A 57,671-nucleotide genomic window follows, 5' to 3' on the forward strand; every position below is an offset into this window, starting at 1 on the left:
AATTCCATTATTAAAGGTGCTTACAGGTGCTGTTAGTCCTAGTTTTACGACGACGAACTATCGGTATGAAATCCCTACTTTAAATGAAAAACAACAGGAAGCCGTTCAAAAAATCCTGGAAGCAAATGAACTTGCTATTGTACATGGTCCGCCTGGAACCGGGAAAACCACCACGCTTGTTCAAGCGATTAAAGCGCTGATAAAAAGTAATGGAAAACAGATCTTAGTAGTTGCGCCGAGCAACACTGCAGTGGATTTGCTGACAGAAAAGCTGGCAGATGAGGGTCTTGAGGTATTAAGAATTGGAAACCCTGCCAGGGTTTCAGCAAAATTATTGTCGCTTACTATTGACGGAAAAATGGCTGAACATGAATCATTAAAATCTATTAAGAAATTAAAGAAGCAGGCTGCAGAGTATAAAAAAATGGCTCACAAGTACAAGCGTAGCTTTGGGCGGGCGGAACAAGAGCAGCGAAAAGCGTTGTTTAATGAAGCACATAGGATTTTAAAAGAAGCTGATAATACGGAGCAATACATTATTGATCAGCTACTAGCTAAAGCGCAGGTGATTACAGCCACTTTGGTTGGCGCCAATCACCGTTTGATTAAGCATATTGATTTCCAAACGGTAATCATTGACGAGGCTGGTCAGGCATTAGAACCAGGTTGTTGGATTCCAATTTTAAAATCAGCCAAATTGGTTTTGGCGGGTGATCATTGTCAGCTGAGTCCGACTATAAAATCGGCAGAAGCGGCAAGAAAGGGTCTAAGCAAAACGCTACTTGAAAAGGCCATAGCATTACATCCTGAAGCTGTAGTTTTATTAGAAGAACAATATAGGATGCATAAAAATATCATGGGCTATTCTTCTGGTGTATTTTATAGCGGTCTATTAAAAGCACATGCTTCGGTAGCTGACCGATTGCTTTTTTCGGATGATAAACCGTTGCAATTTATCGATACTGCTGGAAGGGGGTTTGAAGAGAAACAAGAAGGAACCAGCGTAGTAAACCCCGATGAAGCCAACTTCCTCTTGCAATATCTAGCCGAATATATAATCGTACTTAAAACCCATTACGACTTAAAAGGGTTTCCAAAGATTGGAATTATTGCTCCCTATCAGGAGCAAGTTAAATTACTTCGTGCGGGATTAGCTACAAGTGGAATTGATAAAGAAATTTGGGAGAAGATTACAATAAATACTGTAGATAGCTTCCAAGGCCAGGAAAGAGATATAATCTATCTAAGTTTAACGCGAAGTAACGACGATCAGGTGATCGGCTTCCTTTCCGATATCAGACGAATGAACGTAGCTATGACCCGAGCTAAATCAAAGCTTGTTATTATTGGAGACAGTGCGACTTTGTCAAAACTGCCCTTTTATGCAGATTTTGTTAGCTATGCAGATGAAAAGCTAAGTTATCACAGCGCTTGGGAGTTTTGATCGAATTCTAAAAACTCTTAGGATCGATTAACTGTGGAAACCAGGTTCTGAACGAAGAAGAGCTATGGTTACCTCCGGAAGCGTAATCGCAGAAGTCTACATAAACGGGTTTGTCTCCCCCTTCCTTGTAAGACTCGGGACTAAATTGTAACCGAAACTGCATCCATGAGTTTGTAGAAGTTACCTCTTGTAAAGAGACATAGCCATCTTTGCCTCCCGGACTCACAATTGCAGCCATATCTATCCCTTTTAAAGACTCATCACGGGCCAATAGAATTGGCCCTCTGAGTATCGCAGCATATGCCGGCTTGTCACCCATATAAACTACTCTTCCGCGCATGTCAAGTTCCAGTTCTATCAAATCACCATTTTCCCAGGTGCGGGTTATAACCTGATATCCCGGGGTTACATTATCGATTGGAGTACCATTTGTGGTCAAGCGATTTTTTAGACTCCAGGAGGGTATTCTTAGGTTAATGGAAAAGGTTTCCGGTTTAGCTAGCTTAAGGATTATTCTAATAAGGCCATTCTTTGGGTAAGATGTTTGCTGGGTCAATTCAATCAATTTTCCTTTTGGAGTGGTTGTCTTGAATACTCCGCCGGCGTAATAGTTGATGAAAATTGCATCACGGGCTTTCATAACCATGTGTGCAGGGAAGTTAAATAAAGCACGTGGACCACTTGCAACACAGCAGTTCAGATCCATCCCACATTGGCCGCTTCCGGGTAGTCTCAACCCAGTCAACGGTGTATATTTCGCCCATTCGTACCCATTAGAACTCATTGAACCAAGCAGCGCATTGTAAAAGCTTTGCTCTGCCGCATCTGCATACTTGGATTCGCCTGTGAGGCGGAAAAGCTGATGGCAAAGTTTAATCCAGGTTACGGTTACGCAGGTCTCTTGGTAGTGATGGATTGGTTTGGTTTGTAAAATCTTTCCTCCAAACCACATTTCTGAAGCAGCGCCTGAGCCAGCAATATTGATTTCTGTATTATATATGTTTTGCCATGTATCTTCCACTGCCTTTTTATATTCCGGCTTGCCAGTTATTCGATAAAGTTCAAGAAGCCCTTCGTAGCAAGACATCATTTCATAGGCCTTTTGCCCCTGTTCGAAGGAATACCAGCTGGCCGGTTTAGGAAAGCGCTTTGCTACATCAATTTCAGATTTACTGATCAGCATAGGCCCATCAGGTCTTTCCCATTGTTTTATAATTTCTTCGGCGAAGCTAATATATTTTTTATTCTTAGTTGCCCTGTAAAGCTGGCACATAGGCTCAAGGATTGAGGAGGCTGCCATACCTCGGTAATTGCCTTTTGTTACTAGGATCCCATCAGCTTTTTTTAGGTCAGACATCAGGTTATCGGCGACTTTCTTCGCCGCTTCAAGACTACTTAAATCCTTAGTTAACTCATAATAATCCAATAACCCAAGCATGCAATATTTCCTTCCCCAGATATCCCACTCCTTCAACCTGGAGTTTTGAGCATAGTTTCCAATGTATCCATCGGCAGTTTGCGTTGCGATAAGTCCTTCAACCGCCTCCTGAAGTTTTGTCTTTAAGGCTGATGTTGGGTGATACCTATACGCAAGCACCCCGGAAGTAAACCATTTACCCCAAAACTCACACTGCCACTGACTTGTTTCTTCCCGATACCGGAAAGGCTCAACAAGCATATCGACATCTTGCTTTAAAATCCTATTGTTGTAAGAATTCATTAAACGTTCCCCAACAAAACCTGTAATGGTTTCAGAATCGGATATATTGAGTTTATCCTGAGCAATTACCAATGTACTGGGAAAGCTTAAAGCAAGGCTTACAAGGATGCAAACATCTAAACTAAATTTGTTCATAATGAGTTATAATACCATTTTAAAGAGACCAATTGTTCTTTCCCAAGCAAGTCTAGCAGCAACCTCGTTGTATCTGGTAGGCGAGGTATCGTTATTGAATGCATGATTTACCCCATTGTAGATAAAGATTTTATAGTCAACATTGTTGGCTTTCAGAGCGGACTCATATGCAGGGATGCCTGCATTTATACGCTCATCAAGTCCGCCGTAATGAAGCATTAGGCTGGCTTTGATCTTCGGTACATCTTCTGCCAGAGCCTGCGAGCCATAGTAGGCAACTGCAGCCTGCAACTTCGAGTCACGAACAGCCAGCTGATTGGCCATTCCACCACCCCAGCAGAAACCTACACAACCCACTTTTCCATTACCGTTTTTAAGTGTTCTCAAAAAGCCCAAACCTTTCAAATAGTTTTGGAGATTTTTTGCAGGATCAAGTTTACCGATCATTTCTCTTCCCTTGTCTTCATCTGCGGGTGTTCCGCCTAATGAAGACAAAGCATCCACTCCTAAAGCAATGAATCCTGCGGCGGCGACACGATTTGTCACGTCGATAATGTGTGGGTTCAATCCACGGTTTTCATGAATGACCAATACACTGCCAAATTTCCTTTTGTCTTTGGGCATTGCCAACACCGCTTTCATATCCCCATCCACACCAGGATAGGTCACATTCTCAGTACTAATGCTATCATCTTGCAATGTCGCACCTATTGCATAATTGTTTTCTAATATCGGTAATACCGTTAATGCGAGGGCAGTGCTGCCAGTCAATATTGCCAACCTTTTCATAAAATCTTTTCGGCTCAATGAGCTGTGCGTATATTCGTCGTAAAGGTTTATTATTTTCTGATCCATAATATATTGTCTTTAGATTATGTGATTACAATATAAGGGTAAAACAGAAAAATTGGATGATTATATTGAAGTCATTACAATTGAGCTAAGGCTCATGTCACATTTTTGTGGGAATAGATTTTATCAAAACAAATTGAAATTTTGAGCGTTATTGATGTAGTTTGTTTGGTTTAGGTTAGTCTGTGGTGGGCTAACCAACTATTATAACAGGGACATATCTGCAAAGGTTGTCCCTGTTTCCTGTTATAAGCTTTTTTTGACATCCACAAAACCACGTAGCGATTTATTTCGTTTATACAATTGAGAGCGTTAATTTGACGGGGGTAGGTCGAAAGATTTACCTCCGTTTTTTTTGACCCTGTAGCTAATAAAGTCAGGGTGCACATTCCGAAATGTAGCCCAATTTCCCAGTGCTACTTAAGTACTGTTAATAAATTATAAGTAAATTGTAATATTTAATTTAAAAAGTAATATATTGAATGTTACCCGACTTTATGTTTTGTTTTCTATGTTAATGGTCTTAAATTTGAAAAGTTTATTTATTGGCATAAATGTTGACTTTAATTAAATGTAAAGAAGGTGTTATCAAACAGAGCAAATGATCCGTAATAATGAACCAAACTACAACAAACTCTGCTCTGTAATCTAAATATAAGGACTAGTATGCGTAAAAAATTACACGATAGGATAGCTGCTTTCAAAGACGCTACAGCAATAAAGGAGAAAGGATTGTATCCATATTTCCGGGCAATAGAATCTGGGCAAGACACCGAGGTGATCATAGATGGGAAGAAGGTGTTGATGTTTGGATCTAACTCCTATCTTGGATTAACTAATCATCCTGATATAAAAGAAGCTGCCAAAAAAGCAATTGATAAATATGGCACAGGCTGCGCAGGTTCTAGGTTTTTGAACGGAACTTTAGATATCCACATCGAATTGGAAAAAAGACTCGCTGCATATGTTGGTAAAGAAGCTGCAGTCTTATTTAGTACAGGTTTTCAGGTTAACCTTGGTGTGATTTCTTGTTTGCTCGATAGAAATGACTATTTAGTTCTTGATGAATATGATCATGCCTCAATCATTGACGGCAGCAGATTATCATTTTCAAGATCTATAAAATATGTTCACAATGACATGGATGACCTGCGCAAGAAATTAAGCAGATTACCAGAAGATGCGGCAAAGCTTATCGTTGCAGATGGAATATTCAGCATGGAGGGTGATCTTGTTAACCTTCCAGAAATCGTCAAGATCGCAGATGAGTTCGGCGCCAATATCATGATGGACGATGCCCACAGTCTCGGTGTAATTGGCTTGAATGGCTCAGGCATTGCCTCTCATTATGGCCTTACTGACAAGGTTGACCTAATTATGGGTACATTTAGTAAATCTTTAGCTTCCTTGGGTGGGTTTATTGCGGGAACTGAAGAAACAATTGAATTTGTTAAGCACCGCGCAAGATCGCTGATGTTCAGTGCTAGCATGCCACCTTCGGCAGTTGCAAGTGTTATTGCGGCCCTTAATATTATTGAATCTGAACCAGAAAGAATTGATCAGCTTTGGGCGAACACAAACTACGCTAAGAAACTATTATTAGAAGCAGGCTTTGATATCGGACACACCGACAGTCCCATCATTCCTGTTTATATCAGAGATAATGATAAAACTTTTTTAATTACTAATATCCTCAGTAAAAACGGAATATTCGTAAATCCTGTAGTGTCCCCAGCTGTGCCGAGTGATTCTTCCTTAATAAGATTCTCTCTAATGGCTACGCATACTTTTGAACAGATCGAGGAAGCTGTAGACAAATTAACTTCAGCATCGAAGCAAGTTCAACTCCAGACCACATCGCAATTAAGCATTTCATGAGAAAAATCGTTGCTGTTACCAGCAAAAAACAATTAGCAACATTTATTGATTTCCCACATGAGCTGTATGCGGAAGATCTAAATTATGTTCCAGAGCTCTTTATTGCCCAACGCGACCTTCTGACTACCCATCCATTTCATAAACACTCTTCATTGCAGTGTTTTTTGCTTTACGATGGAGATAAGGTAATTGGTCGTATCGCATCCATCCTAAACAATAGTCATAATATATTAAACAATGCTAATGACGGTTTTTTTGGCTTTTTTGATTGTATCAATGATCAGGAAGCTGCAAAATTATTGATTAAAACAGCGGAGTATTGGTTGAAGGAAAAAGGAGTAACTGGTTCTTTAATAGGTCCTGTTAATTTCTCAACCAATGAAAGCTGTGGACTACTCATTCAAGGTTTTAATTCTCCACCTGTAGTAATGATGCCTTACAATTCTGAATATTATATTTCTTTGTTGGAAGGCGCCAGCTTAAAGAAGAAGGTTGATCTGATTGCCTGGAGATTTACTGGTGATGCGTACGATGATCGCTCAGTTAAGCTTCTGGATCGGTTGGAGGAACGCTTAACTCGCAATGGAATTACTATCCGTAAAATCAATTTAAAGAAGTTTAAAGAGGAAGCTGCCAGCTTAAGAGAAGTTTACAACAGAGCATGGGATAAGAATACGGGATTTGTTCCATTAAATGATGAAGAATTCGATTATCAAGCTAAAGATTTAAAATTGGTACTCGATCAGGATTTCTGCCTGGTGGCGGAAAAAGATGGTAAGCTGGTCGGCTTCGGTGCAGCCATACCTGATATGAATCAAATCCAAATCAAGATCAAAAAAGGCCGCTTATTGCCGACAGGTATCTTCAAGCTATTATTAGGCAAAAGTAAAGTGACAGGCATCAGAATTTTACTTTTAGGTGTGATCGATGGTTACCGTAAAATGGGAATTGAAGCTTGTATATATGCACGCATTATTAAAGCTTATCGCGAGAAGGGCTTGAAATATGCAGAAGCTGGCTGGACCTTAGAACACAACGACTTGGTTAACAATGCAATCATTGCTATTAAAGGCGATCCATACAAAAAATACAGAATCTTCGAAAAAAGTATATGACCGAAAAGGTACTGATCACTGGTGCCACAGGTTTTGTTGGATATCATTTAATTGAACAGGCATTGTCGGCCGGATTGGAAGTATATGCAGCAGTTCGCGAACATAGCGACACATGCCATTTAAAATCCTTTAGAATCTCTTACGTTAATCTGAATTATAGTTCCGTTGACGAACTTCGAAGCGCATTGGAAAAACATCAGTTTCAATACATAATACATGCTGCGGGAATAACAAAGGCCAAAGGTGAGGCTATTTACAATAGAGTAAATGCACACTTCACAAGGAATCTAGGAATCGCTATTAGTAAGGCAAATTATAAGGTCAAAAAGTTCATTTTTGTAAGCAGTCTTGCGGGGATAGGTCCATTATCAGATCTTTCAAGAAAGCTTAAAGACGATTCAGCGCCGCATCCAGTGACCAGCTATGGAGCCAGCAAGAAATTAGCTGAGCAATATCTTTCAGAAATACCCAGGCTTCCGTTGATTACTATCAGACCCACTGCTGTCTATGGCCCACGTGAAAAAGACATTTTCATTCTGTTTAACACAATTAACAGAAGGCTGGAGCCTCATATTGGAAGTTTCAAGCAGCAACTCAGCTTTGTTTATGTGGTAGATTTAGCGTATATAATTGTTAAGGCACTTTTTTCAGAGGTTGTTGGCACTTCATATAACATATCAGACGGCAAGATTTACGATCGTTATGCACTTGCAACGTTCATCAAAAAGGCACTAGGAAAAAGAACATTTAAATTTCATCTTCCGGTACTGGTGGTTGATCTGCTTGCATCTGTTATGGAGCTGCTCTACAGTCGAAGTAAACATGCCCCAACCTTAAATAAAGAAAAGATGGCAGAACTTACAGCAGTAAATTGGGCTTGCGAGATTATTCATATCCAAAACGATCTTGGCTATGAACCACTATATGATCTTGAAAAAGGAGTCAACGAGACAGTTGCTTGGTATAAGGCCAATAGCTGGATCTAGCCGTTGCTTTCCATTTGCTTAATGATCTTGTTTACCTCAGTTTCTGTAGATCGCAACTTTGCCTGACAGTAACCGATCAATATCGAAGCCCGTTTAACTTTTTCTGCTAAGACATCTACAGATACAGATTCATTTTCAATATCATAGGCTATTTTTGTAAGCTCTCTATAAGCTGTCTCATAAGTCAAATTCTCTTTCATTGTATGCTGATTTTGATTGTACTATTGTTTTAATTTCTGTTTCCGAAAATATCACGGTCAACTCATCTCCTTCCTGAATATCGTTTGACTTACTCAGTATTTTATCATTAGCCTTTACAATCGCAAAGCCTTTGTTGAGGATATTTTGTGGACTCATCATCTTCGCTAGGGATAAAAAATGGGCAATTTGACCTCGCTGGTTATTAAAATAGGACTTATTGAACGATCGGAGACTAATAATAATATTTGTCAGGTCCTTCTCCTTGTTCGATAAAATGATTCTTGGGTTTGTAAGGACTGATCCTGACAGATTGAGAATATTCCTCTCGTATTTATGCAAGAGATCCTTCGTCGAATTACAGGTCGCATTCTTTAACTGGGAGAGCCTCTCTTTCTGGTTGGTCAATAACTGAAGAGTCTTAATTAGCATCATCTTTTGAGTGCTTAGGATTGATTCTTCAAATAGACGGTTATGCGCAATAATGAACTCAGCTGCTTTCGTAGGTGTCTTTGTAGCGGTGTTCGCCATCAAATCTACTATCGTTTCGTTCTTTTGATGACCAATGCCTGTGATTACAGGTATCGGAAACTTGGCAACTGCCCTGCTTAAATCGTAATTATCAAATATTAGGAAGTCTATTTGAGCTCCACCGCCACGGATAATGATCAATGCGTCGTATTTTGAATTTGAATTGAACGCATCTACCATCTTCGCAAGAATTTGTGCCGCATTTACCTCGCCCTGAACGAGAGTAAAGTAGTTATCTATCTCAAAGTGGTAACCATAAGGATTTGTATCCAAAGTGTGCTTAAAATCCAAATAGCCTGCAGATGTTTCAGATGATACAATCGCTAGCTTTTGAATTACCCTGTTAAATGATATTGAATTATTTCTGGTAATATACTGCTCTCCAACTTTGCGAATAAACGCTGGATTCTCTTTAACTAATCTTTCTAAGTTCTGTTTTCTTTGTTGTTCAAACAGACCGAGCGAATAATTTGTGTCGATATCCAACAAGTTCAAATGCATCCCAAAAGCGGAGCTGTATTGTACAGAAACCTGGATCAACACATTGATGTCATTTCTGAATTTCTGACCCGTATCATTTTCAAAGTTTAAAATATTTAGTGATGCATTTCCCCATGCCCTGCCAGCTATCTTGGCTGTAATCCTGGATGATCCTGAGTCCTTTTCCACGAGTTCGAAGTAGTGGTAATTTGATTGAGACTTGTAAGTGTGGTTTGTCACATCTGCGATTACCCAAAAGGTCTGCTTAGCAAATACATTTTCTAGCTCATGCTGAATATGCCCTGTTAACTGAGAGAGCTTTATAGAGTTGGAACTAGATAGAAACAAGTGATCCTCCATTTTGGTCAACTGTTAGGATATGCTGTGCCCCACATTTTAAGGGGTAGTTATTGACTTGGTGCCCAACAGGAAAATCAAAGCATACAGGGTATTTAAGTTCCTTTTCATTTACAAGGTCATAGACAGTTTTACCAAATTCATTTCCAGATGTATCTACCTTAGCCTTGAAGCCGCCAACTATCAAGCCTTTCAAACGATCTAGCTTCCCTGTTCTCTTTAAATTCCAAAGCATCCTGTCTATGCTATAAAGCTGTTCCTGAGTGTCTTCAAGAAAAAGAATTTTACTGTCTGTATTTAGATCAAAGCTTGTCCCAGCTGCAGTTTCAATTAAACTTAGATTTCCGCCAATTAATACTCCTTCTACTTTCCCAAACCTGTTGCCCGGCGATGCCAAAGCACTGTATTTTACCGGTTCGCCACTCAGGGTTTGCCTGATCGACAATATTGTCTCAATTTTTATTGGAGTCGCTTTTGTCCATTCGGACGGAAAGCTGTTACACATCTTTGAATGCAGGGTAGCGATAGCAAATCTGCTATTGATGTGGGTATGAAGCATGGTAATATCGCTGAAACCAATTATCCATTTGGGATGTCTTTTAAACTTCCTAAAAGAAAGCTGTTCGATCATTCTCACCACTCCGTATCCTCTCCTGGTACACATAATTGCCTTTATATCAGGGTCATCAAACATAGTTTGAAAGTCTGCTGCCCTTTCCGTATCTGTGCCACCTAAAGTAAAATCTTTCTGTCCGACTGACTTCCAAATTTCTACTTTGAAGCCCCAACTTTCCATCACGTTTATAGAAGGCTGGATGTCTTCAACCAGCATATAGCTTGCCGGACTTGTTATGCCGATAGTATCTCCTTGTTTAAGATAGGGTGGTATTTTAAATCGCAACACTGATACTGACTTCAATAGGTTATCATTTCCTAAGCTTTTTATCGCAGGCAAGGTTGCGCTTATGCTGATTAAAAAGGAAAGAAAGTGTTTGAGTTTCATCAGCAGAAAATTGATTTACAATAATAGGAGTTATTAGCGATATCCGTTGGGTATGGCCGCAATCGTTTTCGTAATTTTTCAATTGTAAAGGGCAATTCTTGACGAGTTTGTACATAAAGAAAGGTATATTTATTTAAACATTCCTGCGCCCAGCGGAACTGTATAACCAGATATCATGAACAAATTATTAATTCTTGCCTGTTGCTTTTTCACTTTTCCCTCTCTCGCCCAAACGAAAAGTGTAAAAGTTATCGAAAGTAAAACAGATAAGAGTGTGGCGGTTGTCATTGACGGAAAGCCTTTTACCAGTTTGATCTTCCCGGATAATATGGAGAAGCCAGTTTTATATCCAATCAATGCAGCTAATGGGTCAATTGTTACCAGAGGTTTTCCCTTAAAAAGTAGAGATGGTGAGCGGACTGACCATCCACATCATGTTGGCTATTGGTTGAATTATGAAAGTGTAAATGGACTAGATTTTTGGAACAATTCCTTCGCTATTCCGGCAGATCGTAAAGATAAGTTCGGATGGATAAGAAACGTCAGGATAACAGAAACCAAGAGCGGTACAAAATCTGGTGAGCTTTCGTACAGCGCAAACTGGGAAAATCAGGTCAACGATATTTTATTAAAAGAAGAAACCAGGTTTGTGTTCAGCGGTTCTAAGGATACTAGAACTATAGATAGGGTAACAACGTTGACTGCTCAAAAAGACACTGTACGTTTCAAAGACATAAAAGATGGTATGTTGGGAATACGGCTTACAAAAGAACTGGAATTCCCTTCAGATAAGGTTGAAGAATTTACAGATAGCCACGGAACCATCACCAAGATTCCTGCGTCAGGGAATGGTGCAAGTGGAAACTATTTAACTAGTGAAGGAAAAACGGGAGTTGGGGTTTGGGCTACGAGGGGCACATGGTGCGCCCTATTCGGCATTAAAGAAGGTAAACCATTATCCATTGCAATAATTGATCATCCTAAAAATCCAGGATACCCTACCTATTGGCATGCCCGTGAGTATGGTCTCTTTGCAGCAAACCCACTGGGTCAGGAAGTATTCAGTAATGGAAGGGAAAAACTAAACCTCACACTGAAACCGGGTGAGTCAGTAACCTTCCGATACAGGATGCTGATAACAACAAATGAGGAAGTAAAGCCGGAGACCTTGAATCAACAAGCGAGCGCATTTGGTAAAACAAATTAGCTTATAAAAAATAACAATCATCGACAACATACAAACAATGAAGAATACAAAATTATTAGTTTTAGCGGCGCTATTCGTAGGATCTCTGCCCATTTCGCTGCAAGCCCAGTCTGGAAAATGGGAAACCCTTTTCAATGGCAAGGATCTCTTGGGTTGGAAACAATTGAATGGTAAAGCAAGTTATACAATTGCTAATGGCGAAATTGTAGGGACAACGGTATCAAATGAACCGAATTCCTTCTTGGCAACAGAGAAAAATTATGGTGACTTCATTCTAGAATTGGAGCTTTTTGTAGACAACTCAATGAACTCCGGTATCCAGATTAGAAGTGAAAGCAAATCAGATTATCAAAATAACCGGGTTCATGGCTACCAGGTGGAAGTCGATCCATCCAGCAGGAAATGGAGTGGTGGGCTATACGACGAGGCAAGACGTGGATGGTTGTATCCAATGGATATTAATCCAGCCGGACAAAACGCATTTAAAAAAGATACCTGGAACAAATATAGGATTGAATGCATTGGTAGCTCTATTAGAACCTGGATTAATGGAATTCCTACTGCAAATTTGATAGATAACATTACTCCCATTGGTTTCATCGCGTTGCAGGTTCATGCGATTGGGAAGAACGATAAGCCTGGCAAACGGATCCGCTGGCGTAACATTCGTATTCAAACGACCGCTTTAAGCCCTAGCAAAACAGATAGCATCTTCGTGGTGAATATGATCCCAAATGATTTGTCGGCTCAAGAAAAGAAGGAAGGATTCTCGTTATTATGGGATGGTAAAACAACAACTGGTTGGATTGGTGCCTATAAGGATAAGTTCCCGGCAAAAGGCTGGAATATTTCTAATGGAGAATTGAGTGTTGATAAAGCGACTGGAGCTGAGTCTACCAATGGTGGAGATATTGTTACCATAAAAGAATATGGGCCTTTTGAAATGAAGTTCGACTTCAAACTTACCGAAGGCGCCAACAGCGGCGTTAAATATTTTGTGACGCTGACTGAAGGAAACAATGGCTCTGCTATCGGGATGGAATATCAAATTCTTGACGACTTGAGACACCCTGATGCAAAGTTAGGTAAAGATGGGAATCGAACTTTGGGTTCTTTATATGACCTTATCGCCAGTAAGAAAACAGCTAACTCAACTCGCATTATTGGTGAATGGAACCGTGGACTTATCCGGATTAATAAAGACAATAGAATAGAATATTGGCTAAACGGCATCATGGTGACAGAATTTACGCGCGGCACCCCTGAGTTTTATTCGCTAGTATCGGCCAGTAAATACAAAGATTGGAAGGGATTTGGAATGGCACCTAAAGGCCACATTTTACTACAGGATCACGGTGACCGTGTATCCTTCAGAAGTATAAAAATTAGAGAGCTTTAATGTAAAATTATGGAAGAGTCTAGAAGGAAATTTATTAAACAATCTACGATAGCCGCGGCCGCCACATATGCTGGAACCATGGGGTGGTCGGCCAAAAGTTACGGCAACATTATAGGTGCTAATGATCGCGTACGCGTGGGTATAGTTGGTTTCTCCGACCGTTTTAAAGATGCATTGTTACCAAGCTTCTTGAACCACAACAAAGAGTTGAATTTCGATATCACTGCAGTATCAGACTTATGGAACTACCGTAGGAATCTAGCTGTAGATTATTTGAAAAGCAAGTTAGGCCACGACATCACCGCTTGCAGAAACAATGATGAGCTTTATGGTCTAAAAAGCATTGACGCGGTAATAATCAGCTCTCCGGACTTTGCACATGCCTCTCATGCGTCAGAAGCAGTGAATAACAAATGTGATGTTTATTGTGAAAAGCCTTTTGCTGAAACTATGGAAGATGCGAGAATGGCTTTGAAAGCAGTAAAATTATCCAAACAAGTTTTCCAAATCGGATCACAGAGACGTAGCGGAAGCAACTATAAAGCAGCATCAGAATTTATTAAAGAAGGTAAGTTCGGAGACATTACGATGGTTGAACTGAGTTGGAACGTCAATCAACCAGGCAGATGGCGCAGACCTGATCTTGTAGCTAAACTTAAACAGGAAGATACGGACTGGAAGCGTTTCCTACTAAACCGTCCATTTGAAGAATGGGATCCTCGTAAATATTTGGAGTTCAGGTTGTTTTGGCCATTTTCTTCAGGCATGCCTGGCCAGTGGATGTCCCACCAAATTGACACCGTCCATTGGTTTTCAGGATTGAAGCATCCGCGTAGCGTTGTAGCTAATGGCGGAATCTATAAATGGAAAGACGGTCGCCGTAACTGGGATACCACAACGGCAGTTTTTGACTACGGTAAAGAAAATGATCCAACCAATGGCTTCCAGGTGGTTTTTACATCGAGAATGCACAACGGTGATGAGAATCCTGCCGAAATTTACTACGCCAATGGTGGTGAACTAAATCTGATCAATAACACAGTTTCCTCCAGAGGAGGGTTAACTGCTGGTGCAGCAAAAGCAATGAACATGCAGGCCAACCTATTACCTGAATTAAAGCTTTCTGAAATGGTTGAGAAGGTAGCTGCTTCAGCAAATACAGGGGGCGACAAGCTTACTTCTGCTCATATGCGAAACTGGATGGATTGTGTAAGAAGCAGGAATGAGACCAATGCACCAATTGAGGCTGGTTATTATCACTCTATAGCAAATATTATGACTAACGCCGCGGTAAGGACTGGTCAGAAGGCAACTTTTGATGAAGCCAAACAAGAAGTAATGGTTGACGGAAAAGTATTCAAATATTGATCAATCACGACGATTATATGCAAAAGGCCGGATGATTTTCTTCATCTGGCCTTTCTGTATCATAAAATTTTATTTCTTACCAGAACGCAGTGTATAAGGCAACTAACATCGCGACAATTATCAATGATCCAACCGCGAATGAAGTAGATACTTTGAACATGCTTGAATCAACTTCCAGTCCGTTAGTTTTAACACCTTTTTTGTTTTCGTAAATACTTATAAGGTACATACCAATTACACAGACCGCGAATACAATGACCATCCTATCTATGAATGGTATTTCGAATACACCTGAAGAATTCGCAACCGCCCATCCATACTCGTACAACCGAGACAGGTCTACCCATCCCGGTAAAAACTTAAGGATAACTGATACGATAAATCCACCTATAGTAGCAAAAAGCGCTGCATTGGAAGTAGTTTTCTTCCAGAAAAAACCTAGGATAAACATTGCGAAGATACCCGGCGATACAAACCCTGTATATTCCTGGATATACTGGAATCCTTGCTTACCTTCTCCCATCAATGCATCACCAATAATTAAGGAAAGTACAACGGCTAGCAACATAGAAACGACTACAGTTATTTTTCCGACGTTTACTAATCTACCTTCGCCCGCGTTTGGATTAAATGCTTTTTTATAGATATCTAAAGTAAAAATAGTAGCAATACTGTTAGCCTTACCTGCAAGAGAGGCTACGATAGCAGCTGTTAAGGCAGCAAACGATAAACCTTTTAAGCCGCTTGGTAACAATCCCAATAATGCGGGATAAGCTTTGTTTGGATCCTGTATTCCTGACGATGTCATCATATCAGCTCCACTTATTCCAGGGATCTTTTCTTTAATAATATAGTAAACGGCAATACCAGGGATAACTACAATCACAGGCATCAGCATTTTTAAGAAAGCTGCGAATAGTAATCCTGATCTTGCTACTGGCAAAGAAGCGCCAAGCGCTCTTTGAGTAATGTATTGGTTACATCCCCAGTAACTTAAATTCGCAATCCACATACCACCAATTAATACACTCAATCCTGGAAGATCCATATAGTTAGGATTGTCCTTCTTAAATATTAAATGGAAGTGCTCTGAAGCACCCGCTCTTAAAATACTGAAACCCTTACCGATACCCTGGTTTCCCGAGATCATATTTAGCGCAATATATGTAGCCACTAAGCCACCAATCACCAAAAAGAATACCTGAATAACATCTGTATAACCGATCACCTTCATTCCTCCAAGAGTGATGATGATTGCAAATATGGCCAATCCTAGAATACATAAAGTAATTGGAAGATCTGATATACCACTTATTGCCAAAGCTCCTAAGTAAAGGATGGACATTAGGTTTACTACGATATACAACATTAACCAGAAAACAGCCATAATCATAGCAACCTTTTCGTTGTAGCGTTGACTCAAAAACTGTGGCATCGTGAAGATTTTGTTCTTCAGATATACAGGCATAAAAAATATCGCTACAATAATCAAGGTAGCTGAAGCCATCCATTCGTAAGCAGATATAGCTAAACCTAGCTTAAAGCCAGAACCGCTCATGCCAATCATCTGCTCAGCAGAAATGTTCGAGGCAATAAGTGAGGCTCCAATTGCCCACCAAGTAAGTGAGCCTTCTGCTAGGAAATAATCTTTAGAGTCTGCAGATGCAGTTTTCTTCTTGTAATAGATATAAAATCCATAAGATGATACGATTATAAAGTATATAAAAAATACAATGTAATCGTAGGTCTGTAATTTGTTCATTAGTTATATTGGTTGTGAGGTTATAATAGACTGTTAAAATAAAATATTTATTTGGTATAACCTTAAATTCAAGATGATTATACCAAATAAATATCTTCTTTAAACTACAGCCGGGAGGCTATTTAGCTAAAGAGTTAATATAAGCTGCGATTTTCAAACCGTCAGCTTTAGTAACCTGTGGCATTGGTGGCATTTCCGTTGGATAGGTCGGCCAGTTTTGCGGCTGTGGATTATGAATCAAAGAAACAATCTTCTCAGCTGTATATTTACGTTTAGCAATTTCAGAAAATGCAGGACCAACTAGTTTCTTGGTAGAGTTGTGGCAAGCTACGCAAGTATAACTCGTTAGCAATCCTTTTACCTGATCATAAGTCGGTGCAACAGTTTTACCTGAATTTGCAACTACGGTGTTTGCAGCAGCACTTTTCATTTCTGGAGCATTTTGAGATGGCGACAATACTTTACCAGCAATTGTTGGTTTTTTAGCACCTCCAGGTATTGCAGAAACTGTTTTGTCGTTTGATGAGTTTTTAGTGCTTACTTCAGACATAGATAATTTGTCTCCGTTAGGAATACTGTTTAGCGTATAGTAGGCAATTGGGTGCAACAATGGCGTAGCATTGTTGCTCTCTCTGACACCTTCTACAGTAATTGTATGGATGTAATATTGACGTAAATTATCAACAACTAATCTTGCTCTTAATCCATCGGCAGAAACTTTCACACCTTTGATCTTCAAAGCCTCTTTGTTGATTGGGGGTGAACCATACACTGGATGATATTTATACAGATAGCTTTCTACATTGTATGACGCTAAGTCATTTGCGGTTTTGGAATCGACCGGACTTGTAAATTCAATCTCAAAACCATCAGGCATTGCCCTAACTGCTTTCATTTCGAAAGGAGTTTTGCTCGGATTATAAACTAAACGCTCAAGCCCTTCATTTGCATCACCTGCAGAACCCCAACCGCGGTTGGACTCACCTACAAACAATGAGTTATCAGTACCCCATGCCATTCTTAATACTCCAGAGCGAAAACCGCTTCTGAACATAAATGATGCACCTTGCTCAACCCCATTTACTGTTTCAAAAAAGATACGTGAAATGATACTCATCCCTTGATCACCAACAAGGATCTGGCCTTCAAAGGGTCCAAATGCACCAGCAGGTATTTTAACAGGTTCTGAAGTGGAAATACCTAAAATACCATATGGAAGCCATACAGAAGGTAATCTCAACTCAGGGAAATCTTTCTTCATTTCCCAAAGCATTTTAAAGTTTTCATTAACCCTGTTCTCAGGCTTGATAGCTCTTCCTTCAGCATTAACGTCTCTTCTTTCGTCGATCTTAGATCTGAAGTATTCTTCTGTTAACTTAACTGGAGAATCTGATCGTCCAGTCCATCTTAATCCAGCTGGGTGACCAATAAAATCTCCTTTGTTAACTTTCCAAATCGCACCTGATCCCACCCAGTCACCTTGATTATCAGTGTAGTAGAATTGTCCGTCAATAACGGCCGGTCCGGCAGGAGAACGCATCCCTGTTGCCCATGGCTGCATTTTGCCGTCTTCAGTAATGTTCATTGCCCAACCTCGCATTGGCACACGGCTCTCACCACGGTACCACATTTCATCACCAAAAGCAACGTTACCAGTCACAAAGAATGATCCGTCGGTAGCGATTTTTGGTCCAAAGCTATATTCATGATAATGACCGCTTAATGGCCATGCATAAACTGTTTCGTAGACATCTGCCTTACCATCCATGTTGTTATCAACTAATTTGGTTAGCTCTCCACGTTGCGCACAGTACAATGCACCATCTTTGTAAGCCAATCCTAAAATCTCATGTAAACCGCTTGCAAAGTGACGGAAGTAAGGTCTATTGCTGGTCGGGTTTTCAACGATGTAAACATCTCCTCTTCTTGTTGAAATCCCAAGGTCTCCGTTAGGAAGTGTTACTAATCCTCCAACCTCAAGAATCAATCCTTCAGGTGTCATTACTTTATTCATTTTGAAGAAATCTTCTTCTTTCGGCGTTTCCTGAGCAAACCCCGTTGTAAAACTAAAGCTTAAAGCCAGCATTGCCAGCATTTTAAAAGTATATCTCATTATCAAACGCTCTTAAAATAAAATAGAATAATTTAACTTACCACGAACAAGAACTATTAAGTCTTTCTTGCCATTTGCATCCCTGATTACAGGTTTGTCTTTGAGATCGTCAAATTTTAAATAAAACGACTGACCATCTATAAGGTATACTCCTTTAGATAGCTCCTGAATATCAGAAACCCCGGTTGCCAACAATGCATATACATTATCAACGGGAGTAGCAAGGCTGATTTCTCTGTTTAATCCCTGTCCGCCATCCAGAACTTTAATCGCATCAGTAACCTTAGTACCATACATGTTATAGGTAAAGGTTGGACGGTTGTTATCATCTACCATATATCCTTTAGTACGGAACCCTGTTCCTGTAGTATCAGGTAACCAAGCCGCATTAGCATCAGTTAATTTTGCCAGGGTAGGAACTGGTTTCTTAGTAAATGTCATTAAACTTCCACGAGGCCTTGAAGTCCCGTTGCCTCTGCCATCCCACATTGGGGTAGCGTCAACAAAATCTCCGTGCCAAGCCTGAAATAGATATCCATTGTCAAGGTCGTAGCTATAGTGAACTTGTGAGGGGCTACTCACAGAGATTGCGTGAACAACTTTAGTTCCACCCGGAATGTCTACGAAACTGCGCACATTCGGCGTTGTTGCTACATCTATATAAATAGGATCAGTATCATTTCCCCTTTGTCTGCTCACCGCATCTGCAGGTAACTTCGAGAATTTAATATTTTTGAATGCTATGGCACCATGATCACCTTGTAAGCGTAAAGCGGCCATTGGCTTTTCAAAACCGTTAGCTCCTCTTGTAGATCCAAACAGTTCAATGTTATCATGAATCATTACCCCATTTAATTCAATAGAAATAATACGTGCATTTTGAGTTTTCTTCAATGAACCATCAAATTTAGCTGCCTGAAAAGCAATTCTGATATGTTGCCATAGACCAGGTGCTTTACTTGCATTCTGACGAGGAGCATGTCCTTCATAACCTTGCTTTCCTTCTGGTTTAGTATCATCCCATCTCGCATAGATTCCACCGTTATTTGAAGCTGTCGAATTCAACATACCCCAAGAATCCTCTAATTGAATTTCATAGATTCCTTGCAAATAAATTCCTGAATTGGCACCCTTGGCCATCATGTAATCCAGGTCTAGAACGATATCTCCGTGCTCACCAAGGGTAAGCAAATCAGAACCGGCAACTTTTTTTGTTGGTTGGTTAACAAGGACGCCTGTCCCTTTGGTAACATTTAAAACGTTTACTTCATTTAAATTTGTAGTAACGCCACCCGCAACGGACCATGTCTGACCTGGGTTTTTGAATGCTGAAAGATCTTTAAGATCAACTCCTGACTGGTCCGCTAATTGCTGACCAGACGCAAGCGCAGTTCCTAACAACCAGACAAATGCGGTTGTTCCAAACTTTAGGTAATTAAGTTTCATAATGTGTTTTATGGTTTAAAATTTAAAAGTAGCAAAAACATGTATCAATAATAAACATTGGAAAATAATGATTTTGTTACAATATCGAATATAGGCGAAAATCTCGAATATATCTTTCTATATTTAATCTTTGAAACCAACACACATTATACTTTGATGAAAGCACCATTAAAATTAGTATTGTCAGGCGTTGCCTTGACATCACTGTTTGCATTTACCCAGATTAAAACTACAGGCGTAAATAGCAAAACTACAAACAAACTAGCCATCGATACACCAGATCAGAACAGATTCGTAAAAGTGACCCTCACAGAGGGCCAGTTCACAGAACCGACTGAAATTGCTGTATTGCCTAACAAAGACGTTCTGATCTCTCAAAGACGAGGCGAATTCCTTATTTATAAAAATGCCACTAAATCCTTGAAGGATGCTGGAAAACTTGATGTTTACAGTAAAACGAATGTAAAAGGTGTAAATGCGGAAGAGGGATTGCTTGGTCTGGCAGTAGATCCGAACTTTGCTACTAATAGTTTTGTTTATGCCTTTTATAGTCCTACCGCAAAGTCTGTAAACCGTTTATCACGTTTCAAATTACTTAACGATAAGGTATCATTAACATCTGAAAAAGTAATTCTTGAGTTTTATTCTCAACGGGATATTTGCTGCCATACTGGTGGTTCGATCGCTTTTGGTCCAGGCAATTTACTCTATGTGTCTGCAGGTGATAACTCGACACCATTTGATAGTCCTGCTCCAAATGACAAGTTCCAGAACAAAGGATTTGCTCCGCTCGACAACCGTCCTGATCTTCATCAGTATGATGCAAGAAGATCTGCAGGTAACACAAATGATTTGAGAGGAAAAATCTTAAGAATTAAAATGAATACTGATGGAACCTACAGTATTCCTGATGGCAACTTATTTGCAAAAAATAATCCCAAAGCTAAACCTGAAATCTTCGTAATGGGTAATAGAAATCCTTATAGAATTTCTGTTGATAAAAAAACCGGATATTTGTATTGGGGCGAAGTTGGACCTGATGCTCAAAATGACGATCCGAACCGTGGCCCAAGAGGTTATGATGAGGTGAACCAGGCACGTAAGGCGGGTAACTTTGGCTGGCCATTATTTATTGGCAAGAACTATCCTTACCGCGCATACGACTATACTAATGGTCAAAGCGGTGATGCTTTCGACCCAGCTTCTCCAATCAACAATTCGCCTAACAACACCGGCTTAACGCAATTACCTCCTGCGCAGCCAGCATTCATTTGGTACCCATATGCGGTGTCTCCAGATTTCCCACAGTTAGGTGAAGGTGGTCGTACGGCTATGGCCGGCCCTGTTTTTTACACCAAACCTGGAGTAACTTCATACCCTGCTTATTATAACGGAAAGCTGTTAATTTATGAGTGGATTCGTGGATGGGTAAAAGCCGTTTCTATGGCTCCAAATGGCGATTATGTAAGTATGGAACCATTTATGGCTAATGTACCTTTAGCTGCTCCGATTGATATGGAACTAGGTCCTGATAATAAACTATATGTATTAGAATACGGTAAAGGCTGGTTTGCAAAAAACCCTGATGCAGCATTAGTGAGAATCGATTATAACTATGGCGCGGTTACAAAACCAGGTAAAGTTGCAAAAGCTGGTGCGACTATAATGGGTCACCAGACAGGAGTTGCTTCAAAAGAATCAATTGCAAAAGCCATTATGGCAAAAACAGATTGTACAGTTTGCCACAAAACAGCTGAAAAATCTATAGGCCCTGCATTTACCGCTGTTGCAGCGAAGTATAAAAATGATCCGAAGGCAATGGATTATTTGACAAATAAAATTACTAAAGGTGGTGCAGGTGTGTGGGGCGAAGTTCCAATGCCTCCACATTCTACTATGAAGGTTGCTGATATAAAGTCAATCGTTGATTGGATTTTAACACTTAAGTAAACCTATTTAATCTTACCTCCTATGTTTACAACAGCACCGATTGTAAATAAAGAATTCCCAGCACTTATGAACTTCCGGCTATTTAGCCCGAAGTTCCCGCTGGAGGTATATTGTAACTGAAACCTATCGCTAAACCTCATGCGGGTAAAAAAGATTGGCTCCACAAATAAGTTACCTTCTCTCGGTTGTCCTATCCCATTGATCATGAAAGTCTTCATGTCTACATGACTAATCCTGATTGCAGTACCATAATTAATTGGAAACACTTTCCCAAAAAGCTTTAAATCGTTTGACTTTCTTGAGCTATAGTTTACCTGAAAAAAGGTTTTACTATAGGTTGTCTCCTGATGTTCTGTGCTTGTGAGCAGGTCATTATTGTAATGAAGATAGGTTCTATCAGTTTTACCTCCACCATAGCCCGCATAAACTTCAATTATTCGATTGTCATCTGGTCCGAAAGTGTTAAAATAACCTCCTCCTATCTCACCTAACTTTTGTTTAAGGTCCCTTCTGCTGCCGTCACTGTTTAAATATGATGCACTTCCAATAATACCAAAATGGTTAGACGCTGCATAAGCACCATTCAGACTTAGGTTCCCCCCGATTGAAGCATGGGCTCCTCCACTGAACTCTCCTTGAGTACTCAGCATCGGATTGTTAGGGACATTTGGTATATAAAGTGACGAGCAGGAACTTAGACTGGCAACAGCTAGAACAGGCAAAAACTTGAAAAGAAATGACTTCATATTATAGTTTCTAAAGAGCCAAATTAAAAAGAAATTAAACAATTATGGCCTTAAATCGTTGTTTTATGAGATATGACAGATAATAATAAAACTATAATAGTATCAAATCGTCTCCCTGTAAAGATCACTGAGCAAAATGGCGAATATATATTAAGACCTAGTGAGGGTGGATTAGCTACAGGACTTGGGTCAGTTTATAAAACTGGAAATAATGTTTGGATTGGCTGGCCGGGTATTGAAGTCCCTGAGGACAGACAAGATGAAGTGAGGCGAAAACTTGCTACTTTAAATCTGATCCCGGTCTTCCTCACAAACGAAGAGATTAACCTTTATTATGAAGGCTTTAGTAATGAGATTCTTTGGCCAATCTTCCACTACGTAGCGACTTATGCGAACTTTAGTCAAAGCTATTGGGATTACTATAAATCTGCTAATGAAAAGTTTAGTCAGGAAGTTATCTATCACCTAAATGATGGGGACACTGTTTGGATTCATGATTACCAGTTGCTATTGCTTCCATGTTATGTAAGACGTAATAAACCACAAGTAACAATTGGCTTTTTCCAGCACATACCGTTCCCATCCTATGAAATTTTCCGCTTGATTCCCTGGAGAGAAGAACTCATCGAAGGAATTCTTGGGGCAGATCTTTTAGGCTTTCATACTTTCGATGATGTCCGTCATTTCCTCAGTGCCGCCTCTCGACTATCCTCTGCAAAACCTTCAGAAAATGTGATTATTCACAAAAATAGGCAGATCGTGGTAGAAGCTTTTCCAATGGGAATTGACAACGACAAGTTTGAAAACTTAACGAAGAATATAAAGGTAGCCAGACATTCTGCTGCTTTTAAAGAGATTCACAAAAACCAGAAAGTCATACTTTCCATAGATAGACTTGACTATTCCAAAGGTATTCTACAACGGCTACAGGCGCTAGAACTTTTATTGCAACTTCATCCGGAGTATATTGAGAAGATCGAACTTTTTATGATCATCGTACCTTCAAGAGATACTGTTCCCAAATACAAGGAACTTAGAGACAACATAGATCAATTGGTTGGTAACATCAACTCCAGATTTAGAACTATGAACTGGGTACCTTTACATTATTTCTACCGCTCCTTTTCTGTAGAATTTCTTTCCGCCTTATATTCAATTGCCGACATCTGTTTGGTAACCCCGATGAGGGATGGCATGAACTTGGTTAGTAAGGAATATGTTGCTTCAAGGGTAAAGAATGACGGGGTACTAATTTTGAGTGAAATGGCTGGTGCATCTAAAGAATTAAATGATGCCTTAATTGTCAATCCAAACAATATTGGCGACATCATGAAAGCTATTATCGATGCGATCAACATGCCTACAGAAGAACAGGTTATCCGCATGACCAGTATGCGGTACATTGTTAAGAAATTCAATATCAACCTTTGGGTTAAAAACTTTATGGATAAACTCTCAGAAGTTAAACAAATGCAAGAATCACTACTCACCAAGCATGCTGCTGTTGCGATAAGAGAAGATATCGCCATTGCATATGCCAACGCTACAAATAGATTTATCTTTTTGGACTACGATGGAACTCTCGTAGGTTTTCAAGCAGATATCAATAAAGCTTCACCCGATGAGGCTCTTTATAACATATTAACCGACTTAACTTCAGACCTCTCGAATAGAGTGATTTTGATTAGTGGTCGCAATTACCAAACGCTGGAACAATGGTTTGGCCATTTAAAACTGGACATGATTGCCGAACACGGTGCCTGGCAGAAGCATCTGCACGAAGAGTGGAAAGCACTTCCATTACTGACCGACAAGTGGAAGACTGAAGTCAAATCGGTATTAGATACTTACACAGACAGAACACCCGGTTCTTTTATTGAGGACAAAAGTTTTTCATTAGTTTGGCACTACCGCAAGGTGGAAAAAGGATTAGGAGAATTAAGAGCCAACGAAATCACCAACCATTTGCGAATGATGGTTGCTGACAAAGGACTTCAGATGCTGGAAGGAAATCAGGTTATTGAGTTCAAAAATATCGAAGTTAACAAAGGTAAAGCGGCTCAGAACTGGCTGTTCAACAACCATCCTGATTTCATCATTGCATTGGGAGATGATTATACCGACGAAGATATATTCAAAGCCCTTCCGGATGAAGCATTTACCATTAAAGTCGGTAGTAATATCTCTGCGGCTAAGTTTTATTTAAAAGATCATAAAGAAGTACGGGATTTGCTAAAAAGCTTTACAGCGCATATAGAACCCTCTTTGACAAAGTAAAATGGAAGAAAGACATACATACCAAACCAGTATTATAGGGAATTGTGCGTACCTGGCGCACGTAAACAAAAACACAAATATAGATTGGCTATGCTGGCCACGTTTCGATAGTACTTTCGTGTTTGGAGGTCTCCTAGACAACGATAATGGCGGGGAATATTCCATTCGTCCAAGTGGGGAATTCGAGTCGAAGCAGTTCTATCTGGAAAATACAAATATCATCTGTACCGAAATCACCAATATTGAAGGTACTTATAGGATCACGGACTTCGCCCCGCGGTTTTTTCAGTATGAACGTTACTTTAAGCCATTGATGCTTATCAGAAAGATTGAACCGATCAACGGCAATCCTAGAGTGAAGGTTATTTGCAAACCTGTTGCAGATTATGGAGAAACGATTCAAGTTGGCCATAGGGGTAGCAACCACATTGAGTTCACTGGGGCTGATGAAGATATGCAGTTGAGCACCAACATTTCTCTGAGCTATATCGAAGACGAAAAGCACTTTGCCCTTAATGAAACAAGGTATCTTATTCTGACCTATGGGCATCAACTTAATGCACCTATAATCAGTACTGCAGAGCGTTTTTTAACCGAAACTATTAAATACTGGAGACGCTGGATAAAGCATTCAACCATTGCAGGGTTTTACCAGCCAATCGTTATTCGATCAGCCTTAGTGCTCAAAATTCACCAATATGAAGATACAGGCGCTATCATTGCCGCTAGTACCACAAGTTTACCGGAATCCCCTGGCAGCATCAGAAACTGGGATTACAGATATTGCTGGATGCGTGACACTTATTATGTTATAAACGCATTAAATCATGTTGGCCATTTCGAGGAAATGGAGAAGTACTTTGGCTACGTGACGGATATCTCATTCAGAGACGATGAACGCTATCAACCATTATTTGGAATTGCTGGAGAAAGGGTACTGACTGAAAGAATTTTGGATCATATTGCCGGCTATCAAGGTAACCAACCAGTGCGTATAGGTAATCAGGCTTACGAACACATTCAGAACGACATCTACGGACAAGTATTGGTTTCGATGCTTCCTTTATATACTGACCATCGTTTTATATTTAGAGAGAGACAGGACTCCAGCAAATGGCTTGATTATTTGTTGACTAAAATCGAACATACAATCGATGAGAAGGACGCAGGAATCTGGGAGTTTAGAAACCTTGCCCATATTCATTGCTACACCAATCTATTTCAATGGGCAGGTGCCAATGCAGCACTTAAGATGGCCAAAACAATTGGCAATACTGAATTCGAAGAAAGGGCAAGCATTCTAGTAAAAAAAGCAGCTCAACATATTGAGGATTGTTACGACCCTGAACGCAAGGTCTATAATCATGCGGTTGGAAGTTCGCATCTGGACGCAAGCACATTGCAATTGATATTAATGAATTACCTGGATCCAAATTCTCAAAAAGCAAAAGATCATTTGATCGCATTAGAGTTGGAACTGAAAGCTGAAAACGGCTTATTCTATAGGTACAAACACACAGACGATTTTGGTAAGCCAAAAACTACGTTCTTGATCTGCGCTTTCTGGTATGTTGAAGCGTTAGCTTGCGTAGGAAGATTGGACGATGCCATCAAAGAGTTTGAGTCAATAATAAAATATGCTAATCACGTGCATTTATTCAGTGAAGACGTTGACGAAAAAGACGGGAGTCAGTGGGGTAATTTCCCGCAGGCATATAGTCATGTCGGCTTGATGAACGCTGCGCATAGGATTGCGATTAAATTAGACAGGCCAATATTTTTGTAAAGGTTCTTGCGAAAATGTTGTCAACAAAGATCGTCATGAGAATTAACTATTAACACCCTGTACTTTTCAACGTCTAACCAAAAATACTTTTTGCTTTTTTGCTCGTTTTTTCCAAGTCTATACCTTTTGCTAGTACTCCTTTGAATAAATCTCCCTCTATCCTTACCCTATCAACTGCATTAAAAATATTGAAGTCTTTCATCTTCAACCCTTTCTTTACTTCATCCCAGTGTAGTGGCATCGAAACGGTTGCTCCAGGTTTCGGACGTAAAGAGTAGGGACCAGCAATTGTAGCCCCCGGTCTGTTCTGCAGGAAATCCAAGTACATTTTACCTTTCCTATTCGCAATTATTCGTTCTAAACTGGTAAACTTAGGAATCTGCTTGTGGACAATATTCACTATGATTCTGGCAAATAACTGACTTTGATCATAATCATACTTAGCCCCTAAAGGAACGTAAATGTGCATTCCAGTGGAACCAGAAGTCTTGCAGAAGCACGGCACTTCGATGGCATCTAAAACTTCCTTCACTACGTTTGCAGCTTCAACAACCTGATCGAAGGTATGCTTATCAGGATCCAAATCAATAATGCAGTAATCTGGATTATCTGGCGAGTAGACCCTGCTAAACCATGGGTTCATTTCTATGCATCCAAGCGATGCCATCCATAATAACGATGCCTCATCCTGACCAACCAAATATTCCTTTTCTTCACCATCTCCCGTACAATAGGGAAAGGTTTGCGCCCAATCCGGAGCTGTATCTTTCACATTCTTCTGATAGAAACCTTTTGCATGAATACCACCGGGATATCGATTCAGCGACATGGGTCGGTCTTTGAGATAAGGAAGTATATAATCGGCTATTTGGTAGTAATAATTGAACATCTCTCGCTTACTGATAGTATCTTCAGGCCAGTATAACTTACTTAAATGGGTGAACTTTAGCTCATGTCCATTAACCTTTCTGACCTGTGTCTCATCTTTCGGATTCAAAAGTGTTTTTTTTGCTTTAACCTTAGGTGGTTTTAAAGCGGCCTCTGGTGTTTCTGTTGTAGATTCAACTTCAGCAACAACTTTTTCAACCTTATCTATCATGTCTTCTGTCGGAGCAGACAGATCCCTGGTAACATCTTTCGCCTTTTTATCGATGCGCATACCTTGAAATGATGGATGTCTAAACACTCCATCGCTAGTCACCTCGGCAAACGCAACCTCGCAGACCAGTTCAGGCTTAAGCCAAGTAGCCTTTGCTTTTGGTGGATTAGGTCTAAACCTTGAGGGTTTGTTCACGTCTGGAATATCTTCAAACGGGCATTCGTTAGTAATTAGTGGTTCAAACTGTTCCATCATTTCTTTCTGAAGTTTAGCCGAGAAACCAGTCCCAACCTTGCCAACGTATTGTAGTACATTATCGAGGTAAACACCAAGTAATAATGAACTGAAAGGTTTCGTGGTATCCGCATTCTTGGTGTACCCAGCAATGATTACCTCCTGCCCTTTATGTACCTTAACTTTCAACCATTCTTTAGAGCGGTAATTTGCCGCATAAGTACTGTCTTTTTTCTTAGCGATAATTCCTTCAAGACCCATCTTTTCCGCAGCGTGATAAAAATCTATTCCACTGGTATCAAACACTTTGTTTAACCTGATCCTATCATCAGCTATTGGCAACACCTTTGTAAGTATTTCTTGCCTTTGATAAAGAGGCAGGTCTTTAAGGTCCTTACCATCGTACCAAATAATATCAAACACGTAAAAGACAAGGTCACCATCTGCCTCACTCCTCCAGTTCTGTAAGTCGCTAAAATTTGAGATTCCCTTCTCATTGAGCACGAGTATTTCTCCGTCGAAAACCGCGTTGATGTCAAAAGTTTTCAAGAGCTCATAGATCGGATAAAACTTTTCATTGAAGCTCTTATTGTTACGAGATCGCAGGTCGACCGCTCCCTTATTCAAGAAAGCAAGTGCACGATAGCCATCCCATTTGACTTCATACTGCCAATTTGGATCATCAAAAGGCTCATCCACGAGTGTTGCGAGCATAGGCTTCATTCCAGTTGGAATTTTCGATTTACCACCTTGCTCAGCCTTAGTCTTTGCAAGAGCATCGTCAGTCTTATTACTATGCCATACATTATCACTGGTTTTTTCAACCTGAGCAATAGTCTGATCCGAAATGACGGATTTATCTTTCTTTGTAATGTCCTTAACAGACGCAAAATCGTCTTTATGCTTAATTAGCAACCAGCTGTTTTTAGCCATACCGTGGGTTTTAACTAATGCGAATTCCCCTTCTAGTTTTTCACCATGAAGCCTAATCTTCAAAGAACCTGACTTTAGCTGTTCCAGTAAATGCTTTTCCTGCGCGTTTTTTCCCTTAATCTCTTCAATAGGCTCATAAGTCCCCTTGTCCCACACGATAACGGTACCTCCGCCATACTCTCCTTTCGGAATAATCCCTTCGAAACTCCGATAATCGAAGGGATGATCCTCAACCATCATGGCAAGTCGCTTAGCTTTTGGATCAGTGGACGGTCCTTTGGGTACAGCCCAGCTTTTCAACACACCGTCCATTTCCAACCTAAAGTCGTAATGGAGGTGTGATGCATCATGTTTTTGAATTACAAAAAGTAACTTATTTTTATCGCTGCTGGTACCCGCTTTCGGTTCCGCAGTTTTGCTGAAGTCGCGCTTTGTGTTATATTTCTCAAGACTCATAAGAAGTTCAATTTCTTGTTGAACAATTCTCAAACCGATAAGGTTTTTAGTCCTATAACCCTACTTCATTTTATGCTGACTATGGTCCATTGGCATATTACCCATTTGTTGATTGAAAGTATCTATGACTTTTTTAGAATCCGGTGTGTTGATAGCTGACAGCCTGTTTTTAGTAAAGGTTAAGATCCTTGGCGCTTTTGCCTTTGATGCAATAGCTAAGGCCCTGCTCATATCTACCGGGACGGTTGGTTCCAATGCATACCAAAGCATCAATGGAAGATTATGGTCATCCTTATCTTCTTCATGTTGCACCAAAGCTTCCAATATTTCGAATCTTTTAGAAGGGTCAACACGTTGTAAAGCAGAAGTTAAATACAACCTGACCATAGCAGATTTGTCTGACGCAGCCAGTTCTGCAAAACGCTTCATAGCCGCATCTGATGGATTTTTATCCTCTGCGATTAATTGAATTGCCCAGCTCCTTACATATTCGCTGTCATATGAAAGCAAATCTATAAGATCCTTTTCCTCCATTCCTTTCGTCACATGTAGTGCCCAAAGTGCACGAAGTTTCCTGGTCTCATCAGGATTATTCGCCAATATCTCTTTCAGCATCTTGTGAACCTTCTTATTAGGACCTCTTTCCTGCAAAATCTGACGCGCCTGCCTCACATACCACTCGTTTTTGTTCAATTGGCATTCTACCAATTCTTTATCTGAAGCCTTGTATAAGTCCACTTTTTTCCATTGATCAGTTTCATGGCTGATCTTAAATATCCTACCCATCGTTTTCTGGTGAACATCAGGGTTCGGACTATGACATTGATTTTTATCATACCAGTCAATCGCAAACACGGACCCGCTTTGGTCATATTTGAAGTTCAACCACTGAGACCAGGTGTCATTCGTCAATAAGAAATCATCTCCGTGACTGGCAACATAGCCTGATCCTTTGCGGGTTAACACATCCACATTGACTCTGCTTCCATGGATATTGTTCATGAAAATGTTATTACGGTATTCTGCCGGCCATTTTTCACTACCAAGATAGATCATCGCACCTGCATGGGCATGACCTCCACCTTTAGAGTTGGATCTAAAATTACCAGCGTGTGGACCTCTATCTCCTATCCAGTGCACATGGTCACCAATCTCCTTGATATCGTCGTAAGTATAGGGGTTGAAATGGTTACCTGCCTGACGCAAATACCTTGCGCCCTGAATCATCTGGAACATATGCGGAATGACGCATACAGTTACAAATGACTGTCCGTAGTCATTAAAATCTATACCCCATGGATTACTCGTTCCTTCAGCAAATAGTTCAAACTTCTTTGTGGTTGGATGGTAACGCCAAACACCTGCATTTAATCTGGTTCTTTGTGCATCAGTTGAGCCTGGCGCTCCCACATTGGATTGTGTAAATATGCCATGCGTGCCATAAAGCCATCCATCCGGACCCCACCTCAGGTTATTCAACATCTCGTGCGTATCCTCATAACCCCAGCCATCAAGTAAAATTTGTGGCGGACCGGCGGGTTTGTCCGTCTTCATATCAATCGGAATGAACAATAAATTAGGTGCTGCCCCTAACCAAACTCCTCCCATTCCCAATTCGATTCCGGTTACAAGATTTAACCCCTCCATAAAAATAGTACGCTTATCCAATGTTCCATCTCCATTGGTATCTTCCATGATCAGGATTCTGTCTTTACCCTGCCCTTCCGCGGCGCGAATAGGGTAAGTATGAGCTTCTACTACCCAAAGCCTACCTCTAGCATCAATAGTGAAGCTAATCGGACGAATAATATCCGGTTCAGCGGCAGCAAGTTTAACCTTGAAACCATTCTTTGGAGTCATTGCCTCTGCTGCTTTCGGACCTGATAATCCCGAATTAATTATCGGATCTAGTGGAGGAAGAATAATGATATCCTCTTTCTTCAATTCATTCGAGAAATTCGGTCGGGTGGCATAAAACAAGAAATCATCGAAGTTGATATGCCCCCATATGTCGTCACCGATGTACGGGATCTGAGAAATTCCAGTCTCACTATCCACTAAACGAATAAAAATTTCCTTGTTCATCACCTCCTTCAAATCTACCACTACCGGTTGAAGCGTTGCCCTCCCCGCTCCTGTTATCTGGTAAATAACTTTATTGTCATCAGCCTTTACCAACTCCACTCTGGTATCTTGCAATGCACCACCAGATACTTTAAAAGAAGCAAATGGCTGCGTGACAGTAAACGGAACAGAGGTAAGGGTTCCAGTTCTTTTATAATTCTTAGTACCTCCGCTACTTATAAAATAAGCGCTACTGTTACCAGTTTTTACGTCTTTTTCATAAACAGAAGTAATGTCTGCCCCAACTAGCGCACTAGCAAATGCATCTCCTGTAGCTGTCCAGTCTTCAAGAGTGCCTTTTTCGAAATTCAGGTTTAGCGCTTTCACTCCTTTCTTTGGAAGAATACCAGCAATAACAACCTCCTTTTTAATCGCACCTTCTGTTACCTCGATTTTTCCGACCATTCCTGCCGCGCGATGTCCGGGAATGCTACAGAAATAGACATCATTCTTATCTGCGCGAAATACAACACTGGAAGTATCACCTTTTTCAACTAAAGTTTTACTTTTTACGCCTGCCTTTTCAATCGCAATATCATGAGTCATTAATTCACCATTAACGACCTTTATGCGTACCAGTTCACCCTTACTCGCTTTTAATATAGGGTTACGTTTGCCATCCTGACCAATATATCCGAGCATGGTCGATTCAAGGGTATACTCCCGGTCATACTTTATTTCCTTCTTAACGGATATCAGATTGAAGGTAGCATCTTTGAATGCATAGCCTAATGGAATAATAAGTACTGCAATTATAACAGTAAAAATGTAGCGTTTTGAAGCCATAATATAGTTGGTTTATTTGTGTTTAAAAAAGAAGTAATTAAGGGAGCGGTTGCAGCATGATGTCTTTATAAAAGACTTTGGTCTTGCCACCTCCATGAAGTTGAAAGGCAATATGTCCGGACTGTGGGATATTCTGATCCTCTTCCGTATAATCTACAGTTTGTGTGCCGTTTAGGAATATCTGAATGCGGCGACCTGTTGTTTTTACCTCGTAATCATTCCAATCGCTCGCTTTAAGAATTGATTTGACTTTTTTAGGATCTGCAGTTACCAGTAATTTATCTCGGCGGGATTCATCATATAATGAAGCCCAGAAACCTACTCCAATATCAGCTTGATAACCAATCATTTCAAAGTTTGGATCATTTATCCTTTGACTGTGAAACTGTACACCCCCGTTTACGAAACCATCAGTCCCTGTTAATTTGAATTTCAATTTAAGGCTATAATTGGAGTATTCAGCTTGCGTGCTAATAAATTCGTTTTGTGGAACCATGTCTTTACCGTTCCCACCTACTATGGCTCCGTTCTCAATTGTCCAGGTCTTGTTCAGATCTCCCTCCCATCCATTAAAAGTTTTACCATCGAAGAGCCTAACCTTCATTGTGAGGCTTTGGGCATTAGAAAATGGAATATAGGAGAGCGCAACTACAATTAATAAGTAAATAATTCTCATACAGATAATTAGAAGTTATTATTTGGTTACGACCTTAAAAAGGGCACTGTAATATAGAAAATTCCCTTTGATTTCTAAAAATAAAGTGAATAATTAAGCAGTCAAACTTAGGTATGCTGAATAAAAACCTGACACATGCCCAGCTCAATCTTTAATAACTCCGGCAAAGCTGCTTCTACCTCCTCTGTGATCAAATGAAATCCTCTTTTTCTAGCTCTTAAACTAATCGTCTGCTGAAATATTTTCATATGCTACAATTTCTACTTATCTTGATACAACAAAATACATTCGAAAATGAGAAAACTATTTGTAACCTTGTTGGTGTTAGTGACAATCACCGGTAACTTATGGGCTCAGTCGCCTTCGGTTCTGGGTGCCTGGCTATTGAATAATGGAGGAGAGACACATTATCTATTTTTCCAGGACGGTTTTTGTTTTCATACCGTAAAACAGGGAAAAACATTTGTAATGAGCCAAGGTGGTAACTTTGAAGTTACTAATGGAAAGCTCAATATGAAGGTGCTTTACAACAGTAGTGATTCCACAAAAGTAGGTGAAGAAATGAGTCTGAGCTTCTCATTGCCAGATAATCAACTTGTATTGCAAATGGAGGAAGGCGAAGTAAAGTTCTCAAAAATTGATGACGGCAAAGCCCCATTAGCGGGAGTATGGAAAATTACAGGGAGAATGGACGCTGACGGTAAAGTTGCAGATATCCATCAAACAGGGAGCAGACAAACTTATAAATTGCTTACCGGCACTAAATTTCAATGGGTTGCCATTGACCCTGAGAAGAAACAGTTTTCAGGTACTGGAGGTGGATCATACAGTTTCAAAGACGGAAAATACACGGAAAACATTGAGTTTTTCTCCAGAGATAATTCTCGCGTTGGTGCTGCATTGAGTTTTGATGGAAAACTAGAAGACGGAAAATGGCACCATAGCGGTCTTAGCAGCAAAGGTGATAAGATCTATGAGATTTGGGGAAATGCTAAATAAAGCGCACTACCATTCAATTTTATCTGCTAGCCCTTTTTAAACTGCAATTTATAATTTCCAGAGGAGAGCTGATAGACCCTAAATCCATCTTTTTTCCCCGCTTCTTTTAAACCAGATGTTCCCCCTTCAATAGCACCTGCTTCAGTAAGTGGTATTTGCAGGGTTGCCTTTGTGTTGGGCGGGATGGTAATCTCATACCGGAGTATCCCCTTTTCGCGTTTCCAGAAAGTTTTAATCAATCCCGCAGGCGAATCCATTGAGGCCCTCGCCCAGGTCATTTGTTCTTCCTTAAGCATAGGCGGCCTAAGCACAAAATGTTGCATACCTGGTTGATCCAAATTCTTTTTGATTCCGGCTAAGCCGTCGATGTACCAAGCTCCAGGATACAGATAGGAACTGTGCAATAAAGAATGGCCCGGAAGATCTTTCTCCCACATTTCCCAAATAGTAGTTGCCCCGTTCTCTTTCATATATCCCCAGCTAGGGTAAGTAGTTTGAGAGGTCATTGAATAGATCAGATCGTCACGACCTGCATCACGAAGAACTTTGAACAACATCGCTCCACCCGTAATTCCTACGTTAATATGACCTTTTCGAATTTCCAGAATTTCCTTCTCGAGACGCTTCATAACCAATGGTTTTAATGGCTCTGGCATTACCTCGCCAATTAATGCTGCTGCCAAGTTGGACATAGACCTATCAGAATAACTATGGTCATCACCATTATAATACTTCGCATGGATTGCCACGCTGGTTGCTGAGGCTTGCTTTTCCCAATCCAGCGCTTCTCTATTTTTGCCCAATACCCGAGCGATCTTAGCGGCCGTTCTAAAATTGTAAACCATATAGCAATTGTTGAGGAAAACAGTCTGAGGCTTATTGTTATTCATTCCTTCAGCTGTTGCACCAGGCCATAACCAATCACCCAGAAAATCCCAGTCTCCACCAAATCTCACAAGCATTTCATCCTTAGACTGTGTCTTCAAAAAAGCAAGCCAATCCTGAATCAACTCAAAGTTTTTGTTCAACATTCTCACATCACCTTCCTGCTGATAAATGAACCATGGCAATGAAACTACAATCCCACCCCAAGGTGGACCTCCGCCTCCCATGTAGGTGGGTGCACTATGTGGTAAAATCCCTTTATGCAATGGACGGCCACTCATCGAACCCTTATGAAACCAGGTAGTGTCATACATGTCCCCAACAACAGACTCCGTACCCTTCACATCCCGCCAATCTTCCATCCACTTGGTGTAAAAGGCACCCATCTTATAATTCATCATACCCGTCTCACAGGTGGCATGTGCATCCCCACCATATCCAAGTCGTTCGCGTTGAGGGCAGTCAACAATGAAACCTCCAATAGATAGATTCTGGAAAGTCCATTTTACCGTTTTATAAATCCAGTTCTGTAAGGGATCAGAACATTCGAAGCTTGTGGATTCCTTATAATTTGTCCGCAACATCCAGCCTTGGATATCGGACAAAGCTGGTTGAGTCTTCAAACCCTTTATGGTTATCCACCTACCAGAACTATAATTGAAGCGGTTTCTAAAAGTACCCTTACCTGTTTTATCAATAATATAAGCACTATGGAGTGCAAAAGTTATATCATCCTGCGATCTTTCAGAATACAGAAATTCCACTTTATCACCCGGATTTCCGGAAATATTGACTGACGTCCAACCAGCGAAATTTATTCCCATATCCACGCGGAACGTTCCGTCTGGTCTGGCAACAATATTAATTGGTTTTATCTCCTCAAAGACTTTATTTGATTCTACCTGCTGCGCAGATAATACTAGATTTGGTTTGTACACTATTGCTTTTTGCCAACCTGACTCATCAGTTTTAATGGCATTCCAATCGGAGACATAGTTATTTGCATCGTAAAGCTCACCTCCCATTTTGCCAAAATCCCAAGTCCCCAGCAACTTATTTGGACTTTTATGCGTTATCCAACTTTCGTCGGTCTTTAGCAGTTGTCCTCCAATGTTCGCCTGCGCGATCACTATTGGAGTATTTGGCCTTGACTTTTCTATGTATGGACCAAAGATTGACCATGATGTACCCAGCCAGATTGCTATTACATTATCACCATTTTTAAGTAAGGGTGCTATATCATAAGCAACATATCGAGCCCGTTTTGCATGATCAGTCACAGATGGCGACAGCACATCATCCGTTACTTTTTTGCCATTCACATACAGTTCGTGAAATCCCACAGAGGCCAAGAAAAGCATAGCACGTTCTGGCTTCTTCTCGACATTAAAATTCTTCCGAAGCCAAGGATCCCATATGTTACAATCTGCAATTGCAGGGTTAAAAATCTGATCTGTACCGATCCATTTAGCCTGCCACTCTGATTGATTAAATAGACCAGTACTCCATTGAGCATTTTCGCTCCAGGCAGAAACATTTCCTTTGTCATCTTTGATGCGGATTTTCCAATAGTATGTTTTATCAGATAGCAATGTCTTCCCAGCATAGCTGATCAGTTGCATGTTAGAAGACTTGATCCAATCAGAATTCCATATCTCTCCTTTATTGGTCTTTAAGCTATTCACAGAGCCACTAACTAATATTTGATAAGCAGTTTGAGCCGATCCAAATTTGGAATTATCATTAGTTTTAAGTGTCCAGCTTAACCTCGGATGTAGTTCATCAAGCCCGTTTGGGTTCTCCAGATATTCACAACGTAGCTGCTCAGGCGATAGACTCGAGCGCTGACTAAAAGCATTATTGATAAATACTGTCAATAAGCTTAAAACAATACAGAAGGAGAGTTTGGCTATCTTGATATTCATATTATGGTTTATAGCTGATTACACGAATCTAAGTAAAATTGCTAAATTCACAGTATGGAGAGACGGGAATTTGTAGCTTTAATTTGTGCTTTTCCAGCTCTTTGCGCTAAAAAATTACCAATAAATATTCTCCGGCAGGAACACTATGTAATGACGGTAAATGGCAAAGTAAGCCTTTCTGAGCTTGGAGGGGCTTTACCTCACGAGCATTTCATCACGGACTTTTCAGGGGCTGGAAGTGAAAACCATCCAGAATACACAGAATTGCAGGCCCTTGATCTATTATTACCTCACCTAAAAGCAGTAAGGGACCTCGGAATACAGACAATTTTTGAGTGCAGTCCATCATACATTGGGAAAAACGTAAAGCTTTTAAGAAAACTGTCGACGCTAAGTGGCTTAAACATCATAACTAATACCGGATATTATGCAGCCGTTAACCAGAAATATCTGCCGGATCATGCTTATACTGAATCTACCGTGAAGCTGGCCGAACGTTGGATTTCAGAATATGTAAATGGAATAGAGAGGAGTAAAATAAGGCCTGGGTTTATAAAATTGGGCAGCGATAATGCTCCTTTAAAAGAAGTAGAGATTAAACTGATTGAGGCTGCAGCGATAACCCACTTGAAAACAGGATTGAAAATAGCCATCCATACTGGCAATGCTGAAGCTGCGGTGCAGGAGCTAAAAATCCTGGAAAAGATGGGTGTAAAACCCTCAGCCTTCATCTGGGTACATGCTCAGAATGATCAAACTGGCGAAACACAGATCAGATTAGCGAAGAAGGGTTGCTGGATTAGTCTTGACGGTTTGAATAGTACAGAAAATTCATTAAACAAATACGAGAAAAATATCATGAAATTTAAGGCTACTGGCCTACTTAACAGACTATTGATCTCCCATGACGATGGTTTCGCAGCAGTCAAAAAAGATGGTCAATCGGGCTTTATTCCTTACCAAAATGGCAACACCCTGCCATACGTAACGCTGTTTACGAAACTAAAACCAGCGCTTCTAAAGAATGGATTAACCGAAAAGGAATTCGATTTGCTTACGGTAACAAATCCAGCTAGCGCATTTCGAATAGATAAACGATAATTTGAGTTTGCAGATGCAGCAGCAGATATTTATTTTGCAGACAGTTGCAACAACGTGATTTTCGCTAGATTTATAGCATGAAATTTAGGTTGCCCATTTATATACTTGCTTTAGTTGTTTTAAATAGCTGTAGCAATAAAGAAAACAGTTCAGAAGAAACTACCACAACAACGCTTACGGTTCCCGTTGAGAACTTAACTTTTAAATTAAATGGAACATTTCCGCATGATACGTTATCCTTTACCGAAGGTTTTTTGGTGCACAATGGACAATTTATAGAAAGTACTGGTTCGCCAAATGATAAGCCTCAGGCAAAATCAGAAGTGGGGATATTAAATACGAAGACAGGAAAGCTTGATGCCAAAGTTGAATTAGACCGTTCCGTTTATTTTGGGGAAGGTGTAATTATTTTGAACGACAAGCTATATCAGGTGACTTATAAAAATCAGCAAGGTTTCATTTATGATGCAAAAAGCTTTAAAAAGCTCGGTGATTTTAAATATGCCAATCTTGAAGGTTGGGGATTAACGACAGATGGCAAATTTATAATTATGAGCGATGGAACAAGTGCGTTGACCTACCTTGATCCAAACACGCAAAAGCCAATAAAGACCGTTATTGTGACCAGAGAAGGCCAACCCTTAACTATGATCAATGAACTGGAATATATCGACGGGTATATCTACGCCAATGTTTGGCTCAGCAATAATATTGTTAAAATTGACCCTGCTACGGGAAATGTGGTCGCCAATATTGACATGAACCCCATTTACGCTGCTGAAAAAGCGGATAATCCTAATGCTAATGAGATGAACGGCATTGCCTATGATCATGATACGAAAAAGATCTACGTTACTGGAAAAATGTGGTCGAAGGTTTATGAGATAGCATTTTAACACCCTTGACACCAAGATCCTGAATTCTGAAAACGTTACCAGATTCAGGATACATAGCTAATTGGATCTCCGTCATATTTTCTCTGGCTGAGGTTACAATTAACTCGTTGAGTTTATCACCAGCGAAACAGCAGTTTGTAATGTGCAGTGCAGGTATGGCAATCGTTTCTAATAGTTCTCCAGTAAATGGATTCCAACGACTAACTGCTCCACCTCCATATAAAGCGACCCACAACATACCCTGCTCGTCTATACTCATACCGTCAGGCACACCCATATTCTTAGGAATAACAACAGCAGATTTTTCAAATGATATATTACCGGCTGGATCGATAAGGTATGACTTTACCGTTCTTGTTGGAGTATCAATAAAATACATTCTTTTATGGTCTAAAGAAAAGCTGAGTCCATTTGGAATGGTTAGCCCTTCAAGTATTTCGAATGTTCCCCCATCTTTAGCTATGCGATATAAGCTACCAAGGCCTTCTCTAAACTGCATATCCATGTTGCCAATCCAGATATTTCCTTGTACATCAAATGAGCCATCGTTACAACGAAGATTTGATTCTCGGACTTTGATGGGTATGATCAGTTTCCATTCCTGCGTTAAAAGATTCAAGCTTACTATCCCATCTTCGCAACCCATCAACAACTGACTGCCCTCCCAAGAAAGGATTACTGCTATCTTTTTTCCTAAATTCCAGGTAACGCTACCTTCACAGCACAGTTTCTGCTCATGTAATATTCCCTTATGAATGTCTACCCAAAATATGCTTTGACGAGCTTCATGCCAAAAAGGTGATTCTCCAAGAATATTCTGGGATGTCGAAAAAGTAGATAGTTCTGCCATAAAAATAGTTAAAATGGAGAAAGACTTACTGCACTCCAGCCACCGTCTACCACGAGAGTCTGTCCCGTAATTTGTCCCGCAGCTGGTGAAACCAGAAATAACACTGCATTAGCTACATCTTCAACAGTACCCGCTCTTCCTGTTGGCGTTATACGTGCCCATGTACTTTTATAATCTTCATCTTCCATAGTTCGCTCAGTAAGTGTCGCTCCTGGGGCTACAGTATTCACTGTAATGCCATATTCAGAAAGTTCAATCACCAGGTTTTTCGCCAGCATCTGAAGTCCCGCCTTTGTCATGGCATAAGCTGCCAGGTCTTTGTGAGCCTGCTGACCAGTCACAGAGGACATAAGCAAGATCCTACCTCCCGTGTTTTGCTTGATCATTTGTCGCGCGGCACGTTGAGCCAGAAAGAAACTCCCTTGCAGATTAACTTTCATCACACCCTGAAAAGCCTTCGGTTCGTAACTGAGAAAATCTCCAAATAAGGTAATACCGGCATTGGCGATAATAATATTAAGTTGTCCGAATTGTTCAACTGCTTTATCAACAAGACTCTGGATGAGGTCGATTTCGCCAGCATCGCCTGCGACAGCCATTGTTTGGTCCGGATAAAGCGAATTGATCCTGGCAGATACCGCATTAATTAATTCTTCGTCGCTATCATTCATAACCACGAAGACACCTTTCCTGGCAAGCTCCAGTGAAATCTGGTAGCCTATGCCTTTTCCTGCACCGGTAACAATGGCAACCTGCCCATTAAAGTCTATATCCATAAATAATTTTTAATGTGAATCTTTAACTACTTTACTGCCTGAACTACCTTTCAAAAAGTCGAAATCTGCACCAAGGTGCGCCTGTTCCACATGTTTCTGGTATAAGTGCGTATAGCCTCTTGCTACAATATGATCTCCCGGAGGAAGGTTCGCTTTACGAGTCAGAATCTCTTCGTCGGATAGCTCCAAAGTAAGGGACTTATTGGCAACATCCAATGTAATCATATCTCCATTAAGAACTACTGCAAGTGTACCTCCAACGGCGGCTTCAGGTGAAACGTGCAGAACGACGGTTCCAAAACCCGTCCCACTCATTCGTCCATCAGAGATACGAACCATGTCTCTTATCCCCTTATCCAACAATTTCTTTGGAATAGACATATTGCCCACTTCAGGCATTCCCGGGTAACCTCTAGGCCCTACGTTCTTTAAAACCAGAACATCACCCTCCTCTACATCTAACTCAGGGTCATCTATCTTAAGTCTATAATCTTCAATATTCTCAAATACAACTGCTTTGCCACGGTGCTGCAACAAAGCGCTCGTAGCAGCAGAAGGCTTTAGCACTGCACCATTCTCACAAAGATTCCCCTTAACGACCACAATCCCGGCAGTGGTATTAAAAGGAGAAGACATGGAGCCAATCACATCTGTATTGAAACAATCGCAATCTTCATAATTGGCAGACATCGGCTTACCCGATACCGTAATGGCTTCATTATGTAAATGACTTTGCAACTCCTTCATCAACACTGGCAATCCTCCTGCATAGTAGAAATCTTCCATAAAATACTTTCCGGAGGGTTGAAGGTTAGCCAATAGCGGCACACCTTTGTCTAAAGTGTTGAAGTCATCTATATTCAGATCTACACCGATTCTAGCGGCTATTGCCAATAAGTGTATGATAAAATTAGTGGATCCTCCTATTGCCGCATTTACAGTGATCGCATTATCAAATGCTTGTCGCGTTAGAATCTGTGATGGCTTCAAATCTTCCCGCACCATATCTACGATCCTATTTCCTGATAAATGCGCTAAAGCTTTCCTCCGAGAATCGGATGCAGGTATTGCCGCATTATCAGCCAGAGAAAGACCAAGTGCCTCTACCATGCAAGCCATTGTAGATGCTGTACCCATCACCGCGCAATGTCCCCTGCTTCTTGCCAGACAAGATTCCGCAACATACAGCTCCTCATCAGTCATCAATCCAGAGCGGTTGTCTTCAAAGAAGTTCCAGATATCCGAAGTGCCGATATCCTTACCCCTGTGCTTACCGGTTAACATTGGACCACCAGAAACAACGATCGTTGGAATATCAACGCTACAAGCACCCATAACCAGCGCCGGAGTAGTTTTATCACAGCCACAAAGTAGCACTACACCGTCCAAAGGATTTGCCCTTATAGACTCTTCCACATCCATACTAACCAGATTTCTAAAAAGCATAGCCGTTGGTTTCATAAGTGTTTCTCCAAGTGACATTACCGGAAATTCAACAGGAAAGCCACCCGCTTCATAGATACCATTCTTTACAGATTCAGCTATTTCGCGAAAGTGCGCATTACATGGGGTGAGCTCAGACCAGGTATTACATATACCGATCACTGGTTTCCCATTCAATTGATGCGATGGAATACCCTGGTTCTTCATCCAGGCACGATAAATAAACCCATCTTTACCTTTTTTACCAAACCACTCCTGACTCCTTAATTGTTCCTTCTGCATAATTGATTGTATACCTGGTTAATTGCCTAATGTAGAAATATAAGTTTAAATCCGAATACCAATTGCTAAAGTGAAAGTTAGCATGTTGGTATTTGGGATATTGGCGCTGCGACTTTTTCCCTGAAAAACCGGACGTAGTGTACGAGTTCCCCGCAAATCAAGATACCCTCCAAGTCGCTTAGTAGAGTTTTCACCTATCTGAAACCCAGCAAGGACATTATTGTTATACAATCTAACATTTTTCAAGTTGGCGTTTTCATTAGCAGCCCTATATCCATCGCCATCTAAACCCTCAGCATACCGAAGCGTTGTTTTGCTATGAATTGCCATTGCAGGAGCTATGCCTATATATCCTACTAATCTTAAGGATGAAGAAGGCTCGTTGAAATTGTAATTAATAGTGACAGGAATTTCCAGGTAATCGATGTTATAAGTGAAACGGTTAGTGGCTGTATTCTCACCCTCTTCATTCAGGACAACTGCATAATTGTTTTCTTCTTTGTAAGCCATACCTCTGGAGCTAAAAAGGAATTCTACTCCTAATGAGAAACCCTTAGGCAGTAAGAATTCCGCTGTCAGACCACCCATACCAGAAATTCGCACATCACGGTCAAAGAATTCGAAGCGCGTTCCCGTCTTTTGATCAAAAGGAGCTACGGATTGTGTGAACAGGGAGAAGTTTGCACCGACTTTAGCGCCTAACCTAATGGACCGCTCCTGGGCCTGAACGCAGAAGGCGGACAGCGCAAGCGCTGCCATAATGATTAATTTTTTCATTTAGGTTTATATTTAGTTTCATTGTGTGTGGTATAAATATAATTAAAAAAGAACTTATTTCCTTTTGGTCTCAAATCATTTATGTCTCATTTTTGTTAACATACCAGCAATGAAATCAAAAACAGCGTCCAAGAAATCCATATATGTAACGCCTTAATCGCAAATTTACTAACAACCATAACCAAATTTATTGCTGGTGGCCAAAGCAGCAGTGCCGCCATGATTTTAGAAGATATTTACTCCTTGGTAGATACTGTAAATCAATTAGAACTGGCCTAGCTACCGAAGATATCAATGGGGCGATAATAAGAATTAGAAGAACTATAAAAAATGCCTATCCATTTGCAAGGTACATAGCCATCCAGCTGGAAGCGGTCAGAGATTAATTGTAAACCTTGTGATACCCGGCGAAGGTGTTTTCAAAGAGAAGGAATACCCGTGATTTAGAAGAATTTCTCTTACCAAGGTCAACCCTATCCCCTGTCCGTCTTTCTTGGTACTAAAGAAAGGACTGAAAAGTTTTTCTACATGTTCAGGCGCAATTCCTATTCCATTATCTTGCAGTACCAACTGGCGTTTTTGAGCATCTAAGCTAATTTGCACCGATCCATTATCCTCAATTGATTCCATGGCATTCTTGACAATGTTGATCAGTACCTGTTCCAGTTGTAGGGCATCTGCATTTATAAAAAAAGGATCCATGGGGAGATTCAAATCAATAGATACATTCTGCTCCTCGGCTTTTATCTTAATCAAATCAACAGTCGATAAAACGAGAAAGCTTAAATTCACGGGGCCTCTATTTACAGGAGAAAGTTTGACCAGATCGGCGAAATTTCGCATGAAGAGATTCAGATTCTGGTTGCGTTCTACGGCAACATTTATAGCATTCTTTAATGCTGCCCTACGCTCGTCCTGCCATATATCCTGTGTTCCGAGGGCAACGCTTAATATGGAGTTAACTGGCCCCACTGTGTTGTTCACTTCATGGGCCATCATTCTAATCACTTTTCCATATGCATTTTTCTCCGCTTTAAAGATCTCTACAGTCAGTTCTTCTATCATGATAAATACCCTGGCAAATCCACGATCAATGAAGTTGGATTTCTGAACCTTATACGTATTCATACTCCCTATTTTCATAGTCTTTGACTCACCAGGTTTCAATGATTCCATTTCCTTTAAAAACAAAGTATCCCCTTCTTCTAAGATTTCTCTTGCTTTAGGATTGATTTGCCTGATCTGATGGTCATAATTCAAAACAATGATCCCCGTAGGCGACGTATGGATAAGCTTTTCGAGAAAAAAGTGCTGCTCCTCTTGCCGAGTCCGCTCCTCTCGTAGCGCATCCATCATCTCATTATAAACCTCAATCAGTTCATCCATCTCCTTCTTCCCGGTAAGTAAAAACTTTACACTGAAATCCCTGTCCTTTATGGCGTTGATGCCCTCTTTAAGATAAGACAGCGGCTGAATAAGCTGACGGTAAAGCCCTATAGAAATGACCACGGATATAATTATCACAACTTCTGAAATAATAAAAACTATCTTATCTTGTTTTAAGATCAGATAACTCAGTCCGAGAAAACCCAGATGAAGTAAAGAAATAAACAAAATATACTTAGTCTTCAGTCTCATTGAAAGGTATCTGGTATTTTTCTAGCCTACGATAGAGGGAGTTTCTAGTAATTCCTAATGAAGCTGCTGCCTTTGAGATCCTGTTTTGGTGAAAGTTCATTGCCTTCTTGACCATCTCAATTTCCATCTGCTCAAGAGTCAAAGTCCCAACCTCAGGAAACTCAGTCTTTCTCTTTTTGGAAGTCGAAACCTCCAAGTGAATTTTAAAATCCTCCACACCCAACTCGTCAGTTTTACTTACTAATATGGAACGCTCTACCAGATTTTTTAACTGCCGTATATTTCCTGGGAGGTCTAATTGCTGTAGCCATTTAATCGCGACAGGACTAACTGATAGGCCTGGTCGGTTGTAAATCTCTTTGAGGTTGGTCATAAAAAAGTTAACCAGTAATGGGATATCTCCTTTTCTTTCTCGTAATGATGGGAGCCTAATGGTAATCAAGTTGATTCTATAGAGGAGGTCTTCCCTAAAAGTATCCATAGCTACCATTTCAAAAAGATCTTTATTAGTTGCGCAAACCACGCGGATATCTACATTTTTACCACTGCTACTGCCAAGGGCTTCGTAAGTCCTATCTTGCAGCACCCGTAATAATTTCACCTGACTACCCCTTTCCAACTCACCGATCTCATCTAGAAAAATGGTACCTTTATCTGCCATCTCGAACCGACCGATACGGTCAAAGCGTGCATCAGTAAATGCCCCACGTACATGTCCAAACATCTCACTTTCGAATAGTGAGGAGGATACTCCACCGAGATTTACTTTAACGAATGGTTTGTTTCTTCGCAAACTATTCTCGTGAATAGCTTCAGCGATGAGTTCCTTTCCTGTTCCACTCTCGCCAAGTATCAATACTGATGCATCCGTTGCCGCAACCTGAGCAATTGTTTCCAAGATCCTGAGCATTTCAGAATCAACTCCGATTATCTGATGAAATGCAAATTCATCATCCAGCTGACTGCGCGAAGTATGCTTTACTTTGGTTGATTGCAGGTCAAGAAGTGTGCTTATAGATTGTATTAGGTATTCATTGTTCCAGGGCTTATTGATGAAGTCGTTTGCACCCAGCTTAATCCCTTTTACAGCAAGCTCGATGCTTGCCCAACCAGTGATCAATATTACGGGAACCTTCTCATCAATTTTTTTAATGTCCTTAAGCAATTCCATCCCCTCATTCCCCGAAGTATCTATGGAGAAGTTTAGATCTAGGAGAATGAGTTGCGGAACGCGCTGGTTGATAATGGATATAGCATCCGTCGGACTATCGGCGGTTAATACGCTAAAACCTGCGCCGGTTAACAAGAGCTCCAGAGATGTTCTTACTGCGACATCATCATCAACGATCAAAATCATATTCAAAGTTAATATAGTTATTATTCTTCGTGCAATGCAATTGCCGGATGGATTGCTGCGGCCTGTTTTCCAGGAAACAAAGAGCAGGCAAGAACCAGCACGTAAATGAACAAGATGGACATCAAGATCGAAATGATATAAACACCAGAAGGGATGTTATAGACATTCAGCAGCGGAAACTGAATTGCGAAAAAGCAGCCTATCACCAAAGACATTGTCGCTAAGATCATCGCTTCAGCAACAAGTTGGCAAGAAACGGACCCCCCACTTGCTCCAATTGCCCGCCGAAGGCCAATCTCAGACTTACGCCTACTGATATTGTACCACATCACACCAAACAGCCCTAAACCAACATTAATGATCAGGAAGCTCGCGATGATGATAAAGATAATCATCGGAATATAAGTGGCTTCGTTTTTTGCGTCACGCATTTCGTCTACATGCCTAATTTCGACGGCACTCCTCATCGAGTTTGCCATGAATTTATATAACTCACCTTCAAAGGTTGCATCTGCATTTTCCCTTACCTTTAACAAAATAGTGTGCATATAACTTAAACCACTGGTATCAAGTCGCGTAAACATGGCGCTTCCAATAACTGAAAAATCACCATCGGCCTTAACATCTTGCATAACACCGATAACTTTCAACTTGTTGGTATCATCAAAGTCACCAATAAGCTTACCAGTTGCTGGAGCCTTACCAAACATTAGCTTCTTCAGCGTTTCATTGATAATGACAGTTCTATTTTTACTGATTGCATCTTCGGGAAGAAACCATCTTCCTTCAGTCATAGCAACATTCCATAACTTATTGTAGTCAGCACCCACATTGTAGTTGCTTACGTTGTTGAACTTTTGGCCATTCTGACTCAACCCTGTACTCATATAGCTATCCCCGTAGGGGAAATTAGCACTTGAAAAAGACACCTCTGCTATTTCTGGCATCGACTTCAAAGTTTTTTCGAGGCGTTCGTAAAACATTGATAAAGAATCACTATTCTTCGTAAGTTTATCATTATCGTATTCTATCGTCCAAACCCGTTGATAATCAAACCCTAAAGGTTGTCGGTAATTTTGGTAGTAATAGGTGAGGTAAGAAAACACAGCGAATATCACCAGGAAAGAGATCAGGATCTCAGATAGAAAAAGAAAATTATGCTTTCTCTTATTCCATATTAATTTAAATAAATGTCTAAACATGTCTGATGTTTTTTAATTGAGAATTATTAACCTTTAAGTGCTTTCACTACGTTAAGCCTGGACATGATCCATGCAGGATAAACGCCTGAAATAAAACCAAAAAACAGGCAGACAATCAGGCTGTAAAACAATACTGTAAAGTTTATACTGAGTTTCATATTTGAAATTACATTGGCATTGTTAGTAAAGCTGATAGCCAACACGGAGAAGACCAGTCCCATTAAGGCCCCCATAAAAGTGAGGATCATATTCTCAACCAAGAACTGAAATACCAAGGTTCTTGATGATGCTCCAAATGCCTTTCTTACACCTATTTCAGAGGAACGCTCCATAATTCTCGTAATATTAATGTTTACCAGATTGATTGTCGGCAGCAGTAAGAAGAGCAACAGTAAAACCGCACTGACAGCAACCACTCTGGTGGTTGCTGTATTTGTCGTATCACCTCCGAGTCTTCTGGTCATACTGTCAAAGAATGAATCAGCGTTACAATACAATTTATCAAATTCAGTGCTTGGCAAAGGAAGCTTGCTCACCATTTGGTTAAACTCATTCTTCATGGCAGGTACATCAGCCTTATATTTCGCTAGTAAGATACCATTAAAAGAACCCATCAGACTGTTACTAGAAACTTCCCTGGACAGCGTGTAGGGCAGATACATGTCGCCAGCCAGGTTTCTAAGAGTTTTTGAAACATTGTCAACTACTCCAATCACACGATAATTAATGTTATCAGCAGAAATGTATTTTCCTACAACTGACTTCTCATTGCCAAAATAAGCTTCCTTCGTTTCTTTTGAAATTACCGCTATAAGTTCTGCATTGTCAATCTGTTTCTTTGAGAAGGGTTTGCCCTCCAAAAACTTATATTCCAGCACATCCCAATAGGCCGCATTGGTGTATTTATATCCTAAAACTATCTTTTTGTTATTGATATAGGCATTTGAGGATTTAGGACTAGAAGAAATAGCAACTTTATCAACGCTTTTTAATCTGGAAACGTAATGATCTAAAAAGTAGTAAGAGACATCATTTCTATTCATCCAACCTTCCTTTGTATTTTTAAATTCCATATTTGAAACATACAAGGAGCGATCTCTTTTATAATCCGGATATTCAGGACTTAACACTTTGTCCACGAACGCAGTGGCAACCGTTAGAATGGTAAGAGTCAGGCTGATCCCAAATAAGCTGATGAAAGTGAAGAACTTTCTTCTTTTCAATACAGCTATAGCTATTTTAAAGTAATTCTTCAGCATAATTATTGTACTTGAGATCCATCAAACAACCTAACCAAACGATCCGTTTTATGCGCCATCTGCTCATCATGTGTTACCATAACTATTGTGGTTCCCTCCTTCTTATTTAAGTTGATCAGTATGTCCATGATCTCATTCCCCATAACACTATCTAGGTTTCCTGTAGGCTCATCAGCAAGAATAATTTGCGGTTTACCAACTATCGCCCTGGCAATAGCAACCCGTTGACGCTGACCTCCGCTCAACTGGTTAGGAAAATGCTTAAGACGGTTACTCAGACCAACCTTTTCCAGTGCGTCCGTAGCCAACTCCCTTCTTTCCTTTGCGGAAGAGTTGCGATACAACAACGGCAGTTCCACATTATCCAGCACCTGCAAATCGTTGATCAAATGATAGCTTTGGAAAATAAAACCAAGCTTCTGGTTGCGAAATGCAGCCATTTGCAGGTCCCGAAAATGGCTCGTATCCTGTCCGTCGATTTTGATAAGGCCTCTCGATGGTTCGTCTAACAGGCCAATAATATTCAGTAACGTACTTTTCCCGCAGCCCGAAGGGCCCATGATGGAGAGAAACTCCCCTCTTGCGATATCCAGACTAATCCCATTGATAGCGAGCGTCTCAACGGTGGCGGTTCTGTAAACCTTTTCAATGTTTTGTAAACGTATCATATCCTGTTCTTTTTAGTATTTTATTTTTTGGTTGGTTTCAAAATCATATAATGACAAAAACCTTAATTGATAGTAAGCTCCCCAAAAGTCTCGTAACGCCGCTACAAAATCGCGTTTTGCGCGGTCATTCTCCTGAAAAGCTATACTTAATTCAGTAATGCTTAAGCTTCCTAAAACATACCGCTCGCTGGCAATCTGGCACTTTTCGGAAGCAATTTTGTCGGCACGAATCGTAAGTTCCATTTGCTCCTGCATCATATCGAACAACGTGACTTGTGTAATAATCTCTTGCTTAAACGTTTGCTTGTCCTGCTCCACCTCATACCTAGCCAGTTGCTCATTGGCCTGCGCAGTTTTGGTTCTCGATTTAGACCTTCCCCAATCTAAAACCGGTATGGATAGCTGAAGTTCTATGGATTGCTGACTTTTAGGTGAGCGGTACACGTCGAATACCCTGGTTGCCGAATTAGAGAATCCAACATTGGCACGCAGTGTGGCCACCAATCCGTTTTCCCCTTTTGCTTTTGCCACTTCCCGTTTGGCCTCTGCCAATCGGCGAGCAAATGCTATGGCGTCAGACCTGTTTTCAAATGCTTCTGCAATTACCTTGTCGGACGACACACTAAACTGAGCTACCGGATCAGGCACTGTAAGTTTCAGACGCTCCTCTCCTTCAATTCCGCTATAGCTTTTTAAGTTCAATGCGGCAATCTCAAAGTCTCTTTTGGCTGTACCGACCGATTTTTGCGCATTCAATACCTCAAGCTGCAATTGTAAGATCTCATTTTTGGCAATCTTACCCAATTCAAATTTCGCGTTCGCGATATTGAAGATTTTACCGGTGTTGGCAAAGTTTGCTTCTGCAAGACGAAGGTTTACCTGAGCTAGCAAAAGGTCAAAAAAGTATTGCGTAACCTTGATGGAAATCTGTTCCTGCGATTCAATGTAGGCCTGTTTGCTTTCATTAAACTTTAGCGGCTGAATCTTTTTATCCCATTTCAGACTATTGTATTGAAGTAAAGGTTGTGTATATCCGAGCCCGTACGGCGTGCCGTTATACAAAACCGTATTCCTATCAAAATCACTGAAGCGCTGCAGTTCTGTAGTCCCGTAAATTGTTCCACCTGTAGCTGCAATACTTTGTTTAAAATCTAAGGTTAACGAAGAATTATCGTTACGTATAGGCTGGAAGAGGATAGTGCCATTCGGCTGCAATACTTGGGCATAAGCTTTATTGTAGCCGGGCAGAATTCCACTTAGTGCCAGCTGTGGCTGATAGTTTGATCTGAAAGTGCGCCACTCCCAATATTTTGTTTCCTTAATGGTGACGGCTTGTTTTGCTGCTATGGAATTCGTCTTTGCCCACCCTACTGCTTCCTTTAATGTCAATTTTAGCGTATCACATTTTACCAGATTAACGGCTTTAACGAAAAGAGAACCTCCTATTAGCATAATAAAGAAAACCGTAAAGATTAATATTCTGCTCATCCTCCCGCTATTTAATTATGATTTGTTTAGCGTTTTCGTATTCTTTCATATCGGATGTGATCACCTCATCTCTCTGCCTCAAGCCATTCAGGATTTCCACAAAATCGAAGTTGCTTAAACCCAACTTAACTAAACGTTGTTCTGCTTTTCCATTCTTCAAAACAAAAACTACCTGTTCATTAGAACCTTTGAAGGCCGGGCCATTTGGCACCCTCAGCACTTTGTTTCTAGTTGCCGTAACTAAAAACACATCCACTTTCATATTCGGTCTCAGCAACTTGCTATCTTTTTCATTCAGTCGTACCTCGAAAGAAACAATTGAATTGTTTACGGCCGGAAAAATCTTGTTAATACTACCCCTAAGCTGCGTGTCGTTTATTCTGATGATCGCTGGCATGCCGTTTCGTAAATCTTCCAGCTGCATATCTGAAATACTGCCTGCTACTTTATAATCGGTTAAGTTGGCGATTCTAGCGAGCGACTCCCCTTCTTTAACACTAGCACCAATATTCTTATTAACCCAGGTAATGACACCATCTCTGGTGGCAATGATGTCTGCCAACTTCAGTTTTCTAGTTAACGCTGATTGGTCGTTTCGTTGAATGGCCAAAGAGATCTCTGCCTCTCTGATCTCGATTTTCATGGTTTGCTGCTTGCTTCTAATCTCATTCTCTATTTGCTGCTTTTCAAGCTCTGCAACTTTTAAGTCTAACTCTGACTGATCAATATCTTCCTTGGTACCCCCACCGACATTAAACAGGCGCTTGGCACTAGAAACTGCATCCTTAAAATTGCTGATGCGAAGCTGTTTGATGCTGTTGTTGGACTTGATGTCATAGAATGTCTTTGTAAGATCCAGCTTGAGCTTACGGATCTCATTTTCCTTTGATTCAATAAGAAAACCGAGCTTATCATATTCGGTTTGTGCAGCTGATTTATCCAAAGTCAGGATAGATTGTCCTGCATTAATTTTCATGCCTACGTCCATCAGTACGTCACGTAGTGCTGCGTTTATCGGACTGGTAAGCACTTCTTCGAATTCTGGTAACACTTCTCCAGATGCATTTATGGTATTTTCGATGTCACCGACTCCAACAACTGCCGAGGTAAACTCTGCTCGTGTTATGCTCGGTTGAATGAAGGCACGAACACCAAATACTCCAAGAACAATCAACACCACCACTATGGTGATGACTAGAGTTCTTTTCTTATTCCGCTGCTTTGTTACCTCTACCTCTATTGATTTATCCATTACCCATGATTTCACATGGTGAATACAACAGTGATACCAAAATTAATCAACTTATTATCAGTATTTTATGAAAAATAAAAAAAATAAAAGGTGCCCAATATCGAACAAAGCGTTTATTATCGAACAAAATGGGTAGTTAATCCAACAATAAGTTCCATACAGTCAAAGTCACTTTGAAAACTCCGCGTTAAATTTCAAATGATACCAGTTCTAGGACTGATTGGGGACTAACATAGGTCTAGAGGGAGATTCGTTGGGCAAAAGGGTGCTTTTGCCCAACCAGTTGCCTCAGAGCCCCCTACTTGTTACCTTTGAGTTGTGTACTAGCTCTATTCAATCAGGCTATAACACTGACTTGCGATCTCGAACTCTTCGTTAGTTGGAATAACAAGAATCCTAACCTTGCCGTCTGAATTACTAATATCACTTATCACCCCACTATAGCTTGCATTCTGCTCTTCGTTCAATAATATACCCAGAAAGTCCAATTCTTTGCAAATTGCCTTTCGTAGATCTACATCATTCTCTCCTACACCTGCGGTAAAAATAATCGCGTCAATTCCGTTCAATACAGCAGCATAGCAACCTATAAATTTCTTTATTCTATATGCGTATAGTTTGATAGCCAAAATAGCCTTTTCATCTCCTTGAGCTACCAATTTCCGGATGTCCCTCATATCACTTGAGCCGCCAACACCAAGGAGTCCAGATTGTTTATTCAATAGCTTACTGAGTTGCTCCAACGTGTAGCCTTCATGTTCCATTAGGTGAAAGATCACTGAAGGATCAATATCGCCTGAGCGAGTTCCCATCATTAAACCACTAAGTGGACCAAATCCCATTGAAGTATCGATGGACTTACCATCTTTAATTGCTGTTATGCTGCAACCGTTACCCAAATGGATACTGATTAATTTAGTGTCTATTCGTTTAAGCCAATGATTGGCTTGTTCGCTAACATATTTATGGCTGGTACCATGGAAGCCATAAACCCGGATTCCCTGCTCTTTATAATAAGATTCCGGAATGGCATATCTGTAGGCCTGTTCGGGTATAGTCTGATGGAAAGCGGTATCAAACACCGCAACTTGAAATGCCTTTTTGAAGGTTTGCTCTGCCACTTCAATACAAGTATAATTGACAGGGTTGTGCAACGGTGCCAGGGAAAATAACTTCTGAATTTTCTGTTTAACTTCCTCGTTGATAACTGTTGCACCACCAAAATGCTCACCACCATGCACTACACGGTGGCCAACCGCAGCTATATCATCCGGACTGTCAATTACCGGATGTTCTCCTTCCTCAAGGAGATGCAACACCTGGTTCAACGCTTCTCCATGGTTCGCGATGAAGCCCTCTTTTGACACAGCATGTTTTTCATTTGCAATAAAGACTGTATGTTTTACAAAAGAGCCTTCAATACCGATGCGCTCTACCAGACCGCTACAAATCGGGTCTTTAACCGGCATTTTGAAGAGTTGATATTTCAAGGAGCTACTCCCTGAATTGATAACTAAAATATTCATAACATAATTAGATTTCCTGTGCCTGGATCGCAGTAATTACTACTGTATTGAAGATATCATCAACAGTACAACCGCGACTCAAATCATTAATTGGTTTATTAAGACCCTGTAACATTGGACCGATTGCTAGTGCACCTGTCTCCCTTTGCACCGCCTTATAAGTATTATTTCCAGTATTTAAATCTGGGAATATCAATACGCTTGCACGACCAGCGACTTCTGATCCTGGTAGTTTCTGCTGGCCTACTAAGGGATCTACCGCTGCGTCGTATTGTATAGGTCCTTCTATCTTAAGTTCTGGATATCTAGCCTTAACAATTGCTGTGGCTTGACGAACACGTTCTACATCTTCACCCTCTCCAGATGTTCCAGAAGAGTATGATAACATCGCAATCCTGGGCTCAATACCGAACTTAGCACTACTTTCTGCCGAAGATATTGCTATTTCAGCCAGCTGCTGCGCAGTGGGATTTGGATTTACTGCACAGTCGCCGAAGATGGCCACCCTTTCCGGTAAACACATAAAGAAGATTGACGATACCACGGATACACCTGGCTTCGTTTTAATAAACTGCAAAGCTGGTCTAATGGTATGCTGAGTGGTATGTACAGCGCCAGATACCATTCCATCCGCGTGGCCTTTGTAAACCATCATCGTACCGAAATAGGAGACATCAGTCATCAAATCTGTAGCCATTTCCATATTTACATTCTTTGTTTTACGCAACTCATAAAGCGTTTCTACATAGTCGTTATAATACTCAGAAACAGCCGGATTATGTATATGGATCGCATTAAGGTCTAATGAGAGTCCTAACCTTTTAATGCTGGAACCGATCTCTACAGGGTCTCCCAAGAGGGTAATATCTACAATATCCTGAGCTATCAACTTTTCTACCGCCTTCAAGATTCTATCGTCATTCCCCTCCGGCAAAACGATATGTTTCTTCTTGCTTTTTGCCCATTTAACCAATTGGTATTGGAACATGTGGGGCGTGATGCCTTTATAACTAAAGGTGATGATTTTATCATCCAGGGATTTAAGATCGACATACCTCTCGAAAACATCTATAGCCAATTCGATCTTCTTTTTATTGTCGATGGTAATCTTGGAGTGTATTGCTCCAATCGCAGTTGTAGTTTCAAAAGTTCCCTTCTGCACTGAAATAATAGGAATTATGGTCTGCAAACCTTCAATCAGTTTGATCACTGGTTCATCTGGTAAGCTACCGGCAGTTAGCACAATGCCTGCAACTTTTGGATAGTTGACAGAAAGGTTAGCTTGCAGGGAACCGATGATGATATCCCCTCGATCTCCAGGGGTTACGATCAATAAATTATCTTTGATGTGCCTTAAAAAATTAGGTAGCATCATTGCCCCGGTAACGAAGTTGTCTACCTGATTATCCATCAGATCTGCTCCAAAGAGCACATTGGCATCAAGGGCTACAGTGATTTCCTTCATGGTTGGGCTCTGCAGGCCACTCTCCATCGGAATAACGGCGATTAATAGCTCCGGTGGCAGTTGATTAGTCAACGCTTGCTTAATCCTATCAGCTTCATCAGGATTGACCATATTTGCGACTACGCCCAAGACCTGCACATCTCGCATCAAAAAATTGCGGTAAATGTTAATAGCAGTTTTGAACAGCTGACTGGCTGTCTTGCCCTTACCGGAAACGACTATTAGCACCGGTGCACCAAGGTTTTTAGCCATTAGGGCATTAGATTCAAACTCGAAGGCTATACCTTCTCCCAGGAAGTCACTCCCTTCAATGACTGTAAAATCGTAGTTATCTTCTAATTTTTTGTATTTACTAATGATGGTATTTATGATCTCCCCAAAATTATCTGATCGATTTAACATCTCTTGACGGGTGAATGCAAATGCGTCTTCATAGTTTATTGGAAGAGAAAAATAGTCGAGCATGGCCTCAACATGCTCATCCTTTTGATTTGGATCTTCCTGGGCAATAATCGGCTTGAAATAACCTACGTTTTGCGTCTTTGCCAAGAGCATATTAATCATACCAAAAGCAATGACTGACTTCCCGGTATAGGGCTCTGCTGAGGCTATAAAGATATTTTTAGTCATAATGGGGACAATAAAGTTATGTTATGAACCAATTGCGCCCAATATAGTTGGAAAAAATTAATTAAACAGATTAGACATTGAATTCAGTCAAAGAATACTTTAGCTCCTGACAAAAGAATCCACGTTGGTTAAAGATTTCTTCAATTACCGGCCCGCATGGAATAGAACTTACTACGCGCAGAATTTTGTCTTCATCATCAAAAGCGAAGGTCCAGTTCCTCTCACCGAATAGAATATTCATCAATGGTCTTACCAACTTTAAATCCTCTTTGTCTTGTACCGAAGTTTTGACGATGAACTGATGGAATCAGGCGGTAAAAATTCTTACTTTTTTAAGCAAGGATTTTATCTGGTGTAATTGGTAGGTTTCTAATTCGTTTTCCAGTAGCATTGAATACTGCATTAGCAACTGCTGCTGAGAAACCTATTAGTGCAATCTCGCCCATGCCTTTAGCACCCATCGGGTTGATATATGGATCTGGCTTATTGATAAAGTGCACTTCTATTTCAGGAACATCTGCATGGACTGGCACATGGTAGTCTGCAAAATTATTGTTGATATACCTTCCGTAGCGGTGGTCAATCACCGCTTCTTCGGTGAGCGCCATTCCGATGCCTCCAACTGCTCCTCCAACCATTTGACTTCTTGCAGTTTTAGGACTCACGATTGTACCTGAATCTCCAACCGAGACGATTTTATGGACTCTAACCTCCCCTGTGGAGCTGTGTACCCTGACAGAGACAAAGTGGATCGAGAAAGAATACATCGAATATTTCTCTCGCTCTGAACCTGCCTGACTTTGCTTGGTAACTTCAACCATGGGCAGGTTATTCTTTTTTAGCACGTCGATGAACTTTGAGGTCGCGTCCATATTTGAATTAGCGGCAAGCTCAGCTATAGTGGATTTAAGGGCAACGCATACATCATTAACCGCCGAGCCAACGGTTGATAAGGTAGCGGAACCACCCTGACTAGGAGCCGGTGGTAAAGAAGAATCACCAAGTTCAAAAGTTATCTTATTAACCGGGATCCCCATCACTTTGCTGGCAATTAAAACCATTCCTGTACCAGTACCAGGGCCGATATCGCTGGCGGCACTTTGTAGTAACAAAGTTCCATCGGCCTTAAGAATGGCTTTCACGCTAGCTTTTCCTCTATTGGCATTAAATACGCCTGTGCTCACACCCCATCCATATAACCATGGACCAACCTGGCGTTTTCCTGGCTGTTGACTTCTTTCCGACCACCCTATCTTTTCAGCTCCCATAAGGTATGCTTCTTTAACATTCTTGCTGGAGAAAGGCAATTTCCTTTGCTGATCAGTTTCCGGATCATTCTTCATTCTAAACTCTAAAGGATCCATATTTAAGGCAAAGGCCATCTCATCAATCGCACTTTCCAGGGCAAAAGCACCGGTTGCCTCTCCGGGTCCGCGCATCCAAATTGGCGTACTCACATCCATAGGAACAACGGTGTAGGCAGTATTCACATTGTCACACTGATACATAAACTTAGCCATATTGACTACCCCTTCAGTAAAGGTTTCATAAGAAGATGTTTCACCAAAAGCACGATGTGTGATGCCCGTGAGTTTACCATCCTTATTCGTTCCCAGGCCTATAGTTTGTACTGCTGCAGGCCTGTTACCCACCATTGTAAACATCTGACTTCTAGTGATCATCAGTTTCACAGGCTTAGCTAAATGCTTGGAAGCCATAACCGCAGCAATCTCTACCGGCCAGGTCTTGAGTGCCATTCCGAAGCCCCCACCAACGAATTTTGAGTTGACCTGAATATTTTCTAATGGTATCTTGAAAACGTTGGCAATCGTTCCTTGTGTAGCTTTTACACCTTGGGTTTTAGCATAGAGCGTCACCATATTGTTTGGTCGCCAATCTGCTAAAATCCCATGAAGTTCCATTGGGTTATGCGTTTCAATAGGAATAGTATAAGTCTCCTCTAGTTTAACTGCTGAATTTTGGTAGGCATTTTCAATTCCACGTTTATAATCGGGTTGTCCGATGGTTTTCTTAGCGCTTTCATCCTTGAGCCGTTGCTCAAAATCTGTATTAAACTCTTCTTTAAGATAGGTGGCCTTCACTAAGGTGGCGGCATAGGTGGCGCGCTCGAAAGTATCAGCCACTACAATTGCTATTGGCTGACCGTTAAAAAAGATCTTATCGGTATAGA

Annotated in this window: 42 protein-coding genes (2 of these 42 cut by a window edge); 13 read left to right on the forward strand and 29 right to left on the reverse strand. The window is 40.7% G+C overall.

All coding sequences use genetic code 11. The annotated features are described in order from the left end of the window. On the forward strand, positions 1 to 1,444 hold the 3' portion of the coding sequence (locus ACHFIZ_RS07450; protein WP_410884401.1) for an AAA domain-containing protein. 479 nt of this gene lie to the left of the window's left edge; only the last 1,444 of its 1,923 coding nucleotides appear in the window; its start codon lies off the left edge, out of view; the stop codon is at positions 1,442 to 1,444. A gap of 7 nt (positions 1,445 to 1,451) precedes the next feature. On the opposite strand, the gene ACHFIZ_RS07455 is transcribed toward ACHFIZ_RS07450, so the two are convergent. Together ACHFIZ_RS07455 and ACHFIZ_RS07460 are read right to left on the reverse strand one after the other, a co-directional pair. Continuing rightward, positions 1,452 to 3,299: a glycoside hydrolase family 127 protein gene (locus ACHFIZ_RS07455; RefSeq protein ID WP_410884403.1), complete on the reverse strand. Its 1,848-nt coding sequence runs from the start codon at positions 3,297 to 3,299 to the stop codon at positions 1,452 to 1,454. 6 nt (positions 3,300 to 3,305) lie between these two features. Continuing rightward, positions 3,306 to 4,154 carry a dienelactone hydrolase family protein gene (locus tag ACHFIZ_RS07460; RefSeq protein ID WP_410884405.1) on the reverse strand — a complete coding sequence of 283 codons (849 nt, stop codon included), beginning with the start codon at positions 4,152 to 4,154 and terminating at the stop codon, positions 3,306 to 3,308. A 663-nt stretch (positions 4,155 to 4,817) separates the two neighbouring features. Between ACHFIZ_RS07460 and spt the strand changes: the two genes are divergently transcribed. From spt to ACHFIZ_RS07475, 3 genes are read left to right on the forward strand one after another with little or no spacing between them, the layout of a single operon-like run. Further along, positions 4,818 to 6,029 (forward strand): serine palmitoyltransferase, encoded by a 1,212-nt coding sequence (gene spt / locus ACHFIZ_RS07465; RefSeq protein ID WP_410884407.1) that lies wholly within the window; start codon positions 4,818 to 4,820, stop codon positions 6,027 to 6,029. Next, positions 6,026 to 7,144, forward strand: a complete 1,119-nt coding sequence (locus tag ACHFIZ_RS07470) for a GNAT family N-acetyltransferase (protein ID WP_410884409.1) — start codon at positions 6,026 to 6,028, stop codon at positions 7,142 to 7,144. The genes spt and ACHFIZ_RS07470 overlap by 4 nt, the downstream gene beginning before the upstream one ends. Continuing rightward, positions 7,141 to 8,130, forward strand: a complete 990-nt coding sequence (locus ACHFIZ_RS07475; RefSeq protein ID WP_410884411.1) for an NAD-dependent epimerase/dehydratase family protein — start codon at positions 7,141 to 7,143, stop codon at positions 8,128 to 8,130. Before ACHFIZ_RS07470 ends, ACHFIZ_RS07475 begins: the two co-directional genes overlap by 4 nt. Here ACHFIZ_RS07475 and xseB read toward each other — a convergent pair. Genes xseB through ACHFIZ_RS07490 form a run of 3 tightly spaced genes read right to left on the reverse strand, consistent with a single transcriptional unit; the run spans position 8,127 to position 10,699 of the window. Beyond that, on the reverse strand, positions 8,127 to 8,330 hold the full coding sequence (gene xseB, locus ACHFIZ_RS07480; protein WP_410884413.1) for an exodeoxyribonuclease VII small subunit: 204 nt from the start codon (positions 8,328 to 8,330) through the stop codon (positions 8,127 to 8,129). The genes ACHFIZ_RS07475 and xseB overlap by 4 nt on opposite strands. Next, positions 8,308 to 9,699, reverse strand: coding sequence for an exodeoxyribonuclease VII large subunit (gene xseA, locus ACHFIZ_RS07485; protein ID WP_410884415.1), 1,392 nt, complete (start codon positions 9,697 to 9,699; stop codon positions 8,308 to 8,310). The genes xseB and xseA overlap by 23 nt, the downstream gene beginning before the upstream one ends. Then, positions 9,674 to 10,699: an LD-carboxypeptidase gene (locus ACHFIZ_RS07490; protein WP_410884417.1), complete on the reverse strand. Its 1,026-nt coding sequence runs from the start codon at positions 10,697 to 10,699 to the stop codon at positions 9,674 to 9,676. The genes xseA and ACHFIZ_RS07490 overlap by 26 nt, the downstream gene beginning before the upstream one ends. A gap of 175 nt (positions 10,700 to 10,874) precedes the next feature. Here ACHFIZ_RS07490 and ACHFIZ_RS07495 point away from each other — a divergent pair, with 175 nt between their 5' ends. Genes ACHFIZ_RS07495 through ACHFIZ_RS07505 form a run of 3 tightly spaced genes read left to right on the forward strand, consistent with a single transcriptional unit; the run spans position 10,875 to position 14,673 of the window. Beyond that, on the forward strand, positions 10,875 to 11,906 hold the full coding sequence (locus ACHFIZ_RS07495) for a PmoA family protein (protein WP_410884419.1): 1,032 nt from the start codon (positions 10,875 to 10,877) through the stop codon (positions 11,904 to 11,906). A gap of 37 nt (positions 11,907 to 11,943) precedes the next feature. Then, on the forward strand, positions 11,944 to 13,305 hold the full coding sequence (locus ACHFIZ_RS07500) for a DUF1080 domain-containing protein (RefSeq protein WP_410884421.1): 1,362 nt from the start codon (positions 11,944 to 11,946) through the stop codon (positions 13,303 to 13,305). A gap of 9 nt (positions 13,306 to 13,314) precedes the next feature. Then, the gene (locus ACHFIZ_RS07505; protein WP_410884423.1) at positions 13,315 to 14,673 is read left to right on the forward strand and encodes a Gfo/Idh/MocA family protein; all 1,359 of its coding nucleotides are present in this window, start codon (positions 13,315 to 13,317) and stop codon (positions 14,671 to 14,673) included. A 76-nt stretch (positions 14,674 to 14,749) separates the two neighbouring features. Here ACHFIZ_RS07505 and ACHFIZ_RS07510 read toward each other — a convergent pair whose 3' ends face one another. From ACHFIZ_RS07510 to ACHFIZ_RS07520, 3 genes are all read right to left on the reverse strand, one after another. Then, positions 14,750 to 16,435, reverse strand: coding sequence for a sodium/sugar symporter (locus ACHFIZ_RS07510; protein WP_410884425.1), 1,686 nt, complete (start codon positions 16,433 to 16,435; stop codon positions 14,750 to 14,752). A 118-nt stretch (positions 16,436 to 16,553) separates the two neighbouring features. Then, positions 16,554 to 18,548, reverse strand: coding sequence for a hypothetical protein (locus ACHFIZ_RS07515; protein WP_410884427.1), 1,995 nt, complete (start codon positions 18,546 to 18,548; stop codon positions 16,554 to 16,556). A 12-nt stretch (positions 18,549 to 18,560) separates the two neighbouring features. After that, positions 18,561 to 19,994, reverse strand: a complete 1,434-nt coding sequence (locus ACHFIZ_RS07520; protein WP_410884429.1) for a DUF1080 domain-containing protein — start codon at positions 19,992 to 19,994, stop codon at positions 18,561 to 18,563. Positions 19,995 to 20,150: 156 nt separating this feature from the next. Here ACHFIZ_RS07520 and ACHFIZ_RS07525 point away from each other — a divergent pair, with 156 nt between their 5' ends. Continuing rightward, complete coding sequence (locus ACHFIZ_RS07525) at positions 20,151 to 21,944, forward strand: PQQ-dependent sugar dehydrogenase (RefSeq protein WP_410884431.1); 1,794 nt, start codon at positions 20,151 to 20,153, stop codon at positions 21,942 to 21,944. A gap of 2 nt (positions 21,945 to 21,946) precedes the next feature. On the opposite strand, the gene ACHFIZ_RS07530 is transcribed toward ACHFIZ_RS07525, so the two are convergent. Further along, entirely contained in the window at positions 21,947 to 22,690 is a 744-nt protein-coding gene (locus tag ACHFIZ_RS07530; RefSeq protein WP_410884433.1) for a hypothetical protein, read from the reverse strand. Positions 22,691 to 22,762: 72 nt separating this feature from the next. Here ACHFIZ_RS07530 and ACHFIZ_RS07535 point away from each other — a divergent pair, with 72 nt between their 5' ends. After that, a complete protein-coding gene (locus tag ACHFIZ_RS07535; RefSeq protein ID WP_410884435.1) occupies positions 22,763 to 24,967 on the forward strand; it encodes a bifunctional alpha,alpha-trehalose-phosphate synthase (UDP-forming)/trehalose-phosphatase in 2,205 nt (734 codons plus the stop codon). Between the two features lies 1 nt (position 24,968). Beyond that, positions 24,969 to 26,753: a glycoside hydrolase family 15 protein gene (locus tag ACHFIZ_RS07540; RefSeq protein ID WP_410884437.1), complete on the forward strand. Its 1,785-nt coding sequence runs from the start codon at positions 24,969 to 24,971 to the stop codon at positions 26,751 to 26,753. A gap of 73 nt (positions 26,754 to 26,826) precedes the next feature. On the opposite strand, the gene ligD is transcribed toward ACHFIZ_RS07540, so the two are convergent. From ligD to ACHFIZ_RS07560, 4 genes are all read right to left on the reverse strand, one after another. Then, positions 26,827 to 29,475, reverse strand: coding sequence for a DNA ligase D (ligD, locus tag ACHFIZ_RS07545; protein ID WP_410884439.1), 2,649 nt, complete (start codon positions 29,473 to 29,475; stop codon positions 26,827 to 26,829). A 60-nt stretch (positions 29,476 to 29,535) separates the two neighbouring features. Next, positions 29,536 to 32,385: a PVC-type heme-binding CxxCH protein gene (locus tag ACHFIZ_RS07550; RefSeq protein WP_410884441.1), complete on the reverse strand. Its 2,850-nt coding sequence runs from the start codon at positions 32,383 to 32,385 to the stop codon at positions 29,536 to 29,538. A gap of 37 nt (positions 32,386 to 32,422) precedes the next feature. After that, entirely contained in the window at positions 32,423 to 33,061 is a 639-nt protein-coding gene (locus ACHFIZ_RS07555; protein ID WP_410884443.1) for a DUF1080 domain-containing protein, read from the reverse strand. Positions 33,062 to 33,168: 107 nt separating this feature from the next. Beyond that, positions 33,169 to 33,309 (reverse strand): hypothetical protein, encoded by a 141-nt coding sequence (locus ACHFIZ_RS07560; protein ID WP_410884445.1) that lies wholly within the window; start codon positions 33,307 to 33,309, stop codon positions 33,169 to 33,171. 46 nt (positions 33,310 to 33,355) lie between these two features. On the opposite strand from ACHFIZ_RS07560, the gene ACHFIZ_RS07565 reads away from it, so the two are divergent. Further along, on the forward strand, positions 33,356 to 34,060 hold the full coding sequence (locus ACHFIZ_RS07565; protein ID WP_410884447.1) for a hypothetical protein: 705 nt from the start codon (positions 33,356 to 33,358) through the stop codon (positions 34,058 to 34,060). 26 nt (positions 34,061 to 34,086) lie between these two features. On the opposite strand, the gene ACHFIZ_RS07570 is transcribed toward ACHFIZ_RS07565, so the two are convergent. Then, positions 34,087 to 36,870: a family 78 glycoside hydrolase catalytic domain gene (locus ACHFIZ_RS07570; RefSeq protein WP_410884449.1), complete on the reverse strand. Its 2,784-nt coding sequence runs from the start codon at positions 36,868 to 36,870 to the stop codon at positions 34,087 to 34,089. 54 nt (positions 36,871 to 36,924) lie between these two features. Between ACHFIZ_RS07570 and ACHFIZ_RS07575 the strand changes: the two genes are divergently transcribed. Next, a complete protein-coding gene (locus ACHFIZ_RS07575; RefSeq protein ID WP_410884451.1) occupies positions 36,925 to 37,971 on the forward strand; it encodes a hypothetical protein in 1,047 nt (348 codons plus the stop codon). Positions 37,972 to 38,048: 77 nt separating this feature from the next. Next, complete coding sequence (locus ACHFIZ_RS07580) at positions 38,049 to 38,867, forward strand: glutaminyl-peptide cyclotransferase (RefSeq protein ID WP_410884453.1); 819 nt, start codon at positions 38,049 to 38,051, stop codon at positions 38,865 to 38,867. Here ACHFIZ_RS07580 and ACHFIZ_RS07585 read toward each other — a convergent pair. The 15 genes from ACHFIZ_RS07585 to ACHFIZ_RS07655 form a co-directional block, all read right to left on the reverse strand. Further along, the gene (locus ACHFIZ_RS07585; RefSeq protein WP_410884455.1) at positions 38,824 to 39,717 is read right to left on the reverse strand and encodes an SMP-30/gluconolactonase/LRE family protein; all 894 of its coding nucleotides are present in this window, start codon (positions 39,715 to 39,717) and stop codon (positions 38,824 to 38,826) included. The genes ACHFIZ_RS07580 and ACHFIZ_RS07585 overlap by 44 nt on opposite strands. Before the next feature lie 8 nt (positions 39,718 to 39,725). Then, positions 39,726 to 40,493, reverse strand: a complete 768-nt coding sequence (locus tag ACHFIZ_RS07590; RefSeq protein ID WP_410884457.1) for an SDR family NAD(P)-dependent oxidoreductase — start codon at positions 40,491 to 40,493, stop codon at positions 39,726 to 39,728. Positions 40,494 to 40,502: 9 nt separating this feature from the next. Beyond that, positions 40,503 to 42,218: an IlvD/Edd family dehydratase gene (locus ACHFIZ_RS07595; protein WP_410884459.1), complete on the reverse strand. Its 1,716-nt coding sequence runs from the start codon at positions 42,216 to 42,218 to the stop codon at positions 40,503 to 40,505. A gap of 45 nt (positions 42,219 to 42,263) precedes the next feature. After that, positions 42,264 to 42,995 (reverse strand): outer membrane beta-barrel protein, encoded by a 732-nt coding sequence (locus ACHFIZ_RS07600; RefSeq protein ID WP_410884461.1) that lies wholly within the window; start codon positions 42,993 to 42,995, stop codon positions 42,264 to 42,266. Positions 42,996 to 43,370: 375 nt separating this feature from the next. Beyond that, complete coding sequence (locus tag ACHFIZ_RS07605; RefSeq protein WP_410884463.1) at positions 43,371 to 44,633, reverse strand: sensor histidine kinase; 1,263 nt, start codon at positions 44,631 to 44,633, stop codon at positions 43,371 to 43,373. After that, complete coding sequence (locus ACHFIZ_RS07610; protein ID WP_410884465.1) at positions 44,617 to 45,990, reverse strand: sigma-54-dependent transcriptional regulator; 1,374 nt, start codon at positions 45,988 to 45,990, stop codon at positions 44,617 to 44,619. The genes ACHFIZ_RS07605 and ACHFIZ_RS07610 overlap by 17 nt, the downstream gene beginning before the upstream one ends. Before the next feature lie 20 nt (positions 45,991 to 46,010). After that, complete coding sequence (locus ACHFIZ_RS07615) at positions 46,011 to 47,192, reverse strand: ABC transporter permease (protein ID WP_410884467.1); 1,182 nt, start codon at positions 47,190 to 47,192, stop codon at positions 46,011 to 46,013. Positions 47,193 to 47,218: 26 nt separating this feature from the next. After that, positions 47,219 to 48,451, reverse strand: a complete 1,233-nt coding sequence (locus tag ACHFIZ_RS07620; protein ID WP_410884469.1) for an ABC transporter permease — start codon at positions 48,449 to 48,451, stop codon at positions 47,219 to 47,221. Positions 48,452 to 48,453: 2 nt separating this feature from the next. Then, positions 48,454 to 49,119 (reverse strand): ABC transporter ATP-binding protein, encoded by a 666-nt coding sequence (locus tag ACHFIZ_RS07625; protein WP_410884471.1) that lies wholly within the window; start codon positions 49,117 to 49,119, stop codon positions 48,454 to 48,456. 12 nt (positions 49,120 to 49,131) lie between these two features. Further along, complete coding sequence (locus ACHFIZ_RS07630; protein WP_410884473.1) at positions 49,132 to 50,607, reverse strand: TolC family protein; 1,476 nt, start codon at positions 50,605 to 50,607, stop codon at positions 49,132 to 49,134. 7 nt (positions 50,608 to 50,614) lie between these two features. Then, positions 50,615 to 51,859 (reverse strand): efflux RND transporter periplasmic adaptor subunit, encoded by a 1,245-nt coding sequence (locus tag ACHFIZ_RS07635; RefSeq protein ID WP_410884475.1) that lies wholly within the window; start codon positions 51,857 to 51,859, stop codon positions 50,615 to 50,617. 329 nt (positions 51,860 to 52,188) lie between these two features. Next, on the reverse strand, positions 52,189 to 53,385 hold the full coding sequence (locus tag ACHFIZ_RS07640) for an acetate/propionate family kinase (RefSeq protein WP_410884477.1): 1,197 nt from the start codon (positions 53,383 to 53,385) through the stop codon (positions 52,189 to 52,191). A gap of 7 nt (positions 53,386 to 53,392) precedes the next feature. After that, positions 53,393 to 55,480 carry a phosphate acetyltransferase gene (pta, locus tag ACHFIZ_RS07645; protein WP_410884479.1) on the reverse strand — a complete coding sequence of 696 codons (2,088 nt, stop codon included), beginning with the start codon at positions 55,478 to 55,480 and terminating at the stop codon, positions 53,393 to 53,395. 70 nt (positions 55,481 to 55,550) lie between these two features. Then, positions 55,551 to 55,721, reverse strand: coding sequence for a hypothetical protein (locus ACHFIZ_RS07650; protein WP_410884481.1), 171 nt, complete (start codon positions 55,719 to 55,721; stop codon positions 55,551 to 55,553). Between the two features lie 91 nt (positions 55,722 to 55,812). After that, positions 55,813 to 57,671: the 3' portion of a xanthine dehydrogenase family protein molybdopterin-binding subunit gene (locus tag ACHFIZ_RS07655; RefSeq protein WP_410884483.1), read on the reverse strand. The gene runs 262 nt beyond the window's last position; 1,859 of the gene's 2,121 nt are visible here — the last part of the coding sequence; its start codon lies beyond the right edge, outside the window — the gene reads right to left on this strand; its stop codon occupies positions 55,813 to 55,815.

This window comes from Pedobacter sp. JCM 36344, from assembly GCF_046546555.1.
Taxonomy (GTDB): domain Bacteria; phylum Bacteroidota; class Bacteroidia; order Sphingobacteriales; family Sphingobacteriaceae; genus Pedobacter.

What these genes read in the sequence shown, in the direction of transcription:
- ACHFIZ_RS07585 (WP_410884455.1), bottom strand. Translation starts at nt 39,717, where the DNA reads ATGGCAGAACTATCTACTTTTTCGACATCCCAGAATATTCTTGGAGAA.
- ACHFIZ_RS07620 (WP_410884469.1), bottom strand. Translation starts at nt 48,451, where the DNA reads ATGCTGAAGAATTACTTTAAAATAGCTATAGCTGTATTGAAAAGAAGA.
- ACHFIZ_RS07580 (WP_410884453.1), top strand. Translation starts at nt 38,049, where the DNA reads ATGAAATTTAGGTTGCCCATTTATATACTTGCTTTAGTTGTTTTAAAT.
- ACHFIZ_RS07515 (WP_410884427.1), bottom strand. Translation starts at nt 18,548, where the DNA reads ATGAGATATACTTTTAAAATGCTGGCAATGCTGGCTTTAAGCTTTAGT.
- ACHFIZ_RS07625 (WP_410884471.1), bottom strand. Translation starts at nt 49,119, where the DNA reads ATGATACGTTTACAAAACATTGAAAAGGTTTACAGAACCGCCACCGTT.
- ACHFIZ_RS07530 (WP_410884433.1), bottom strand. Translation starts at nt 22,690, where the DNA reads ATGAAGTCATTTCTTTTCAAGTTTTTGCCTGTTCTAGCTGTTGCCAGT.
- ACHFIZ_RS07490 (WP_410884417.1), bottom strand. Translation starts at nt 10,699, where the DNA reads ATGAAACTCAAACACTTTCTTTCCTTTTTAATCAGCATAAGCGCAACC.
- ACHFIZ_RS07455 (WP_410884403.1), bottom strand. Translation starts at nt 3,299, where the DNA reads ATGAACAAATTTAGTTTAGATGTTTGCATCCTTGTAAGCCTTGCTTTA.
- ACHFIZ_RS07475 (WP_410884411.1), top strand. Translation starts at nt 7,141, where the DNA reads ATGACCGAAAAGGTACTGATCACTGGTGCCACAGGTTTTGTTGGATAT.
- ACHFIZ_RS07535 (WP_410884435.1), top strand. Translation starts at nt 22,763, where the DNA reads ATGACAGATAATAATAAAACTATAATAGTATCAAATCGTCTCCCTGTA.
- ACHFIZ_RS07520 (WP_410884429.1), bottom strand. Translation starts at nt 19,994, where the DNA reads ATGAAACTTAATTACCTAAAGTTTGGAACAACCGCATTTGTCTGGTTG.
- ACHFIZ_RS07575 (WP_410884451.1), top strand. Translation starts at nt 36,925, where the DNA reads ATGGAGAGACGGGAATTTGTAGCTTTAATTTGTGCTTTTCCAGCTCTT.
- xseA (WP_410884415.1), bottom strand. Translation starts at nt 9,699, where the DNA reads ATGGAGGATCACTTGTTTCTATCTAGTTCCAACTCTATAAAGCTCTCT.
- pta (WP_410884479.1), bottom strand. Translation starts at nt 55,480, where the DNA reads ATGACTAAAAATATCTTTATAGCCTCAGCAGAGCCCTATACCGGGAAG.
- ACHFIZ_RS07505 (WP_410884423.1), top strand. Translation starts at nt 13,315, where the DNA reads ATGGAAGAGTCTAGAAGGAAATTTATTAAACAATCTACGATAGCCGCG.
- ACHFIZ_RS07590 (WP_410884457.1), bottom strand. Translation starts at nt 40,493, where the DNA reads ATGGATATAGACTTTAATGGGCAGGTTGCCATTGTTACCGGTGCAGGA.
- ACHFIZ_RS07595 (WP_410884459.1), bottom strand. Translation starts at nt 42,218, where the DNA reads ATGCAGAAGGAACAATTAAGGAGTCAGGAGTGGTTTGGTAAAAAAGGT.
- spt (WP_410884407.1), top strand. Translation starts at nt 4,818, where the DNA reads ATGCGTAAAAAATTACACGATAGGATAGCTGCTTTCAAAGACGCTACA.
- ACHFIZ_RS07635 (WP_410884475.1), bottom strand. Translation starts at nt 51,859, where the DNA reads ATGGATAAATCAATAGAGGTAGAGGTAACAAAGCAGCGGAATAAGAAA.
- xseB (WP_410884413.1), bottom strand. Translation starts at nt 8,330, where the DNA reads ATGAAAGAGAATTTGACTTATGAGACAGCTTATAGAGAGCTTACAAAA.
- ACHFIZ_RS07560 (WP_410884445.1), bottom strand. Translation starts at nt 33,309, where the DNA reads ATGAAAATATTTCAGCAGACGATTAGTTTAAGAGCTAGAAAAAGAGGA.
- ACHFIZ_RS07460 (WP_410884405.1), bottom strand. Translation starts at nt 4,154, where the DNA reads ATGGATCAGAAAATAATAAACCTTTACGACGAATATACGCACAGCTCA.
- ACHFIZ_RS07550 (WP_410884441.1), bottom strand. Translation starts at nt 32,385, where the DNA reads ATGGCTTCAAAACGCTACATTTTTACTGTTATAATTGCAGTACTTATT.
- ACHFIZ_RS07540 (WP_410884437.1), top strand. Translation starts at nt 24,969, where the DNA reads ATGGAAGAAAGACATACATACCAAACCAGTATTATAGGGAATTGTGCG.
- ACHFIZ_RS07565 (WP_410884447.1), top strand. Translation starts at nt 33,356, where the DNA reads ATGAGAAAACTATTTGTAACCTTGTTGGTGTTAGTGACAATCACCGGT.
- ACHFIZ_RS07640 (WP_410884477.1), bottom strand. Translation starts at nt 53,385, where the DNA reads ATGAATATTTTAGTTATCAATTCAGGGAGTAGCTCCTTGAAATATCAA.
- ACHFIZ_RS07495 (WP_410884419.1), top strand. Translation starts at nt 10,875, where the DNA reads ATGAACAAATTATTAATTCTTGCCTGTTGCTTTTTCACTTTTCCCTCT.
- ACHFIZ_RS07650 (WP_410884481.1), bottom strand. Translation starts at nt 55,721, where the DNA reads ATGAATATTCTATTCGGTGAGAGGAACTGGACCTTCGCTTTTGATGAT.
- ACHFIZ_RS07570 (WP_410884449.1), bottom strand. Translation starts at nt 36,870, where the DNA reads ATGAATATCAAGATAGCCAAACTCTCCTTCTGTATTGTTTTAAGCTTA.
- ACHFIZ_RS07525 (WP_410884431.1), top strand. Translation starts at nt 20,151, where the DNA reads ATGAAAGCACCATTAAAATTAGTATTGTCAGGCGTTGCCTTGACATCA.
- ligD (WP_410884439.1), bottom strand. Translation starts at nt 29,475, where the DNA reads ATGAGTCTTGAGAAATATAACACAAAGCGCGACTTCAGCAAAACTGCG.
- ACHFIZ_RS07600 (WP_410884461.1), bottom strand. Translation starts at nt 42,995, where the DNA reads ATGAAAAAATTAATCATTATGGCAGCGCTTGCGCTGTCCGCCTTCTGC.
- ACHFIZ_RS07615 (WP_410884467.1), bottom strand. Translation starts at nt 47,192, where the DNA reads ATGTTTAGACATTTATTTAAATTAATATGGAATAAGAGAAAGCATAAT.
- ACHFIZ_RS07605 (WP_410884463.1), bottom strand. Translation starts at nt 44,633, where the DNA reads ATGAGACTGAAGACTAAGTATATTTTGTTTATTTCTTTACTTCATCTG.
- ACHFIZ_RS07610 (WP_410884465.1), bottom strand. Translation starts at nt 45,990, where the DNA reads ATGATTTTGATCGTTGATGATGATGTCGCAGTAAGAACATCTCTGGAG.
- ACHFIZ_RS07630 (WP_410884473.1), bottom strand. Translation starts at nt 50,607, where the DNA reads ATGAGCAGAATATTAATCTTTACGGTTTTCTTTATTATGCTAATAGGA.
- ACHFIZ_RS07470 (WP_410884409.1), top strand. Translation starts at nt 6,026, where the DNA reads ATGAGAAAAATCGTTGCTGTTACCAGCAAAAAACAATTAGCAACATTT.
- ACHFIZ_RS07500 (WP_410884421.1), top strand. Translation starts at nt 11,944, where the DNA reads ATGAAGAATACAAAATTATTAGTTTTAGCGGCGCTATTCGTAGGATCT.
- ACHFIZ_RS07555 (WP_410884443.1), bottom strand. Translation starts at nt 33,061, where the DNA reads ATGAGAATTATTTACTTATTAATTGTAGTTGCGCTCTCCTATATTCCA.
- ACHFIZ_RS07510 (WP_410884425.1), bottom strand. Translation starts at nt 16,435, where the DNA reads ATGAACAAATTACAGACCTACGATTACATTGTATTTTTTATATACTTT.